The following is a 57671-nucleotide window of genomic DNA, read 5'->3' on the forward strand; positions in this document are numbered from 1 at the left end:
TTCGATGCTGATCTACTCGTTGTTGCACCTAACCGGTTACGACGTCAGTGCAGAAGATCTGGCTAACTTCCGCCAACTGCATGCTAAAACGGCGGGTCACCCCGAGTATGGTTACTGCCCAGGTGTAGAGACGACGACCGGTCCATTGGGTCAAGGTATCACTAACGCCGTTGGTATGGCTGTCGCTGAGAAGACACTAGCGGCTCAATTCAACCGCCCTGGTCATGAGATTATCGATCACCACACCTACGCATTCATGGGTGATGGCTGCCTGATGGAAGGTATCTCACACGAAGCTTGTTCACTAGCGGGTACTCTGGGTCTTGGCAAACTGATCGCATTTTGGGATGACAACGGCATCTCGATTGACGGTGAGGTTGAAGGTTGGTTCAGCGATGACACGCCTGCACGTTTTGAAGCTTACGGCTGGCAGGTGATCCGTGGCGTTGATGGTCACGATGCGGAACAGATCATTGCTGCTGTTGAAGCCGCTCAAGCGAACGAAGATCAGCCAACGTTGATCTGCTGTAAAACAATCATCGGCTTTGGTTCACCCAACAAGCAGGGCAAAGAGGATTGTCACGGTGCACCTTTAGGTGACGACGAGATCGCGTTGGCTCGCCAAGAGTTGAACTGGCCACACGCCCCATTTGAGATCCCAGAAGAGATCGCAGAGGGTTGGGATGCACGTGAAGCGGGCAGCGTTCTTGAAAACGAGTGGAACGAACGCCTTGCAGAGTACTCTGAAGCCTTCCCAGAGCTTGCTGCGGAGTTGATGCGTCGCCTATCGGGTGAATTGCCTGCCGATTTCTCTGAAAAAGCGGATGCATGGATTGCTGAAGTAGCTGAAAAGGGTGAGACCATCGCGTCTCGTAAGGCTTCGCAAAACGCTCTTAACTCACTGGGACCTATCCTGCCAGAGTTCTTAGGTGGTTCTGCCGACCTAGCAGGTTCTAACCTAACACTGTGGTCTGGCTCTAAAGCGATCACTGCAGAAGATGCGAGCGGTAACTACCTGCACTACGGTGTGCGTGAGTTCGGTATGAGCGCAATCATGAACGGTATCGCACTGCACGGTGGTTTCATCCCATACGGTGCGACCTTCCTAATCTTTATGGAGTACGCTCGTAACGCGGTTCGTATGGCGGCTCTGATGAAGCAACGCGCTATCTTTGTTTACACTCACGACTCAATCGGTCTGGGTGAAGATGGTCCTACTCACCAACCAGTTGAGCAAGTAGCTAGCCTGCGTATGACCCCTAATATGGAGACATGGCGCCCTTGTGACGCGGTTGAATCAGCTGTCGCTTGGCGTAACGCGGTTGAGCGTGCCGATGGCCCAAGTTCATTGATCTTCTCGCGTCAGAATTTGCCTCACCAATCTCGCAGTGGTGATCAGATTGCGGCGATCTCTAAAGGTGGTTACATCTTGCAAGATTGTGCCGGCACACCGGATCTAATCCTAATCGCGACAGGTTCTGAAGTTGAGTTGGCTATGGCATCAGCCGAAGCACTGACAGCAGAAGGCAAAGCGGTTCGCGTAGTCTCTATGCCATCAACTGAGCGTTTTGATGCTCAGACTGCTGAATACAAAGAGTCTGTTCTACCGGCTGCGGTTACAGCTCGTGTAGCGATTGAGGCGGGTATTGCAGACTTCTGGTACAAGTACGTTGGCTTTAGTGGTGCGATTGTCGGTATGGAATCCTTTGGTGAATCTGCACCGGCTGGTGAGCTCTTCAAGCACTTCGGCTTCACGGTAGAGAATGTTAAACAGAAGGCGCTAGCCCTCGTTTAAGTTGATCACGCCGGTTTTTAACCGGCGTTTTACTCTCTGAGAGGTGAGATGAGCTACCGCATAGCGATTAACGGTTATGGTCGAATTGGGCAGTGTCTGCTCAGGGCCCTGTTTGAGCGTGGCTTAGAGACTAAGCTTCAACCCATTGCGATTAATGAGTTGGCTGAGCCTGAGACGGTCTCCTATTTGACGCGTTATGACACGACGCATGGCCGCTTCCCGGCACCGGTTACTCTTGAAAATGATCAGCTAGTTATTCGTGACCACGCCATCCAAATTTTAAATACTCCCAAGCCCGACCAACTCCCTTGGCGTGAAATGGGCATTGATCTGCTGATGGAGTGTTCAGGCTCGTTCAGTGACCGTCAAACAGCTGAGTTGCATCTGAAGCAGGGGGCCAAACGCTTGCTCTTTTCACAGCCCGCCACGGCTGAGGTAGACGCTACCGTTGTGTTTGGCTTAAACCAAGATTCAATAAACGTGAATCATAAAGTGGTCTCAGCCGCCTCCTGTACGACCAATTGTGTGATACCTATATTAGATCAGCTCGATAGGCATTTTGGCATTGAGCAGGGTGTGACCACGACGATTCACTCGGCGATGAATGATCAGCCAGTGATCGATGCCTACCATCACACCGATTTGCGACTAACCCGCAGTGCTCTGCAGTCGATTATTCCTGTGGATACAGGGTTAGCAAAAGGGATCGATCGCTTATTGCCGTCGTTGGAAGGGAAATTTAAGTGCCTCCATTTACGTGTGCCAACCCTTAATGTCTCACTGATGGATATGTCGATCAGCTTAGAGCGCGATACCACTGAAGAGGAGATCAACCAACTCTTCAAATCGCTCTCTGAAGGGCCGTTAAAAGGGTTGTTGGGATACACAGAGGAGCCGCATGCATCGACCGACTTTAACCACGACAGTCGCTCAGTCGTTGTTGATGGCACTCAGACGCGATTGTCCGGCAAGCGTTTACTGAAGCTGGTCTGCTGGTTTGATAATGAGTGGGGCTTTGCCAACCGCATGTTGGATATTGCTGAGCATTGGCTCGCACTGAAACAGAATTAATTTAATGATTGGAGAATAACAATGAACGTAAAACTGATGAAAGATTTGGATCTTGCAGGGAAACGCGTATTGATTCGTGAAGATCTGAACGTTCCTGTTAAAGATGGCAAAGTGACTTCCGATGCTCGTATTCGTGCGTCACTACCGACTATTCAGCTAGCGCTAGAAAAGGGTGCGACAGTGATGTTGATGTCACACCTTGGTCGTCCAACCGAAGGCGAATATGAAGAGCAGTATTCACTAGCACCCGTTGCGACCCACTTAGCAGGTCTGTTGGGTCGAGATGTTCCACTGATCAAGGATTGGGTTGATGGTGGCTTTTCAGTAGAGCCAGGTCAGGTCGTTCTTCTGGAGAACGTGCGTTTTAACGCGGGCGAGAAGAAAGATAACGAAGAGCTATCTAAGAAGATGGCCGCGCTTTGTGATGTCTACGTCATGGATGCTTTTGGTACCGCGCACCGCGCACAAGCATCAACTCACGGTGTGGCACGTTTTGCACCTATCGCCTGTGCAGGCCCACTGCTAGCGAATGAGCTTGAAGCTTTGGGTAAAGCGCTTGATAACCCAGCACGTCCATTGGTGGCGATCGTGGGTGGTTCAAAAGTATCTACTAAGCTTGAAGTACTTAACTCACTCTCTGAGAAGTGTGATCAGCTCATCGTTGGTGGCGGTATCGCCAACACCTTCTTGGCTGCAGCGGGCAAACCCGTTGGTACGTCACTGCACGAAGCTGACCTTGTTGATACAGCGAAAGCGCTGATGGCTCGCTGCGAAATTCCTATTCCATCGGATGTGGTTACAGCGACCGAGTTTGCAGAGAGTGCTGAAGCGGTTACCAAATCAGCGGATGACGTAGCCGACAATGAGATGATTTTGGATATCGGTCCAGAGACTGCGAATCAGTTGGCACAAGTATTGCAAAACGCAGGTACCATCATCTGGAACGGCCCTGTAGGTGTATTTGAATTTGATCAGTTTGGTAACGGCACTGAAGCGTTATCAAGAGCCATTGCTCAAAGTAACGGCTTCTCGATTGCAGGTGGTGGTGATACTTTAGCTGCAGTAGATAAATATTCTATTGCAGATGATGTATCCTACATATCAACAGGTGGTGGTGCTTTCCTAGAGTTTGTTGAAGGTAAGGTACTGCCTGCAGTTGCAGTGCTTGAAGCACGCGCTAACGGTTAACAGCAAACGATTAATAGCAAATAGGTAAAAAATGGCTCTTATTTCAATGAGACAGCTGCTCGATCATGCAGCAGAGTATGGCTACGGCATTCCAGCGTTCAACGTGAATAACCTGGAGCAGATGCGTGCCATTATGGAAGCAGCTGATCGTGCCGATGCCCCTGTCATCGTGCAGGCCTCTGCCGGTGCACGTAAGTACGCGGGTTCTAACTTCCTTCGCCACATGATCTTGGCAGCGATTGAGGAGTTTCCACACATTCCTGTCTGTATGCACCAAGATCACGGCACAAGCCCAGCAGTGTGTCAGCGCTCCATTCAACTAGGCTTCTCATCGGTCATGATGGACGGTTCACTGGGTGAAGATGGTAAGACACCGACCGACTACGACTACAACGTTGATGTGACTCGTCGTACCGTTGAGATGGCTCACGCATGTGGTGTCTCTGTTGAGGGCGAGCTTGGCTGTCTGGGTTCACTTGAAACGGGTGAAGCCGGTGAAGAGGACGGTATCGGTGCTGTCGGTAAACTTAGCCACGACCAGATGCTGACTGACCCAGAAGAGGCTGCGCAGTTTGTTAAGGCGACTCAGGTCGATGCGCTTGCCATTGCAGTGGGTACTTCACACGGTGCTTACAAGTTCACTCGTCCACCAACAGGTGACATTCTTGCCGTTGATCGTATTCGTGCGATTCACGAACGTATTCCAGGTACTCACCTTGTTATGCACGGTTCATCTTCCGTGCCACAAGAGTGGCTAGAGGTGATCAACCAGTTTGGTGGTGAGATTCCTGAAACTTACGGTGTTCCGGTTGAACAGTTGGTTGACGGTATCAAGCACGGCGTGCGCAAGGTCAACATCGACACCGATCTTCGTCTAGCGTCGACTGGTGCTGTGCGTAAGTTCTTGGCAGAAAACACCGCTGAATTTGACCCACGCAAGTACCTAGCGAAAACAATCACAGCGATGTCTGATATCGCTTACGCGCGTTACGATGCCTTTGGTGCGGCGGGCAATGCTAGCAAGATCAAAGCGATCAACCTTGAAGATATGACAGAGCGTTACCTCTCAGGTGAACTGGACGCAAAAGTGAATTAATCCAAGTTCACTGGATATCAAGGAGGCTTAGGCCTCCTTTTTTGTCTCTAGTGTATGGATTCTGTATGCAACTTACTCCAGGGCTCGGTGATGTCGTACCAGATGACCGCACTGAAATACTCCATCTGTCCCGCTTCTAGCTGCTCATAGTTCACTTCAAAACTGTGTAGCGTTTGTAGGCCCTGTTGGTGGGTATGATGATCGACGATCTGAAGGGATTGCCACTCTCGCTGCAGTCCCATCTTGCGCAGGTGTTCACCCAGTAACTCCAGTAGATCAGAGTTGCCATTGATCGTTGAAGAGTAGACGACGAAAGGGGTCTCTGGCCAGCCTGTCCCCTCGGTTATGTTGAGCTGATAATCGGTTGTTCTGCGCATGATCTGATCCTTAATTGAATATAGTTACGTTTCATCACGCTGAATCGATTGGCGCAATGATAGAATACCGTCATAACCGAACGATGGAGCCATAAGATGGACAGCAAAACCCCCTTCTACTCAATGACGCCTGATCGTGTCATCGATGCGGTTGAGTCTCAGGGGTGGCTGAGTGATTTCCGTATTCTTGAGTTAAACAGTTACGAAAACCGCGTCTATCAAGTTGGCATCGATCAAGCTGAACCCTTGATTACCAAGTTTTACCGCCCGAACCGATGGAGTGATGCGCAAATCCAAGAGGAGCATGATTTCTGTTTTGAGTTGGCTGATGCCGATATCTCTGTCGTTGCACCCCTTAAAAACAGCGAAGGAGAGAGCCTGCTCAACTTTGATCAGTTTCGTTTCACCCTCTTTCCACGACGAGGAGGAAGGGCTCCTGAACTGGATGATCCTGAACACCTTTATCAGTTGGGTGTCGCTCTGGGCCAAATACACGCAGTTGGCGCAGCTAAGCCGTTTAAAGAGAGGCCCTCTTTAGATGTCGATAGCTACGGCTGGCAGAGTCGAGAGTTGCTACTGTCTGAACATATTCCACAGAACCTCCGTGCAGCCTACGAGTCGATCTCACAAGAGGTGCTCGAGAGGGTAGAGCAGCGTTTCTCAGACTATTCAGACCTTGAATCCATTCGTGTGCACGGGGATTGTCACAGTGGCAATGTACTTTGGCGTGATGATCGACCGCACTTCGTGGATTTCGATGACGCGCGTATGGCTCCCGCTATTCAGGATATCTGGATGCTTTTGACGGGCGAGCGCCATCAGATGGAGATGCAACTGAGTGAAGTGATTGCCGGCTATGAAGAGTTCTTTGAGTTCAATCCTCGCGAGCTCAACCTTGTAGAGCCACTTAGAACACTCAGAATGATGAACCACGCTGCTTGGATCGCAAAACGTTGGGATGACCCCGCTTTCCCCAAAGCCTTCCCATGGTTTAACACAGAGCGCTACTGGGGTGAGCATCTGCTCGATCTTAAAGTGCAGCTCTCAGCCCTCGATGAGCCTGTACTGAAACTGCTTTAGATCTTACGAGCTCGTGCTGGCTTCCCTTTAAGAGGACGCTGGCGCAGGATCTCGACAGCACGATCAGCCAGTGTTCTTGGCACGGCTACGTAGCTGTTGAAGTCTTGTACGGTAATGTTGCCGATCTGATCGCCTTTGATCTCTTTTGTTGCGGTTAGAGCACCGACAATGTCTCCGGGGCGAATCTTATTCTTGCGACCCATTGAGATCGCAATGGTGCGCAGGTTCGATTGCAGTTTAATCACATTGTTAATCTGTGGGCGGGGCATCGGTTTAGCTTCCAGTGACAAACCAACTGCTGTATTGATCTTCTCTAAACGGAATCCATCTTTAGCGCCGACCAGAGAGATGGCTTGGCCCTTACGACCAGCACGGCCAGTTCGGCCACAGCGATGTGTGTAGACAGCTGAATCTCCGGGCAGGCTGGCATTGAGTACCAGATCAACCGAGTCGATATCCAAACCACGTGCGGCAACATCCGTGGCGATCAAAAATCTTAAAGTGCCGTTACTGAAGCGAATTAGTACCTGATCACGATCACGTTGTTCCATGTCACCATGCAACACGCCCGCTTTTAGACCGTAAGAGCGTAGCTCTTGCCCTAACTGGTTACAGCTCTCTTTGGTATTACAGAAGATGATGGCGGATTCCGGCATTACGGACGTCAATACCGCCAAAGTGCCTTGCCCCATTTGAGTTCGATCGCACTGGTAGGCACGATGCTTAATCGTGCTGATATCGGGATCTTTGGCAGCGATGCGCACCTCTTTAGGGTTGCGCTGATACTCTTTACTCAGTGCTTGGATGTTCTCAGGGTAGGTAGCCGAAAACAGAAGTGTCTGGCGATCTTTCGGCATTTGGCCAAGGATACGATCTAGGTCATCTTGGAAACCCATATCGAGCATACGATCCGCTTCATCAAACACCAGTGTTGAGACTTGTGATAGATCGAGAGTACGTTTGCGCAGGTGATCAACGATTCGCCCCGGTGTACCGACGATGATGTGTGCTCCGTGCTCTAGTGAACCAATTTGCGGGCCGATAGGTTGGCCACCGCAGAGTGATAAGATCTTGATATTACCGGGGTGGCGCGCGAGTTTACGAAGCTCATCGGCGACCTGGCCGGCCAATTCGCGTGTTGGGCATAGCACTAACGCCTGAATGCAGAAACGTTTGGGCTCTAGGCGCTCCACCAGTGGCAGACCAAAGGCCAATGTTTTACCACTTCCCGTGGCCGCTTGTGCAAGCAGATCAGTACCCTCAAGGCTGTAAGGAAGACTTTCAGCTTGGATCTCGGTCATCGACTCGTAGCCGATCGAAGCCAAATTGTTTAACTGGCCTTCAGAAAGGGGGAGGGATTTGAACGATTTAGATTTGCTCACGGGTATGCCTTCAACTTGATAGTGCGCGAAGTATACCAGAGCTGATATCAACTAGCGCCAATCTATTCCAAGCAGATTAGCGACCTCTTCAAGGGTGTGATTAATCTCAGCATCGATTTTGAGGTCTAGCATCTCATCGGCACGAGTCACTCCTTGCGTCAGCGCCGCTTGTGGAATCTGATGTTGCCGTGCATGGCGGTTAAAGCGAAATCCGGAGAACACCTGTAGTGAAGTGCCAATACAGAGCAGCGCATCTGACCCCTCCAAAGCATCAATCGCACTGAAGACCGTCTCCTTGGGAACGTTATCGCCAAAATAGACCACTCGTGCCTTCATGACGCCACCACAATCAGGGCAGTTCGGCACATTGAAGTGACTAAAGTAGGCTTCAAGGTCAGCATCCCCATCGGGTCTTGGCGACGAGAGCGGGACGTTAAACTCTGGATTTTCACGACGACACCACTGGTGCATCTCGTCTCGGGTAATCTCATGATCACACTCAATGCACGCCACAATATCAGCACGGCCATGCAGATCGACCACCTTCTTGCTGCCCGCCTTTTGATGCAGACGATCGACGTTTTGGGTCACCAGCAGTTCAACGAGGTTCTGCTTCTCAAGTGCGGCCAATATTTTGTGTGCGTTACTCGGCTGAGCATCACGCATGGTATGCCAACCGGCTAAACTTCTTCCCCAGTAGCGTTGGCGTACCCCCAATTGACTGATGAATTGACCATGCTGCACCGGTGGAGGCGATTGCCAGTTACCCTCCGCATCGCGATAAGCCGGAATGCCTGAGCCAGTACTGATGCCCGCTCCCGTTAGTATGAACAGTTTTGGGTATCGCTCTATAAAGTCGGCCAGCTGTTGGCTCTGAGGGTTAAATCTTGTCATTAATTGCTCTCTAAAAGCTTGCTTATTCCTCGATTTAGGAATGAAATGCATCTCTTATCTTTTTGAGTTCATACCTATGATGCCTGCTCAGCCCCTTACCGAATTGCAATCCTATGCCGATGAAGAGGTTCTATTTGAACAGATCGCGAACAACCTTCAAAGCCAAGGCTATGCGATCTGCCCCGCGTCACTGCCGGTAGAGCTCGGACAAGATATCTGCGAACAGTTATACGGCCTGGATGAAACTGAGTTCACTGTTGCGGGTATTGGCCGTCAAAATCAACACATGCAGAATGAATTTGTGCGCACAGATCGTATCTGTTGGTTTACCGGCGAAACCCCCATAGGCGCCCGTTGGTTGGCCTGGGCGAATCGTTTACAAAGTTATTTGAATCGTCGTCTATTTTTAGGCCTATTTTCGTTTGAGAGCCATTTGGCACACTACTCTGCCGGTGACTTCTATAAGCGCCACTACGATGCGTTCCGAGATCAGCGTAACAGAGTGCTGTCGATGGTCGTCTACCTAAACCCAAACTGGGGACCAGAGGATGGTGGCGAGCTGGTGCTTTATCAAAACGATGCCGACACCGAAGGACTTAAAGTCACACCGCTGATGGGTACGGTTGTTCTGTTTTTAAGTGAAGAGTTCCCTCACGAAGTGCTCCCCGCAAACCGAGATCGTTACTCCATAGCTGGCTGGTACCGAGTAAATGGATCAACCTTAGATCGTGTCGATCCGCCAAGATAAAAAAACGGGCCATGGTGGCCCGTTTTTTTTGCAGTGCTGTCTATTAGCGAGCAGCTTTCAGCTCTAGACGACGTGCGTGTAGTGCTGGCTCTGTGTAGCCGTTTGGCTGTTTGCAGCCATCGATAACTAGGTCACACGCCGCTTTGAATGCGATGTTGTTGTCGATGTCGTCACACAGTGGTGTGTAAGTTGGATCGTTCGCATTTTGGCGATCTACAACAGCGGCCATACGCTTTAGAGTCTCCATCGCTTGTGCTTCTGTGCAGATGCCATGACGGATCCAGTTAGCGATGTGCTGTGATGAGATACGCAGCGTTGCGCGGTCTTCCATTAGACCAACATCATTGATGTCTGGTACTTTCGAACAACCGATACCTGAATCAACCCAACGAACAACGTAGCCAAGGATACCCTGTGCGTTGTTATCCAGCTCTGCCTGGATCTCTTCAGCACTCCACTGTGGGTTGCGCTCTACAGGGATGGTTAGGATATCGTCTAGAGAAGCGCGCTCACGCTTCGCCAACTCTTCCTGGCGGCCGAACACATCAACCTTGTGGTAGTGAAGGGCGTGTAGTGTAGCGCCTGTTGGTGAAGGAACCCATGCAGTGTTTGCACCAGACATCGGGTGACCGATCTTCTGATCCAGCATGTTGGCCATCTGATCTGGCATCGCCCACATGCCCTTACCGATCTGTGCTTTGCCGCTTAGACCGCATGCAAGACCGATATCCACGTTCCAATTTTCGTAAGCCGCAATCCAAGAAGCTGCTTTCATATCGCCTTTGCGAATCATTGGGCCTGCTTCCATCGAGGTGTGGATCTCGTCGCCGGTGCGATCAAGGAAACCTGTGTTGATAAACACAACACGTGAGCTCGCTGCACGGATACACTCTTTCAAGTTGATCGTTGTGCGACGCTCTTCGTCCATGATGCCGACTTTGATTGTGTTCTCTTCAAGTCCCAGAGCCTGCTCAACACGGCCCATAAGCTCGTTTGTGAAAGCAACCTCTTCAGGACCATGCATCTTCGGTTTAACGATGTAGATAGATCCAGTCACAGTGTTGTTGAACTTACCGTTGTGCTTCACGTCGTGGATAGAGATGGTTGAAGTGATCATGCCATCCATGATGCCTTCAGGCACTTCGTTGCCATCTTTATCGATGATTGCGTTGTTGGTCATTAGGTGGCCAACGTTACGAACGAACATCAAAGATCGACCTTTAAGTGCCATTGGCTGACCATCTTTGCTGGTGTATTCACGATCGCCGTTTACAGTACGAGTGAATGATTGACCACCTTTTTCGATCGTTTCGCTCAGTGTGCCTTTGATAAGACCTAACCAGTTGCGGTAAACCAGAGTTTTATCTTCGGCATCAACTGCTGCAACAGAGTCTTCACAGTCCATGATGGTCGTTAGAGCCGACTCCATCACAATGTCTTTAACGCCAGCTTTGTCCTCTGAACCGATCTGGTGAGAAGCGTCGATCTGGATTTCAAAATGCAAACCGTTGTTGATCAGTAGGATGGATTCTGGTGCTGCTGTATCACCTTTGTAGCCGACAAACTGCTCAGGGTTTGCCAGTGCAACGGCGTTGCCATCAATGGTGGCAACCAGTGCGCCATCCACAATGGTGTAAGCGGTCACATCAGCATGTGAGCCTGAAGCAAGGGGTGCCGATTCATTTAGGAAGTCTCGACCAAAAGCGATGACTTTTGCACCACGTGCTGGGTTGTAAGCTTTCGTAATCTCTGCACCGCCATCAGTCGAGATCGCATCCGTACCGTACAGTGCATCGTAAAGGCTGCCCCAACGTGCGTTAGCTGCGTTCAATGCAAAACGAGCATTCATAACAGGAACCACGAGCTGTGGGCCGGCCATGGTCGCCATTTCAGGATCGACGTTAGAGGTTGTAATCTTAAAATCAGGACCCTCTTCAACCAGGTAACCGATCTCTTTTAGGAAGGCCTTGTATTCAGCAAAGTCGTAACCGCCTTGATGTGCGCGGTACCACTCATCCATCTGCTCTTGGATCTGGTCACGCTTAGCGAGTAATTCGCGGTTACGAGGCGCTAAGTCATGAATAATTGATGCAAATGAGCTCCAAAAAGCATCAGTGCTGACGCCTGTGCCTGGAAGGACTTCTTCGTTAACGAAGGTGTAGAGTTCTGTTGCGACCTGTAGGCCATTTACTTCGGTACGTTGAATCATAATTACTCCTGAGTTTCGCGTTGGCCGGCTCTGTGTCGCCGAAGGGTCGCGGTTTCAAATTGTGCTATGCAACATTAAACGACTGCCATATATATGTAACCCACCTTTAGTCTCAAGTGTGAAATGTTCTATTTCATACTGTGGAAAATTAGTCGTTATTTCATAGTGTGGAATTGGAAATAAAAAAGCCCAGCAAGGCTGGGCTTTTTACACTGCTGACAAAGCCAACGTTCTTTATCGGGGACTTTTCACAATAAAGGGATTTTAAAGGAGGGTGCGCTTGACGCACTCCCCTGTGTTTGAGCTTTTCAGAAGCCTGCTGATCTCAGGTTCTGATCTATCTCGGTGAGTATGGCCGGATCATCGATTGTCGAGGGCATTGTATAGCTCTCATTCGCTGCAATCTTCCTCAGCACAGCACGCAGCACCTTACCTGAACGAGTTTTTGGAAGTCGCTGAACAATCAGTGCCTGACGGAAACAAGCTACTGCTCCGACCTGGTCGCGCACCATTGCAGTTAACTCCTCGACCAGCGTCTCTTCAGCAATACTCTCTCCTGCTTTCAGTACAACCAATCCTAGCGGAAGTTGTCCTCTTAAATCGTCATTAACGCCGATTACAGCGCACTCGGCCACTGCAGAGTGTCCAGAGAGAACCTCCTCCATCTCACCGGTCGAGAGACGGTGTCCAGAAACATTAATTACATCGTCAGTACGCCCTGTGATGTAGATATACCCTTCGGAGTCTTTAAATCCGCCATCGCCCGTATGATAGTAACCTGGGAATGCTTCGAGATAGGAGGTCCGGTAGCGGTCATTGTTGTTCCAGATACTCCAGGCAACACCCGGTGGCATCGGCAGGCTGACACAGATATTCCCGGTTGATTCGGCCTCGACCGGAATGCCCGCATCATCTAGTACCATAATGTTATAGCCCGGAATCGGTTTGTTGGTCGAGCCCAGTCGGACCTCAGAAGGGTTTTCCCAGCCCATCATCGGTGCAGTCATTGGCCAGCCGGTTTCGGTTTGCCACCAGTGATCAATCACCGGAACCTTAAGCAGCTCTGATAGCCATGAATAGGTGGATGAGTCCAATTTCTCACCGGCGACAAACACCCATTTCAGGCTGCTAAGATCATACTGTTTCGATAAATCTGCCTTCGGGTCTTCCTTGCGTATTGCTCGAAAAGCTGTCGGTGCACAAAACATTGAATTAACGCGATACTCATCAATTACGCGCCAAAATGTGCCCGCATCGGGTGTTTTGATCGGTTTTCCCTCAAAGAATATTGCAGAGCAGCCGCCCATAAGGGGGCCGTAAACAATAAAAGAGTGTCCGACAACCCAGCCGATATCGGATGCGCCCCACCAGACATCGCCCGCTTCCATGCCGTAGACGTTGTTTAGTGCATATCTCAGTGCAACCGCATGACCTCCGTTATCGCGCACGATCCCTTTTGGCTGTCCCGTTGTGCCAGAGGTGTAGAGAATATAGAGCGGGTCTGAACCCTTAACCGTTACACAATCTGCCGGTTCCGCCTCTTGCTGAATCTCGTACCAGTCGAGATCCCAGGCCTGATCCAGTTCAGCTTGCAACATTGGTCGTTGGCATACGATGGTGTGTGCGGGTTTGTGCGTCGCCTGATCGATCGCCTGATCAACCAATGGTTTGTAAGCGATCTGCTTATCAAACTCAATACCGCACGAAGCGGTTAAAATTACTTTGGGGCTGGCATCATCAATACGGATCGCCATCTCATTGGGTGCAAACCCACCAAAGACGACTGAATGCACTGCGCCGAGTCGTGCGCACGCCAGCATTGCTACGGCGGCTTCAGGTATCATAGGCATGTAGATCAGCACGGTATCACCTTTGCTGACACCACAGGCTTTAAGTGCACCGGCAAATCGTGAAACTCTGGTGAGAAGATCCTGATAGGTGATCGCTTCTTTGGTGTTGCTGACGGGCGAATCATAGTAGAGCGCAACCTGATTGCCACGCCCTTGTTCAATCTGACGGTCTAGTGCCAGATAACAGCTGTTTAGCTCACCATCAGCGTACCAATTGTAGGTGCCAAATTCTGTTTCATGAAGAACCGTCTCTGGCTTCTTAAACCAAGCGATTCTGTCTGCTTGCGCTGCCCAATAAGCTTCTGGATTGTCCAGCGCAGTCTGGTACTCATCTTCGTATCTCATCTTGTAATCCTTTATTGTTATTTTTTTATGATTCTGGCTGTTGAAGCCGCCTTTTAACAGTTACTCATTTTGATAGAGCTTCAAGATGCTGGAGAAGTCTAATCCGCCATTTCCGTTGCTCTTGTGTTGCGAGAACAGAGCACGCGCTGCAGATCCCATGGGAGTGGGGGAAGTGCTCTGTTGGCTGACATCCATCGCCAGTCCAAGATCTTTGAACATCAGATCAACCTGAAAACCGCCCTGGTAACTATTAGAGGAGGGAACATTTGGCATCACTCCTGGGTAGGGGTTGTAGACCTGTAACGACCAGTTGTTACCTGAACTCTGCTTCATAATTTCTGAGAGTACGGCTGGGTCTAGACCATTGCGCACGCCCATATTCAGTGCTTCTGCAGTTCCGGCCATATGGATTGCCAGCAACATGTTGTTGCAGCATTTGGCGATTTGCCCTGCACCTGAATCACCGGCGCGGAAGATGTTTTTACCCATCCCCTCTAAGATCGGTTTGGCTCGCTCAAACTGAGATTCGCTCCCCCCAACCATAAATGCCAGCGTGCCGGCCGTCGCGGCTCCAACACCGCCAGATACCGGGGCATCGATAAATTCAATACCACGCTTGGCACCCGCCGCGGAGACACGTCTAGCGGTTTCAGCATCAATGGTGGAGCTATCAATAATCAGCGCGTTGGGTTCGACCTCATCAAAAAGCGGCTGATCACCAGTGAGAAAGAGTCCTTCGACATGCTTACCGGCCGGTAGCATCGTGATTACAAACTCGGCGCCTTTTACCAGGTCCACGGCTGAGGTTGATGACTGTGCGCCTTCGCTGACAACCCGTGCAATCGATTCTTCAGAGAGGTCAAATACTTTGACCTTATGGCCAGCTTTAACCAGGTTGATCGCCATAGGGCCGCCCATGTTGCCCAGCCCAATAAATCCTATTGTTGCCATAATCTATCCTTTTTATCTTTATTTTTTGGAGTTTGATCCGTTTCTATTCTCTAGATTGCCGCCAAAGGGTGAGTTTCCCATGGTGATTCAAAGAACTTATTAACAAAACTGGCTTCAACCTCTTCAACCGATTTGTAGGTCCAGTCTGGGTTTCTGTCTTTATCGACGAGGAGCGCTCGAACACCTTCGGGGAACTCGCGATGACGGCAGCACTGTACAGATAGCACCAGTTCCGCCAGAAAGACCTCTTTTAGCGATAGGTGACGAGAGCGTTTAAGCTGCTCTGCAATCAGATGAACCGACAGTGGAGAGCCATGAGTAATCGCTTTTTGAGAGCGTTGAATCCAGGGATCATCACTCACAAGGACTTTCATTGCCTCCATCAAATCCACTAATGAATCCTGGTCGGTGATCTTTTGGATAAAGTCGAAGTGATCCTGAATAGGGGATTCATCCCGGTAATTGGCCTGAGATGCCTGCTCTAAGCGACGAAGAACACGAGTTACGCAGACGTCTGCATCAGTGTTCCAGTCAGCGGCTTGAAGGCTCGAAACTAGCTCATCATATTTTGCTGAGTCGATAAAACGGTCAGCCAGCCCTAGAAAAAGCGCATCAGCGGCATAGATAGGGTTGCCTGTTAGTCCGAGGAACAATCCCGTTCGGCCAGGCATTCGATTGAGGAAGAAAGACCCGCCCACATCCGGATAGAGCCCGATTGTGACTTCGGGCATCGCCATGTGTGAGCTCTGAGTGACCACACGGTGACTACAGCCATTCATTAGCCCCATGCCACCGCCCATCACGATACCGCTACCCCAGCAGATAATCGGTTTGGGGAAAGTGTGGATGGTGTAGTCGAGTCGATACTCTGCTGTAAAGTAGTCGAGTGGAAAATTTGCGTTCTCACCAGAGGTAATCGACTTATACAGGTTGACCACATCGCCCCCTGCGCAAAAGGCTTTCTCACCCGCACTGGTCAGAATCACCGCTTTTATCTGTTTGTCATTTGCAGCACTCTCGAGACGCGGTTCGATTAGCTCGATCATCTCCAGAGTTAAAGCATTCAGTGAACGCTTAGCATTGAGCGAAACCTCTAGAATCTTATGCCCGTCCTTGGTTGGGTGTTCGGTAAAAAGTACGCTACTCATCGATAGTCCTTAGCTGTTTTTCCATTCGGGAGCACGTTTCTCAAGGAATGCATTGACCCCCTCGCGCTGATCTTCTGTGAAGAACAGGTCAACGAAGAGTTCACGCTCTAAGCGATAGCCAGCTTCCCAGTGTTGAGTGCGGTTGTTCTGAATCAGCTGCTTACACGCGGCGATTGACATAGGACTTTGTTGTTCAGCCTGTCTTGCGAGTTCTAGTGCACGTTTGAACGACTGGCCGGTTGCCACAAGCTCCTCTACGAGTCCAATCTCATGCGCTTTGGGTGCTTTAATGCGTTCGCCGAGGATAATCAACCGCTTTGCCCATCCCTCGCCAACCAGCATGGTCAGGTTTTGAGTGCCGCCCGCACAAGGGAGTAGACCAACTTTTGCTTCGGGAAGAGCCATCTGAGCTTGCTCTTCAGCAACACGGATATCGCAGGCGAGTGCAACCTCAAGCCCACCGCCCATTGCAAAGCCGTTGACCGCTGCAATTGAGACACCGCGGAAGTTGGAAAGTGCTTCGAAAGCCTCACCAAAGCCGCGTGCCATATCCCTCGCCATTGATCGGTCGCCATCTGCAAACAGGTTTAGATCGGCGCCCGCGCAAAAGAATTTTTCACTATCAGAGCGCAAAACCAATGCGAAGATCTCTCTATCAGCGTTGAGTTGATCCACTGTTTCGCTCAAAAGCTTGAGGCTTTCCACCGTCCAGGTGTTGGCCGGCGGATTGTTCATGGTGATTATGGCTGTGTGGCCCTGTTTTTCGAGTATAAGTGCGTCAGACATCTTAATTTCCTTATAACAGCTCGCTGGTATCCTGCATCAGTGCGCGGCGCGCAATAATCAGACGCATAATTTCGTTGGTGCCTTCAAGAATACGGTGGACCCGGTTGTCACGCAGGTATCGCTCCATCGGGTACTCCTTGATATAGCCATTGCCCCCGAAGATCTGAAGCGCTTCGTCTGTAACGGTGTAACCTGCGTCGGTCGCAAACTGCTTGGCCATCGCGCAGTAAGTGGTACGGTCGGGGTGTTCAGTATCCAAACGGCTAGCCGCCATGCGGATCATTTGGCGAGCTGCGACCAACTGGGTTGTCATGTCGGCAAGCTTAAACTGAAGCGCCTGAAAGTTGCTCAGTGTTTTACCAAACTGGCTGCGTTCAAGCAGGTAGTCTCTTGCTCTCTGCAGAGCGGCCTGAGCGGTGCCGATCGAGCAGGCGCCGATATTGATACGCCCGCCATCCAGACCTTTCATCGCTATTTTAAAGCCATCGCCCTCGTTGCCGAGCATTGCAGAAGCAGGAACCCGAACATCCTCAAAAGTAATCATTCGAGTGGGTTGCGAGTTCCAGCCCATCTTCTGTTCTTTGCGCCCGTAACTGATCCCATTAGTTTTGGCATCGACGGCAAAGGCTGAGATCCCTTTTGGACCAGCTTCCCCAGTTCTCGCCATAACAATTAGGACATCCGTTGCACCGGCACCGGAGATAAAGATTTTGCTGCCGTTGATTAGGTAGTCATCGCCCTCGCGCTTGGCGCTGGTTTTAAGCGAACCCGCATCAGAACCCGCATTGGGTTCTGTCAGGCAGTAGGATCCAAAGATATCACCAGCTGTCAGTCCCGGACACCAGTGCTCGCGGGTCTCTGCATTCCCAAACTTCGCGATCATCCAGGCGACCATATTATGAATGGTCAGAAACGCGGTGGTAGAGGTGCAGCCCATCGCCAGCTCTTCAAATATGATGCTGGCATCAAGGCGGCTAAGACCCAGTCCCCCAATATCATCGGGTGCATATAGGCCACAGAGACCCAGCTCGCCCGCTTTTTTTAGCGCTTCGACCGGAAATATTTGCTCTTCGTCCCAGTGAGCGGCATTGGGCTCAAACTCTTTCTTAGCAAAGTTGCGTGCAAGATCAGCAAAGGCGATCTGATCTTCATTTAATTCAAAATCCATCAATTCGTCCTCTTTATCGTTATTATTCTGTGATTTGACCCATTACTTTAGCTGAATCGTGGTATTAACCCCAGTGTCGATATCATCTTCAAACCAGCGCGCAGTGACGGTCTTTGTCTCGGTATAGAACTTAACAGCCTGCTTACCATACGCATGCTGATCCCCGTAGAAGGACTTACGCCAACCAGTGAAAGAGAACATTGGTAGCGGCACAGGGACCGGAACGTTGATGCCGACCTGACCCACTTTGATTTCATGCTGGTATTTGCGAGCAGCTGCTCCAGAGGCGGTAAAGATAGAGGTACCATTGCCGTAAGGGTTTGCGTTGATCATCTCGATGGCATCATCAATTGAATCGACCTCAATCGCGCAGAGCACCGGTCCGAAAATCTCCTCTTGATAGATCGACATCTCTGTAGTTACGTTTCGGAAAAGGGTTGGACCTACCCAGTTTCCATCTGGGAATCCTTCGACGGTACAGTCACTCCCATCGAGGATACAGTCTGCACCGGCATCCTTACCCTGCTGGATAAAATCAAGCACTCTCTGGCGCGCACCTGGATTGATAAGCGGTCCATAACCCGCATCAGGATCATTCCAAGTGCCAGGGCGAACCTTCATCATCGCTTCGCGAAGTTCTGGGATCCACTCTTTTGCCTGTCCGACGAATACGGCCACTGAGATCGCCATGCATCGCTGACCGCCGGCTCCTACTGAAGCTCCTACCAGATTGTTAATTACCTGATTTTTAGAGGCATCGGGCATGATGACCATATGGTTTTTAGCACCCGCAAATGCCTGAACCCGCTTAAGATGCTCAGTCCCGGTACGATAGATATGCTCCCCAACCGCTACCGATCCAACAAAAGATATCGCTGGAGTATCTTTATGGGTCAGTAGCTGATCGACCACCTCCTTTGTGCCGTGAACCACTTGAAGCAACCCGGCTGGAGCACCTGCTTCCTGGAACAATTCTGCAAGTCGCATGGGGGTCAGAGGATCCTGCTCTGAGGGCTTCAATACGAAGGTGTTACCGCAGGTGATTGCCATCGGGAACATCCAGAGTGGGATCATCGCGGGAAAGTTGAACGGAGTGATACCTACGCAAACGCCCAAGGGCTGGGTGATGCTGTAGCAGTCGATTTTGCGTGCAACATTCTCGACCGTTTCGCCCATCGACAGTGAGGCAATGTTGCAGGCATGCTCAACCACTTCAATGCCTCGCCATACATCACCTTTTGCATCCTCGAAGGTTTTTCCAGTCTCGCTGGATAGTAGTGTGGCGATCTCGTCATGATGCTCTTTTAGCAGTGCTTGGTAGCGCAGCATCAATCGAGCTCGTTCACCGACCGGTGTCTCTTTCCAGGTTTCAAAAGCGGTCATCGCTGCGCTGATTGCGTCTTCGACCTCATCGTGAGTCGCGCAAGGCACTTCAGCAATTACATTCTGGGTGGCTGGATCGGTTACCGAGATAAAGTTGTCTGAACGGCTCTGGATCATTTCGCCATTGATAAAAAGCGGTACGCGTTGAGTCATGAGATAGTCCTGTTCTTTTTGTTATCGAATGTTGTAATCAATCTGTAGTTCTATTTTTACCAGCCAGATAGCTCTCTGCGGATTGACAATATTGCTCTATTAATGGACTATCTTGTGGTTTTTAGTAAGTCATTCGTATTAGAGTTGTTAGATGAGTCGGCCCTCAAACTGGCCCCTGCCGCCTGAAAGTATCCGTTACATGATCCCGCGGCGTATTGTCGAGGGGCTCGGTGAGTCCGCATTGAGTCGCGGTCTCTACCCGCTGGCTATGGGCTATTACCGCAAGGCTCAGGGCCATAGCATGCTGCGAGAAGAGCATGACGATTTTCTGCTGATTTACTGTATAGAGGGGCAGGGACGTTTTCGTGTTGGAGACTCAGACACGCCTATTAACGCAGGCGATCTGCTTTTGGTACCACAGGGAATCTCCCATGCTTATCATTCGGATGACACTCAGCCCTGGACCATATACTGGGTTCATTTCCACGGAGAGCTGGCGTTGGCGTTTTTTGAACACGCGATTGGCGAGCAAGAAGATCTCGGGTACTTCCTGGAGTCAATTGGCGTTCAATCGCAACTGGTAGTGGATTTCGAAACGCTGCTGGAGGCGCGAAGCTCAGCTCAAGATATGAATACGCATTTGTTTGCTGCGAACCAATTACGCCAGATCCTGACACATATTACTGTGTTGCGACCGCTCAAAGCTGCTAAAGAGACCCGCGATGGCTGGCGCCTTGATCAGATCCACTCGCTGATGCAGGCGCATGTGCATGAGAGGTTGGATTTGGATACCCTGGCAGCGAGTGTGAATCTGTCAAAATACCACTTTGTTAAGCGCTACCGAGAAATGACAGGTACCACACCGATTAACCGTTTTATCCAGCTGAAGATAGAGCGCGCCTGTCACCTCTTAGATACCACCACAAACGAGATCAAAGAGGTCGCCTATGCAGTGGGGTATGAGGATGCTTACTATTTCTCGCGTCTGTTCAGAAAACAGATGGGGGTGTCGCCCAGCCAGTACCGACTTTCTCGTACTCAGGGGTTTTCCTATGTGCTAAGCCAGGCGCGCATACCACCTCTTTGAAGGGTATTAATATAGGTCGGGCAATTCGTTATTGGTGTAGCCCGAGATGAATGTTTTCGTTTCGCCGGCTTCGGTATATACATGGCGACTCACCTTACCGATATCGGCACCATAGACGTGCACACTGATTGAAACTTCATCCTGTGAAGCGTTGGCGACCTGATGGACATCGCCAATGGTGGGTGATACAAGACCGACATCACCTGGTTTTAACTCATGGATTTCGCCCGGTATCACCTTGCCATCCGCTATTTCAAAACGTTGTTCTACTTCGCCGCCGCGTAACATGCCGATTAGACCCCAGACAGTATGGTCATGAACGGGCGTCTTTTGTCCCGGACCCCAGACAAAACTCACGACACTGAAGCGCTCTTCTGGGTCGCGATAAAGAAGATACTGCTGATAGTGCTCTGGGTTTGGAATCGTGCAGCTCTCGGGGAGCCAGTCATCCTCCTCCACCAGCTTACCAAGGTAGATACTGGCATGATCAAGCATCTGCTCCTCATCGGGTTTGAGTAACAACAGATCATTCATCTTTTCTACAAAGCGCCCCATTTTTCCGGCTACTATTTGGCGATTCATCACGGTTCCTTTTTATTATGTTGTGTCCAATGTAAACGCTCGCAGCGATAAAAAAAAGGGGCTCATCGAGCCCCTAAAACTGAAAAAGCCCAGCAAGGCTGGGCTTTCGTCACTCTGTTGAACCGACTTAAAAGAGTCGGCGACAGCGAATTGTGCCGTCAATCTCAGAGAGTTTTTCAATAGCAATTTTTGAGCTATCAGCGTCAACATCGATTACAACGTAGCCAACTTTCTCGTTGGTCTGAAGGTACTGACCCACAATGTTGATGTCATTTTCAGAGAAGATGTTGTTGATTTTCGACAGCACGCCAGGCACGTTTTTGTGCACGTGAAGTAGGCGGTGTGCATTGTTGTGGCCAGGAAGTGCTACTTCTGGGAAGTTAACAGAGGTAATTGATGAACCGTTGTCAGAGTATTTAACGAGCTTTTCTGCCACTTCATAGCCGATGTTCATCTGCGCTTCCATTGTCGAACCACCGACGTGTGGCGTCAGGATGACGTTGTCGAACTGGCGCAGTGGGCTGATGAACTCATCATCATTTGAACGTGGTTCAACTGGGAATACGTCAATTGCAGCACCCAGCAGTTTGCCGCTCTCAAGCGTTTCGCATAGCGCATCAATATCAACGACAGTGCCGCGAGCCGCGTTGATTAGGATCGAGCCCTGCTTCATCGCTTCAAACTGAATAGGGCCCATCATGTTCTGAGTAGCCGCCGTCTCGGGTACGTGAAGTGAAACAACATCACACATACCCAAAAGTTCATGCAGTGTGCCTACCTGTTTCGCGTTACCAAGTGGTAGCTTAGTGATGACGTCATAGAAGTAGACATCCATTCCCAAACCTTCAGCCATCACACTCAGCTGAGAACCGATGCTGCCGTAACCAATAATCCCCAGCTTCTTCCCACGCACTTCGTAGCTATTTTTAGCCGTTTTCTGCCAGCCGCCACGGTGAGCAACCGCGTTCTTCTCTGGCACACCACGCATCAGCATGATGGTTTCAGCAAGAACCAGTTCAGCGACAGAGCGCGTGTTTGAGTAAGGTGCGTTGAAGACGGCTACGCCGCGCTCAGTCGCCGCTTGCAGATCAACCTGGTTGGTACCGATACAGAAACAGCCAACAGCGACCAATTTTTCTGCTGCATCAAACACTTTCTCAGTCAGTTGAGTGCGTGAGCGAATGCCAACGAAATGAGCATCAGCGATGCGTTCTAGTAGTTCCTCTTCTGGAAGTGAGCCAGTGTGGAACTCGATGTTGGTGTAGCCTTGCGCGTTCAATGTATCAACGGCTGACTGGTGCACACCTTCCAATAGAAGAATTTTAATTTTGCCTTTTTCTAGAGACGTCTCTTTGCTCATTTTTGCCACTCGATTCTGAGGTTTAACCACTAGGGCTTAAAAATTTAGGGGCGCGATTATAGCACAAAGGGGCGATTGGTCGGCTTTTATACAATCGTAGTGAGCGAAATATTCTCAGGTTAAGCTGAATTATTTTTATTAAAGGGCGCTATTGTCTTCTGGGTGAACGCTTTAGGAATAAAAAAGCCCTCTGTAAGAAGAGGGCCTTTTAAAAATGTTGCTTAGCTGTAGTAGCAAAGGTAAGCGGTTGCTGTGGCTACTTTGACATCAAATGAGCTGTTAGCGGGAACATTGAACTGACTGCCAGCTGGGAAGCTTTGGAACTCAGTCGCTTCAGGTAGGCGAACAACCAGTTCACCATGTACCACTTTCATTACTTCATTCTGGCTAGTGCCGAACGTATATTCACCCGGTGCCATAACACCAGAGGTCACAGGACCGTCAGCTGATTCGAAGCCGATCGATTTAACATTGTCATCAAAGTAAGAGTTAACTGACAGCATGGGTGTCTCCTAAAAAATTGAACGCAAATAGTATTCAGAGTTGCAGGGTTTGTCACTACCGATCTAAAGGAGTAGGCTTCGCCCATTCATTGCAAGGATTGCAGATAAACCATGATTGAAGCGAACAGTCGCGAATATTGGCGCGCCACTCTGGCCCTCTGTTTGGGGTCATTCATGATTTTTGCCAATGTTTACATCACTCAGCCACTTCTTCCGACTCTAGCCGAAGAGTTCCAGGTCTCGGCACTAGAGGCAAGTTGGACCTTTACCATTACAACGCTGACCTTGGGTCTCTCCTTGTTGTTCTACGGTGCACTGTCGGACTCTCTAGGGCGGCGTGGCATCATGATTTTGACCTTGGCTGGCGTGATGGGCTGCGGTTTTGCGTTGAGTCAGGTCGAGGGTTACAACCAGCTGCTCGTTTTACGTGCCGCTCAAGGGCTTCTGTTGGGTGGATTGCCTGCCATTGCCATCGCCTATATGAACGATGAATTTACTCCCCGCGCACTCTCATTGGCGGTTGGCCTCTATATTGGTGGTAATACTCTTGGAGGAATTGGCGGACGTTTAATTGGTGGTTTCGTGGGTGAATCCCTAGGTTGGCAAGGCGCCTTTTTGGTGATGGCGATGATTAGCCTGGCCTGTGTGGTGACCTTTGTCTATCTGCTGCCAGCATCGAAACGATTTGAATCTAGGCCTTTGAGAGTTGGACCGATGTTACGATCAATGGGAGATCATCTCTCCAATCCGATGCTGCTGAGCGCTTATCTGATTGGTGGCCTCAACTTCTTTATCTTCATTAATCAGTACAGCTACATTACCTTCGTTTTAGCGGATGAACCCTACAACTTGCCTGCTAGTCTATTAGGCATGCTGTTCTTAACCTATCTGACGGGCACCTTTGGTTCAGCCATCTCAGGCAAAGTGTCAGACTACCTCTCTCAGCCTAGAGCGATGGCGTTAGGCATTGCCATTTTAGCGTTGGGTAGTTGTGTCACGCTGTTTGAATCGCTTCCAATGATCATTATCGGTTTCTTAATTAATAGCTTTGGCTTCTTCTTTAGCCACTCTACCGCCAGTAGTTGGGTCAGTAAGCAGGCAACACACGCCAAAGCGAGCGCCTCTTCACTCTATCTGCTCTTTTACTATCTAGGCGCGAGTTTGGGTAGCTTCTATCTCCAGCCCTTCTGGTCGATCTGGCACTGGCCGGGTGTGATTTTAGGCTCTTTGATCGTTTTAGTTCTCACCTTTAGCTACTCTCTTCGCTTAGAGAGAAAGCGTCAGGCAGTTGCGGGTTAGTGAACCTGCGGACTGTTTGCATCCAGAACGCTACTTAGCGCGTACCTTTTATTTTTGGGTGCACCATGGCAGATCTTTTAATAATTGGCAGTGGCGGTATTGGTCAGGCGTTTGCTGAACAGTCCGCTGTTCGCCACTCTGAAACCCGAGTGCTTCAAACTACCCGATCTTCAGCGGGTGACGAACCGTTAGTCTTAGATTTAACCGATGCTAGTACCTTTCAGCCCTGTATCGATCAGTTGAAAGCGCTTGAATTTAATCCCGCTAGAATCATTTTTTCTCAAGGTCTGCTTCACAATGAGACCCAACGTCCGGAGAAGTCTCTGCGCGAAATGGATCTTGATTGGATGACTCAAGTTATGCAGGTCAATGCCCTCGGCCCTATGGCTTTCTTGGCTAAACTGATGCGACTGATTCCTCGACAGTCCGAACTGCAGATCGCATTTCTTTCAGCGAGAGTTGGCAGCATTTCTGATAACCAATTGGGTGGCTGGTATGGTTATCGAGCGTCGAAAGCGGCACTGAATATGTTGATCAAAACGCTCAGTATTGAGCTTGCAAGAACGCACCCTAAGGTTCAGCTGTTGGCGCTACATCCAGGCACAACTGATACAGAGCTCTCTAGGCCCTTTCAGGCAAGAGTGCCGGAAGGTAAACTCTTCACTACCACCTTTGCTGCCAGTGCACTGTTGGATGTTATGGAGAGCGCCCGCGGGGGGCATAGTGGTCAATTTTTAGCTTGGGATGGCTCTTCAATCCCCTGGTAAGCCATTAAGGAGTTTTTATGCTTTGGATTAAGATGTTTCACATTCTGGCGATGACGAGTTGGATGGCTGGTATTTTCTATCTTCCACGCATATTTGTGCACTATGTTGAGGGTAAGGCAGCGGGTCAAGATGTTGCGCGTTTGTCGATTATGGCGTCAAAACTCTATGGTTTCATGACCATAATGGCGATATTTACACTCGGCTTAGGGCTCTGGTTATGGTTGGGGTATGGCTTTAGTGGTGGCTGGATGCACGCAAAATTGTTGTTTGTCGGCTTTTTGATCGGTTTCCACTTCTGGTGTCGCTCTTACTTGCAGAGATTAAAGCGAGACGAGCTGACTCAGAGTGGACGCTACTTTCGACTCTTCAATGAATTACCGCTGCTCATATTCGTACCGATTCTCATCTTTGTTGTTGTGAAGCCGTTTTAAGAGTCTTTCAACAAAGCCTTTAAACGGCGCTCTAGCAGCTCAGCTTTTTGTTTGAGTTGGCGAGCGTCGTCAATAAATCCCTCAAACTCGACGCGCGTTGGCAATAGGTTGATCTCCTCTTGGAGATACTCTTTAGCGGTCGTTGTCAGTGTTTGACGACTGCTATTTGCCCACTCTAGAGACTGATTAATCGGCTTCATGATCATAGCGGCCGGTAGATCACCGATCTGTTCAGCTAACCAATCTTCCCAGTCGAGGGTTGGGTTATCGAACGCGTGAGAGAGGCGTTGTAGCAGAGCGGAATCGCCTTTAACCTCAACCCCTTGACCGAACATCACACTATTGGGGTCATTCAGCAGCTTCAGCAAATCTGAGGCTGATCCGGTTAAATGAGTGGTCGGTTCGGCGTCGTATTCACGCATGACGCTGACTTGATCATCGCTGAAAATCAGTGTGATCCTCAGCTCTTGTGGCAGTAGTGTGATTCCTAAACTCTGACCTGCAAGCTTGTTTAGAGTGTTACGAGCGCTAGGACGAGTGGATAGATAAGCGTTTATCGCTGATTCAATGGAGCCTGTCAGAGTCGCATCGATCAGATTCATAAACCTAGCCTCTCAATCCGTTATGTTAGGGTTTAATTCCGGTGTGAAGGGCAACAATGCCCTGGGTCAGGTTGCGGTAACGCGTCTGCACAAAGCCAGCACTGTCCATCATCCCTTTAAGAGTCTCTTGATCAGGGTGCATGCGAATCGACTCTGCCAAGTAGCGGTAGCTTTCGGCATCGTTGGCAATCAACTGACCCATTTTTGGCAGTAGATTAAAGGAGTAGAAGTCGTAGGCTTTTGTCAGTAGTGGGTTTTCAGTTTTAGAGAACTCTAACACCATCAACTTACCGCCTGGTTTGAGCACACGGTTCATAGAGCGCAGTGCAGCATCTTTGTCGGTCACGTTGCGAAGGCCAAAGGCGATGGTGATGATATCGAAGGTGTTGTCTTCAAAGGGTAGGCATTCGGCATTGGCTTGCACGTACTCAACGTTACCCGCAACACCCTTGTCGATCAGCTTATCGCGACCCACTTTCAACATTGAGTCGTTGATATCCGCCAACACCACCTTGCCTGACTGGCCAACAATCTGTGCAAAGCGGCGTGTTAAATCACCTGTTCCGCCAGCGATATCGAGAATTTTATGGCCAGGACGTGCACCTGAACTCTCGATCGTGATGCGTTTCCAAATGCGGTGAATACCGCCGGACATCAGATCATTCATCACGTCATACTTAGCGGCTACCGAGTGAAATACGTCGGCAACGCGGTTAACTTTTTCATCAACCGGCACCTCTTGGTAGCCAAAATGCGTGGTGTTTTTCTGATTGTCTGACATGGGTTGGATCCACTTAACTGTTCAATGGGGCTATTGTAACGACTGAGTGGGAGCTTGTCGTTAACCTATCGCAATCATTCCGTTGTCTCGGCTAGCACCGGCTGCATCAAGTCGAGCTAGATATTCACTCCAGTACTGCTCTTGATTGTGCGCGAGGTCGTGGAGGTAGGCCCAGGTATAGAGTCCAGAGTCGTGCCCATCATCAAAGATCAGCTTTAGAGCGTAGTTACCGCTTGCTTCGACGCCTTTAAGGCCGACCAAGCGCTTGCCGGTCTGAAGGATCTCTTGCCCAATGCCATGCCCACGAACTTCTGCAGAAGGGCTATGAACGCGCAGAAACTCGGCGGTCAGCTCATAGTTGCCATCCTCATAAACCAACTCTAGTGTCTTAGAGCGCTTGTGAAGGTGGATCTGTCTCGGCATGGGCACAGAACTCATGGGGTAACCTCGTATTAAAGAATGTAGTGACTCAAGTCCTCATCGGCGCTCAGTTCACCAAGGTATTGGTCTACAAAGCTACGATCAATTTCGACGGTTTGACCACTCTTATCCGCAGCGCTGAAAGAGAGCTCCTCAAGTAGGCGCTCCATCATTGTATGCAGACGTCGTGCTCCAATGTTTTCGGTCTTCTCGTTCACCGACCAGGCGAGTTCGGCGATGCGCTGAATCCCCTCTTGGGTAAATTCAATCGAAACGCCTTCAGTGGCCATCAGGGCTTTATATTGCTCTGTAAGAGCGGCTTTGGGCTCGGTCAAAATACGAGAGAAGTCTTCTGGTGTCAGTGCTTCTAGTTCTACACGAATCGGTAAGCGACCTTGGAGTTCTGGGATCAGATCCGATGGGCGAGCCAGGTGGAAGGCGCCTGACGCGATGAAGAGTATGTGATCGGTTTTGATCATGCCGTGCTTCGTGCTGACCGTACACCCTTCGATAAGCGGTAGAAGATCTCTCTGTACCCCTTCACGTGACACGTCAGCGTTGCCAGACTCGGCGCGTTTACACACCTTGTCGATCTCATCTAAGAAGACAATGCCATTCTGCTCTACCGCTTCTAGCGCTTGCTGTTTGAGGTCGTCCTCTTTAATCAGCTTAGCGGCCTCCTCTTCGGTTAGAAGCTTGAAGGCCTCTGATACCTTAAGACGGCGCGACTGCTTCTTATCCTGCCCCATGTTGGCGAAGAGACTCTGCAACTGATTCGTCATCTCCTCCATGCCCGGTGGTGTCATGATCTCAACACCGACCTTGGGTTGAGCAATTTCAATATCGATCTCTTTATCGTCGATCTGACCTTCACGCAGCTTTTTGCGGAAGATTTGGCGGGTTGCTGAGTCGGTTTTGTCTAGCTCTTCACTGCCGATAGGGCGTGCTTCAGGTAGCAGTGCGTCCAGAATACGCTCTTCGGCAGCCTCTTCAGCACGGAACTTGTTCTTCTCGATCGCCTGTTCACGCAGCATTTTGATCGATTGGTCGACCAGATCGCGGATGATGGTCTCAACATCACGACCCACATAGCCCACTTCTGTGAATTTTGTCGCTTCAACCTTAATGAACGGAGCGTTCGCAAGCTTCGCCAAACGGCGTGCAATCTCGGTCTTACCTACACCGGTAGGTCCGATCATAAGAATGTTTTTAGGGGTGACTTCACCGCGCATCTCTTCATTCAGCTGCATGCGGCGCCAACGGTTACGCAACGCAATTGCAACAGAGCGTTTAGCGGAATCCTGGCCAATAATGTGACGATCGAGTTCTGATACGATCTCGCGAGGGGTCATAGCTGACATAAAAGGCTCCTTAAGCGACAGACTCGAGTTGTTCGATGGTTAGGTTGGCGTTAGTGAAGACACAGATGTCGGCTGCGATCTTAAGGCTCTTCTCAACGATGTCGCGTGCGTTTAGCTCACAGTTATCAACCAGCGCGCGAGCTGCCGCAAGGGCATAGTTACCCCCTGAACCGATCGCAATAACACCGTCTTCCGGTTCGATCACATCGCCGCTGCCGGAGATAAGAAAGGTCTTCTCAGAGTTAGCCACCAGCATCAAGGCCTCTAAACGACGCAACACTCGATCCGAGCGCCACTCGCGAGCAAGGTGGATAACCGCGTTCACAATGTTGCCTTGGTGTTTATCAAGCTGTTGCTCAAATAGATCGCGAAGAGTAATCGCATCGGCAGTACTACCAGCAAAGCCGGTGATGACTTTGTGTTTATCGATGACATTAACTTTGCGGGCGCTACCTTTCATTACAGTATTACCCAGAGAGACTTGGCCGTCGCCGCCTACAACGACTTGATCACCGCGGCGAACAGAAACAATAGTGGTCATTAGAGATTTTCCCAATCATAAGCTTATCTGCATTTATTGGGATGAATCGCCCGTTTTCAAGGCTAGTTTACTTTGCGCTTAACCGGGTGGATGTTCAGCTTTTCGAGTTTAGCTGTAGCGCTTTTCAACTCGTTATAGGTCGAGAAGTTTCCAGTCGATACTCGGTACCAAACACCATTACTCCCCTCCGTGCGGGACATGGTCACGTTTGGTAGGCCAGAAAGGGCCAGTCGTGCGCGCTGAGCTTCAGCATCGCGGGCATTGCGGAATGAGCCAGTCTGCAGCCGGTAAACAGCATCCAGCGAAGCTGTTTTGGGGGTCGAAACATAGGCTGACTCTTCAGGTGTTTGGACTTCGCTCTCTTCTAATAGCTTGTAGAAACCAAACCGTTCATCCTGTGACTCTAGGTCGATGTTATCCAAAGGGAGAGATTCGCCAGGTTGTCGAGGTTCGACTTGAGCGGGAATGACGGGCTCCTGTGTTGGAACCTGCTGAACCGCTTTGCTACTGCTCGTTGGTGCCGGTTGTTTAATCAAAAAGAAGATCAGACCAGCAAGCAGACCCAAAGCCACGACAACAGCGAGCACTAAACCGGCAGATACTCCTGAAGGTTGAGGAGCGGCCGGTGTTTTGCGAGCACTCGAAGCGGTGCGAGTGGCACCAGCTCGAGGCTTATTTGACTTGGGTTTGGATGCAAAGTCTCGGTTCGACATGATTACATCTGTTCAGGTGCCGAAACACCAAGAATGGTGAGACCATTTGCGACGACTTGGCGCACCGCCACGGAAAGCGTAATGCGTGCATTGCGCAGTGCTTCATCGTCAATCAGCATCTTATGGCCGTTATAGTAAGTGTGGTAATCCGACGCGAGGTCACGCAGGTAGTTAGCCAGTTGGTGGGGCTCGAAGTTGGCTGCAGCGTGTTTAACCGTCTCTGGGTATTTGCCCAGTGCGGTGACAAGGTCACGCTCCGCTTCGCTATCCAAACGCTCAAGTGATGCTAAGCCCATCGCTTGATCCCAAGCCATCCCTTCACTCTCTAATTTGCGCAGTACCGAGCAGATTCGAGCGTGAGCGTACTGGATGTAGTAGACCGGGTTATCCTTAGATTCTGACTTGGCAAGGTCTAGGTCAAAGTCCATGTGCTGATCGGCTTTGCGAGTGACATAGAAGAATCGACATGCGTCATTGCCTACCTCGTCGCGAAGCTCACGCAGTGTGACGAATGAACCTGAACGAGTAGACATCTGAACACGCTCGCTACCACGGTAAAGTATGGCGAACTGAACCAGTTTCACCACCAGACGCTCTGGATCGTATCCAAGTGCCTGAATGGCCGCTTTGACTCGAGTAATGTAGCCGTGGTGATCGGCACCCCAGACGTTGATAACTGTTTGGAAACCGCGCTCAAATTTGTTCATGTGGTAGGCGATGTCAGAGGCAAAGTAGGTGGTCTGGCCGTTGGCACGTTTAACCACACGATCTTTATCATCTCCGAAATCGGTCGATTTGAACCAGATATTGCCAGCCTCTTCGTAGAGATAGCCCTTATCATCAAGGCGTTTAAGTGCCTCATCAACATCACCGCTGGAAGTAAGTGAGCGCTCACTAAACCAGCACTGATAGTTCACGCCGAACTCACCTAAGTCTTCGCGAATATCGCCTAGGATTGAGTCCAGGCCGGCATCGAATAGCGTTCTGTATTGTGAGCCAAGGATATTTTGAGCGCGATCGATAAGCCCATCGATGTGAAGCTCTTTATCGCCGCCTGCCGGTTCATCAGCAGGGACATCGAGATAGAGATCATCGAGTGAACACTGCAGTGCATCACCCTGAGTGGCTTTTAAGCTAGCAGCGATGTCACGAATGTACTCACCCTGGTAGCCGTTGGCTGGGAAGGTGATGGTATCGCCAAGCAACTCGAGGTAGCGAAGAAAGACGCTGACCGCCAGAATGTTCATTTGGCGACCCGCATCGTTGACGTAGTACTCACGCTCAACGTTCATACCACCGGCTTCCAGTAGGTCGGCCAGTGTTGCACCGTAAGCGGCACCGCGGCCATGACCTACGTGCAATGGTCCTGTTGGGTTAGCAGAGACAAACTCTACCTGTACACGATCATCGCTGGTTGGTTTACTGCGGCCAAACTGGTCAGTCTGCTCCAGTACATCGGCAACTACTGAGTAGATTGCAGCATCGTTGACAAAGAAGTTGATGAAGCCAGGACCAGCGATCTCAGCTTTATCAACGACCGTTGAAGCTGGAAGAGCTTGCAAAATCATCTCTGCAATAGCGCGTGGGTTTTGGCGAGCCGGTTTGGCCAGTGTCATCGCAAGGTTGGTCGCAAGATCACCGTGCGCCTTGTCACGTGTGTTTTCAACTTGGATGTTTGGCTCAAGATCAGCAGGGAGTTTGCCCTCTGTTTTCAGTGCTTCAATGGCGCCGTTTAACAGGAGCGCTATCTGTTCTTTCATGTCTTTACTCAGTGAAATAGATCGATGGTGTAGTCTGTCACTACAAAGTTGGCTGCATTATATCGTTTTGCAGCCCTTAAAAGCTATCGACAGGGTCAATGTCTATGTTCCAGCGAACGCGACTCGACTCTTTGTCTTGCTCCAACCAATTTTGTGCCGGTTTCAGAGTGCCTTGGATCGACGTGCGAGAGTCTCCAGTGAACATCAATTGTGCTCTAAACATGCCAGCGCGCTTCTCCATGAAGGAGGGGAAGGGGCCGCTGATCATCGGAAGCTGCTCTCTTGGGTAGGTAGCCTCTAGGGATCTCCTTAAACGCATAAGGTGTGCTTCGGCCCAGCCCTGTTTTTTCGCTTCAGCACGGATAATCGCTTGGAAAGCAAAAGGGGGGAGTTGAGCCTGTTTGCGACTCATCAACTCCTGTTCTGCAAAGGTGAGATAGCCAGAGGTTACCAAGGTGTTTAGTAGAGGGTGATCAACCTGGTGGGTTTGTAACACCACTTCGCCCGGACGTTCCGCTCGCCCCGCTCGGCCGGCAACCTGCATAATAAGTTGCGCGGTACGCTCCATGCCACGAACATCGGCACTGAATAGGCCTGCGTCGGTATTGACGATGACGACCAGTGTGACGTTCGGAAAGTGATGGCCTTTGGCCAGCATTTGAGTACCGACCAAGATGCATGGATCGCCACTGTTAACTTCGTTCATCAAGGACTCAAAGGCTTGGCGAGAGTGGGTTGAATCACGATCCACACGTTTGATGCTGGTATGGGTGAATAGCTCTGACAATCTCTGTTCGATTCTCTCCGTACCGCTACCGGCCGGTCTTAGTTGATCACTGCCACAGTGCTGACAGTGGCGCGGGATAGGGGTTTGTCGATCACAGTGATGGCAGTGCAGCTTTGGTGGTTTGCGGTGCAGCGTCATGCGTGCATCACAGCGTGTACAGTCAACGGTTGATCCGCAATCCTGACAGGTCAGCGTTGGGGCAAAGCCGCGGCGGTTGATAAATACCAGGACTTGGTTGCCAAGGGTAATGTGATCGTTAATGCGACTGATAATCTCTGGAGCGAGGCCAGTATCTAACTCAACACCTTTCGTATCAAACAGCTCAAAGGTTGGCGCCGCTGCTCGACCCGCACGCTGTGTTAGTTGCAACTCTTTATAGCGGCCCTGTTGAACGTTAAGTAGCGATTCCAGTGCCGGTGTCGCACTGCCCATGATGACCGGTATATCAAGCTGTTTTGCACGCACCAGAGCAAGGTCTCGTGCGTGATAGCGGAAGCCCTCTTGCTGTTTAAACGACGGATCGTGTTCTTCATCAATGACGATCATCCCAAGATTAGCAAAAGGAATGAAGATCGCTGAGCGTGTGCCAATAACAATGCGTGTCTCCCCGGACTGGATCGACTGCCAAGCATCAAAGCGCATTCGATCCGTAAGGCCAGAGTGCAGCGAAGCAATGTTCGTGTTGAAGCGAGCAGTAAAGCGCTCAACCAGTTGTGGGGTTAAGCCAATCTCGGGCACCAAAATCAGCACTTGCTTGCCGTCGGCCAACGCCTGCTCGATCGATTGTAGATAGACTTCGGTTTTTCCCGAGCCGGTCACGCCGACTAATAGAATTGGGCTGAATCCCTCGCTCTGTTTGATCTGATCAACTGCTCGTTGTTGCTCAGCATTCAGTGCCAAGCCTGCAACGCTAGGTAGGACAGTGTTGACCAGCTGTGCACCGATTAAAGGCGCTTCACAGGGTTCGATCTGCTCCGATTCAATCAGTGCCTTTTGCACTTGTGACGTGAATTCAGCCTCTCTAATTGCGGATGTGCTGATTGGCTGTCGGTTTTTAATGAGCGTAAACAGGGCGCGCTGTCTGACGGCCCGTTTGGGCAGCGATTCAATATCGGCGTGCTCGGTTAAACGCCAGTAATCGGGGGCTGAGAAGGGGTGCTGCTCTTTGCGTGCTAAGTTGGGTAGAAGGTGAATTAAGGCATCGCCCAGTGGGTACTTATAATAGCTTGCCGCCCACTCACCGAGTTGTATCTGCTCATCATCGACAAGGGGCTCCTGATCGAGTAACGCTTCGAAAGGTTTCAGCTTATTTAGTGGCACCTCGGTCTGCTCGCTAAGACTATGAATCATCCCTATCAAGCTGCGCTGCCCGAATTTGACCAGCACACGAGCTCCGATAGCGGGCACAGCCACTCCTTGCGGAATGGCGTAGTCAAACAGACGGTTTAGGGGTACCGGTAGTGCAACACGTACGATCATGGCCAAAATTTCTAATAAGCGAAGGGCAAGTCTAGCACCCATCGGGCAGTTGGAAATAGCGGCTTCAAGGTATTGGGTGATCAGTGGTTGTTATTCGTACAGTGCCTGCGTATAATTGCGCGCCTTGACATTTCCCGGCGAATTTTTCGTCAGTCGTGCGGTGCTTAAGTAGCATAATATATGCATCAAGCGTTAAGTGGCGGCACATAAAACATAGAGGTTTAATACTATGAAAGCTGGTATCCACCCAGAGTACAACGAAGTTACCTTCAACTGTTCTTGCGGTAACGTAATGACAACTCGCTCTACTATGAAAGAGAGCACAATGGCTGTCGACGTTTGCAGTCAGTGTCACCCTTTCTACACTGGTAAGCAGAAAGAAGCTCAGACCGGTGGTCGAGTGGATCGCTTCAACAAGCGCTTCGGCGCTCGCAGCCTCAAGAAGTAACTTGGGTCTCTGCATGCAGAACATTAAAAAGGCACTCATCGCGAGTGCCTTTTTTATTGCCTGTCAGTCAGCTCAGGCGAGTAGTTGTACCCCACAAGGTGCATCTGAATCGGTACGGGTAGCCAAAGTAGTGGATGGTGATACTGTTCATCTAACCGATGGGCGAAAGGTACGCTTGATTGGCGTTAATACCCCCGAGCTCTACTCAAAGCCAAGGGCTGAAGAGGGGGCCCTGCAGGCTAAACGCCAATTGCAATCTTGGGTAAACGAGTCAGAATCTTTGCAGCTCTATTTCGGACGTGAGCCTAAAGATCGTTACGGTCGTGTGTTGGGCTACCTGTTCGATGGATCGAAAACGCTCTCGCAACGTTTGATCCGCGAGGGTTTGGGCTGGGCGATCAGTGTTCCCCCTAATGATCGACTAGCGGATTGTCTCTTCTCATCTGAAAACAGACCAAGAACTCTAGGAAAAGGAGTCTGGTCAAAACCTATTGCTGCCGCTAAAGAGATTGATCAAGGTGGTTTCAATCTGGTCTCCGGACGGATTACCAAGATTGATCAGGCTAAAAAGTACCTCTACGTCGAACTGGATGATCGATTGGCGGTTCGCATACCGAAAGAGTGGAGCAGGAGTCTCACCTTTACATTGGGCGACTCACTGGAGGTGCGAGGCTGGATTTTGGATCGCCGTGACTCTTTAAAGCCAGGCTCGCGATTTAAACCCTTTTTGCTGCCGGTTTTAGATAAACGGCATATCAAAATGTGAAACGGTTATAAGCCCAATTGCTTAGACAGTTTCCAAGAATAGACCTTTCTACCGAGAGGTTATTTTTATATCATCCCACAACGACCTTTAACTAGAGCATAACTTAGCCCATCTGCATTATGCCTATGGGCCTATAACCATTCAGGATTCTACAATGTCTCAAGACTTTAAACAGGCAGCACTGGATTACCATGAGTTTCCAATGCCAGGTAAAATCAGCGTAGAACTATCTACACCTGCTGAAACTTCACGCGACCTATCTCTTGCATACTCTCCAGGTGTTGCTGAGCCAGTGCGTGAGATCGCTAAAGATCCTGAAAATGCTTACCGTTACACAGCCAAAGGCAACCTGGTTGCCGTTATCTCAAACGGCTCTGCTATTTTGGGTCTTGGCGACCTAGGTCCATTGGCTTCTAAGCCAGTCATGGAAGGTAAAGCGCTTCTATTCAAACGTTTTGCAAACATCGACTCTATCGACATCGAAGTGGATGCTGAGAGCCCACAGGCGTTTATCGATACTGTCGCTCGCATCGCTGATACCTTCGGTGGTATCAACCTAGAAGACATCAAAGCACCAGAGTGTTTTGAAATCGAACGCACGTTGATCGAGCGTTGTAACATCCCAGTCTTCCACGATGACCAGCACGGTACTGCGATTGTTACCGCTGCCGGTATGATCAACGCACTTGAGCTTGCTGGTAAGAAGCTAGAAGAGGCATCGATTGTATGTCTTGGTGCTGGCGCTGCAGCAAGTGCTTGTATGAAGCTGTTGATCAACATGGGTGCTCGCAACGAGAATATCTACATGATCGACCGTAAGGGTGTTATCCACTCGGGTCGTGATGATCTAACTCCCGAGAAAGCGATCTTCGCAACTGAAACGGATAAACGTTCACTTGAAGATGCTATCGATGGCGCTGACGTATTCCTTGGTCTATCAGGTCCTGATCTGCTTTCAGCAGAGAACCTAGCTAAGATGGCAACTAATCCTGTTGTCTTCGCTTGTGCAAACCCTGATCCAGAGATCAAGCCAGAACTTGCTCGCGCGACTCGTGAAGATGTCATCATGGCAACAGGTCGTTCAGACTACCCTAACCAGGTAAACAACGTGCTAGGTTTCCCATTCATCTTCCGTGGCGCTCTAGATGTTCGTGCAACAGCGATCAACGAAGAGATGAAAGCCGCAGCCGTTATCGCACTAGCAGAACTTGCTAAGCAACCTGTTACACAAGAAGTACTGGATGCTTACGGCCTAGAGAGCCTAGAGTTCGGTCGTGAATACATTCTGCCGAAAGCGACAGATTCACGTCTTTTGGGCGCGGTATCTTACGCAGTGGCTAAAGCAGCGATCGATTCAGGTGTTGCCGTTAAAGGCATGCCAGAGAACTACCCACTGAGCTAATCACTCTGAGGTAAATAAGAAGGGAAGCCACTGGCTTCCCTTTTTTTGTGTTAAACACATTACAGAACTTAACGGATTATCGGAACAGCTCTTCAGAAGTAGGAGGAGCTACTTCACTGCCCGGTTTAGGAGCGACCTCAGTCGGTACCTGCTCCTCTTTGAAAATCTCGTTGTAAGCGTTTTTCTGTCCTTCGTAAGCTAGTAGTCCTGTCGCAGGATCAATCAGAGCCGTCGCAATACCTGCCGGTTCAGGCAGGTAACTTTCAGGGATGTTACGAAGAGCATCTCCCATGAAGTCGATCCACATAGGCAGTGCAGCCGTGCTACCCCATTCGCGCTTACCTAGATGAGACGGTTGGTCAAAGCCGACCCAAGCCGTTGCGCTCAATTTAGGGGTAAAACCGCTGAACCAAGAGTCTTTTTGATCATTGGTTGTTCCCGTTTTGCCAGCTAGGTCACCACGTTTCAGAGCCAGTGCTCGACGACCAGTACCCTTTTTAATGACGTCGCGCATCATGTCGTGAATGATGTAAGCGGTGCGTTCATCTAGCAGACGTTCAGCGAGAGGTTGTCCCGTTAACGTCACTAGTTGCGGGTCACTCTCGGTGCTGGCTTGCGCCTCAGAAGCTGTATCATTGGAAGTCATGTCGGCGAGCTCTTGAGCGATTAACTCTGCTTGCTGGCGTTCAGGACAACTACCGCAGGCAATACTCGGATTGGCAGCAAACAGAGGTAGTCCTTCACGGTCTAGCACCGACTCAATGATGTAAGGATTGATTTTGAATCCACCATTGGCAATCGAGGCATATCCTGTTGCAACCTGAAGCGGTGTGGCATCAGCACTGCCTAGCGAGAGTGATAAGTTTTTAGGAAGCTTATCCTCTTCAAAACCAAAACCGAGTATGAAGTTTCGCGTCTCTTCGATACCTAAAGCTCGCATCAGACGAATGGATATTAGGTTACGTGACCGGTATAGCGCCTCACGAAGTCGAGTCGGACCGCCAAACTTGCCATTATCGTTCTCAGGCCGCCAGTTACCCTCTAGGCTGACGTCATGGAAAACAACGGGAGCGTCATTGATTACTGACCCCGGAGTGTAGCCATTGCTCAGAGCGGCACTGTATAGAAAAGGTTTAATATTAGAACCCGGCTGACGGTACGCTTGAGTGGCTCGGTTGAACTTGTTTAGATAGAAACTAAATCCGCCGGTTAGGGATTGAATTGCGCCATTCTCAGGATTGATGGCAATGAACGCACCTTGCACTTCGGGCAGTTGCGAGAGACGCCAGCCTTCAGCGGTTTGGCGAATTCGAATCATATCGCCAACAGCCAGCACTTCGGATGCTTTTTTCGGTTCAGAGCCGGTTGAGTTAACCCCTTTATATGCTCGAGCCCAGCTGATACCTGACCAGCGCAGCGTCGTTTCGCTGCCATCACCAAGTAGTAGCGTCGCTTCAGAATCATCCACCGCTTTCACCAGAGCCGCCTCAAGTCCGCCATAGGCTGGTGTCGCTTTAAGTTTTTTCTGCAGTGCAGAGGGTTCAATCTCTGTTAGATCAAAATGCTGCTCTGGACCACGGTAGCCGTGGCGTTCCGTGTAAGCCAGCAGCGCCGTTCTGAGCGCTTGATTGGCGCTGCGCTGCATGGTGCTGTCAATGGTCGTGTAGGCTTTCATACCCTCGGTGTAGATCCTTTCACCGTAGGTTTCATAGAGCTCCGCACGAACCATCTCTGCAACGTAAGGCGCAGGGATTTCAATATCAGCACCGTGGTAGCTAGCCGTAACCGGTTGATTGACCGCGTCGGAGTAGTCAGTCGTTGTAATGAAGCCTAGCTCCTGCATTCGACCAAGAATCCAGTTACGACGTTCGAGGGCTCGTTGCGGGTTAGTAATGGGGTTATAGGCTGATGGCGCTTTAGGTAAACCTGCGATCATTGCCAGTTGAGCGATGTTGAGCTGATCAATGGTTTTGCCATAGTAGACCTGTGCGGCGGCTTGTATGCCATACGATCGGTGGCCTAGATAGATTTTGTTGATGTAGAGCTCAAGGATCTCTTGTTTAGAGAGTGATTGTTCAATGCTGAGTGCTAACAGAATCTCAACAAATTTACGCTCAAAGGTACGCTCGCGCGTTAGGAAGAAGTTCTTAGCCACCTGCATGGTGATGGTCGAGCCGCCACTCTGAATTTTGCCAGAAGTTGCTAGCTGAAAGGCTGCACGAAAAAGCCCGCGAAGATCGATCCCTTGGTGTTCAAAAAATCGTGCATCCTCTGCGGCTTGAAGAGCATGGATAAAGTGTTGCGGGATATCGGCATAGCTGATTGGCGTTCGGCGCATTTCTCCAAACTCAGCAATCAACTTTTCATCTGCACTGTATACGCGCAGAGGGGTTTGAAACTCAACCTCACGCAGGGTCTCAGCGTCAGGCAATTGTGGGCTAAAGTAGTAGTAGATTCCGCCGGCTGCCAAAACGGCTCCCAGCAATCCAATTGCAGCCAGTGCCATCAACCATTTAATAATTTTTTTAATTATGCGCATTAATCTGCAAATTTCTTAAATTGAGCTAGGATTATAACGAGAACTTGATTTAGGTCCATAATGTCACTTGTAACTTTTGTGACCTAGTCTAGAGTGAAGTTAGATAATATCCACTAATTATTAGGTATTTTTGTGTTCAAACTCTTTGGTGGTAACAAACAAAGTGTTTTGGGAGTTGATATCGGGAACTCCTCTCTTAAGCTTGTTGCTTTAAGCTTTCGTGGAAAGACGCCTGTGCTGGACGGCTTTGGCGTCATCTCTCTGCCAGAAAAATCCTTTGTAGATGGCAGTATTGAGAAACCTGAAGAGGTTGCCGATGCCATTGTCAAAGCACAACGTCTGGCGGGTGTGAAAGCCACGCGAGCCATCACATCCGTAGCCGCCTCTGACGTGATCACAAAAGAGATTCAAATTTCTGAACTGTTCTACGGCTTTGACCTTGAAGAGCAAGTTAAAATTGAAGCCGATCAATTTATCCCCTATCCAATAGAGGATGTTGCACTGGATTTCGAGGTGCTAGGGCCTGTGCAAGGTAATCCGGCATTTAATCGAATTGGGATTGTCGCTTGTCGTCGCGACGGCGTCTCTGCTCGAGAGGATTGCCTAGATTTGGCTGGGCTCCAATGCGATGTGGTTGATGTAGATACCTATGTCTATGAACGCGCACTCCCACCAGAAGAGCTGGTGCCTGGAAGAGCCTGTGCGATTGCCGATTTTGGCGCTCATAATCTTACCTTTTACGCTTTTAAGGATGGCTTGATTAGCTACCATCGTGAGCATACCTTTGGGGGCGAGGAACTACTGCAGCAACTGCAACTCTACACAGAGCTGCCGCATGATGAATTGGCTGCACAGCTGCGACACGGTGAACTAGATCCCTCGCTTATCAGTCTCATGGAGAGCTTTGCTGATTCAGCGGTTCAGCAGGTCTCTAGAGCTTTGCAGTTCTATTCAGCTTCGGGGTCCCAAGAGCAGTTATCGACACTGTATATTACGGGCGGTCTAGCCTCTCTACCTGGTATTAAAGATAAATTGAGTAGTGAGTTAGGTATCAGGGTTCATGGTTTAGATCCGTTTGAGAGGGTAGAGATTGCATCCCAGATTAATATGGATCGATTAAATGCCGAGAAGAACGCTTTGACTAAAGCACTCTCTTTAGCCTTGCGTGGTGTCGGGGGGCAATATGAGAACCATTAACCTGAGACCTTGGCGTGAAGAGCGAAATGCTTTCCTGCAAAAACGTTTCTACACACAACTTATCGTCACTGCTCTGTTGGCCGCTTCGATTGTCGGAGCGAGTTACTACTACCTAACAGTTATGTTGAATAGGCAGCAGGATCGAAATGCCTATTTAACCAGCGAAATTTCGCGCCTAGATGTCAAACTGAAAGAGATACAAGAGCTTAAAAATAAGCGTGAACGCCTGCTAGAACGACTGACTGCAATTCAAGAGCTGCAGGGTACACGTCCTATTATTGTTCGCACCTTTGATGAGTTGGTAGAGGTTATGCCTGATGGCATTCACTACCAGTCACTGAACCGCTCTGGCCAAGAGATGTCGATCAATGGCCTTGCGGTTGCTAATGAAGATGTCTCGTCGTTGATGCGCACATTAAATGACTCCATCTGGTTTGGTGAGCCCTCGTTGTCGAAAGTCGCGACACAGAATGGTTTGAAGAGTTTTAATTTGCGAGTGCCGCTTGAGCGCCCCAATGTTGAGGAGGCTGCACAATGAGCTCAGTTTCCCTAAAACAGAAGTTTGAACGCGCGTTTCGCGGTTTTGACATCAATAACTTAGATCTGTCCGAAGCTTGGAGCTGGCCTTATGGCGTAAAAGCGATCGCGTTTGCTCTTTTGTTCATCGTTATTAATGGTGTCGGCTTTAACTTCTTAGTGATGGATCAAAAAGAGTCGCTCGACAGAGAGATTGGTAAAGAGCAGACACTCAAAACTCAGTTTGAAGCGAAGTCCTACCAAGTGGCCTCACTGGATGCACTGAGACGTCAAATGGCGGACGTTGAGTTGCGCTTTGCTGAGATGCTGGCGCAACTGCCAACAGAGAAAGAGGTACCGGGTCTGCTCGAGGATATCAGTGCGACAGGTCGAAACGCGGGACTTGAAATAGACTCCATCGCGCTGCAGCCAGAACGCAAAGCCTCATTCTATGTCGAGCTACCGATCGCCATTCAGGTTAAAGGTACCTACCATCAGATGGGTCAGTTCGTGTCGGGTGTTGCCAGCGTTAAGCGCATCGTAACCCTACATGATTTCAACCTTAGCCCAGCCAATGGTGATCTTTTGACCATGAGCATCAGCGCTAAAACTTACCGCTATGATGATGAGGAGTGATGTGATGAATAGAACAATCAAACATCTCTCTCTCATCGCGCTATTGGCATCTCTTTTGCAGGGTTGTATCTGGGTAGATGATTCGTCGGACCTTAAACTCTTTGTTCGTGAGAAGCTGGCGGCGCCTGGAGGTGGCATTGAACCGCTGCCTGAGCTGATCGCCTACGAAGCCTTTGTTTATGAAGGACCTTGGCAGCGTGATCCCTTTGTACCGCTATTGCCACAACAGTTTCTCGATGACGATGAGGTCGTGGTTGCACCAACAATCATGCCTGATTTCAATCGTATTAAAGAGTACTTGGAAGAGTTTCCGGTTGAGCAGTTGCAGATGGTAGGAACAATTACCTCGCCAATGGATGGTCAATTGATCGCCCTAGTCAGAGACAGTAACTCTGAAGTGCATCAGATTAAAATGGGTGCTCGCATGGGCATCGATTATGGTGTTGTAGTGAATATTGATGAACGCGGTATTGAGTTGAAAGAGATTGTATCGAACGGCCGCGGCGGCTGGATGAGCAGACCCAGAGTCGTCAAACTGCCGGGATTGGAGTAAGCCATGAATATGAAGAGATGGAAATTAAATATGTCGGTTCAGCGTTTAGTTACTCTGGTCACTTTGATGCTTATGTCGACGATGGCGTCGGCGCAAACGTTAAATGCTGTGGTTGCGACTGCGCTGCCGGGCAATCAGACAGAGTTGAGGTTTGACTTCACGGATCAACCGGCCGAACCAAAAATTTACGCAGTGGATACACCTGCGAGGTTGGTGGTTGATTTGTGGGGTGTTGATAAATCTGAGCAGTTGGATCGTTCAATCAGTGTTGGCTCTGGTCCCGTATCAAAACTGCTTTTTGCAGAAACCAACGATCGCCTTCGTGTCGTTGTCGAGCTGACGGAATCGGTTGGCTACCAAACCTCAGTGCAGGGTAATCAATTGATCCTCTCAATGGGTAACTCAACTCAAGCTTCAGCCGCTACTGCAGCAACGGCATCTAAAGCAGCTCCTGCTCAAAAAACCACTGTAGATGACACAACACGAGTAGTGGGTGTCGATTTTGAGCGTCTAGAAGGCAATCAAGGTCGGGTGACGATCTCTCTGAGTGACGATCGTGCTGGATTGGATATTATCGAAGAGGGTAACGGCGTCATTGTTAATCTGGTCGGGGCAACCTTGGCACCCGGGCTGTCTCAAAAGCTTGATGTCAAAGCCTTTGCGACACCGATTAACTTTATCGACTCGATGAATGCTGATGGCAGTGCGGCAATTTTGATTCTGCCCTCTAGCGACCCTTACGATTACCTCGCGTACCAATCCAACAACCAACTAGTGCTAGATTTCAAACCGATCTCGTTGAGTGCTCAAGCGGATCTTCAGAAAGATCTGTTCCCGTTTACCGGTGAAGAGATCGATCTAAACTTCCAAAATGTAGAGGTGCGCTCTGTACTCCAAATCATTGCAGAAGTGGCAGAGAAGAACCTAGTGGTAGGCGATGAAGTGAGCGGTAATACCACGCTTCGTCTGAAGAATGTCCCTTGGGATCAGGCGCTGGATATTATTTTGAAGACCAACGGGCTGGATAAGCGTGTCGTGGGTAACGTCATGCTAGTGGGCGATGCAACACAAATCGCCGATCGTGAACGTCAAGAGCTTGAAAACCAGCAACAGGTTAAAGAGCTGGCGCCGCTGGTAACCGAATACATCCAGATCGACTACCGCCGTGCCTCTGAGATGAAAGAGTATCTTTCGGCGGCCAATCTGATCAGTGAGCGTGGTTTTGTATTGGCTGATGACCAAACCAACGTCCTAATGGTGCGTGAGACTAACGCAGCCATCGAAGATATCCGCCGTACTCTGAAGCGCTTTGATGTTGAAGTCGCTCAGATCATGGTGGAGGCGCGCGTAGTCACGGCTTCGGCGAACTTCTCAGAAAGTCTTGGTGTTAAATGGGGTTTTGCTAATGGCCCAACCACCGTATTGGGTGATGGTCAGCTCTCTTTTGGTTCAGGCATTACGGCTCCAGGTGTGGCGGGCGTCACTCAGTCTGGTTTGAATGTGGACTTCGGTGTGGCAGGACCCTCTCTAGCGGTCGGCTTTATCAAAAACTCGCTACTGCTCTCGGCTGAACTTTCTGCGCTTGAGAGCTCAGGTAATGGTGAGGTGATTTCACAACCTAAGGTGATTACAACCAATGGTAAGGCGGCGAATATCACCTCTGGGCAACAGATTCCGTACCAAACTGTTGAAGACGGTACAACGACAACCGCATTCAAAGATGTCGCGCTCTCGCTTAACGTTACACCCCAGCTAAACCCAGGTGACCGAATCGCTATGGATCTGGCAATTAATCAGGACAGTGTGGGCTCAACCCTGGCTAATGGTGAAATTTCTATCAATACAAACCAATTAACTACTTCGGTTGTGGTTAACGATGGTGATACCATAGTGCTTGGTGGGGTATTCCGTACTGAAGCATCCGATGGTGTTCAGAAGGTTCCAGGTCTAGGTGACCTGCCTGTTATTGGTGCTGCGTTTAGAAATCGACAGACAACAGAACAGAAGAACGAGTTGTTGATCTTCATTACCCCGAAACTGATTCGTGAGTCACTGAACGTGCGGTAGTGTAAGGCTGTTTTTTGAAAATATTTTTAATTGGCCCTATGGGATCTGGAAAGAGCACCATAGGGCGTTTGCTTTCTAACGAGCTGAAATTGGAGTTTATTGACTCCGATAAAGTGATTGTTGACCGTGCTGGCGCCGATATTCCTTGGATCTTCGATGTTGAGGGTGAAGAGGGCTTTCGCGATCGCGAGCAGACGGTTATCGATCTAATCACTCAGCAAGATGACATCGTCTTAGCGACGGGCGGTGGTGCTGTGATGCGCCCAGCCAACCGAGAATTCCTCCGCAGCCGTGGTTTCGTTATCTACCTAGAAACCAGTATTGATCAGCAGATTGAGCGCACCGCGCGTGATCGCAACCGTCCTCTGCTGCAAACCCAAGATCCTCGCAAGACACTAGAGACCCTTTTAGAAAAACGAGATCCACTCTACCGCGACACCGCCGATATGATACTGCGCACTGATCGCAGACATCCGCGTATGGTCATTAGTGAGATCGTCAAAGCCCTTAAAAAACATCGCGTTCTGAAAAGCGCGTAGTCAGGATTCATCGCATGCAAGAGTTAAAAGTCGACTTAGGTGACCGTAGCTACCCTATCTACGTAGGCGACCATCTTTTTCAGAAAGTAGATATTGCGGGTGCGGTTCGGGGTAAGCAGGTAATGATCGTCACCAATGAGACGATTGCTCCACTCTACTTGAGCGCGCTGCGTGACCAGCTTCCTGGCCTTCAAGTGGACGAAGTGATTCTGCCAGACGGTGAGTCATTCAAAACTTTAGATACTCTTAACCTTATTTTCGATGCCTTGTTGCAGATGCGCCACAACCGCACGACCACACTGATCGCTCTAGGTGGTGGAGTTATCGGAGATATGACTGGTTTCGCAGCGGCCTCCTATCAGCGTGGTGTCGATTTCATTCAGATACCGACAACCTTGCTCTCTCAGGTAGACTCATCGGTGGGGGGGAAAACGGGCGTTAACCATCCGCTGGGTAAGAATATGATCGGTGCCTTTTATCAGCCCAAAGCGGTATTGGCCGATACCGATGTCTTGAAGACACTCCCAGAGCGTGAGTTGGCCGCGGGTCTTGCTGAAGTGATCAAGTACGGTTTGATCTACGATGTTGAATTTCTTGCTTGGCTGGAGAAGAACATCGATGGACTTAACGACTGTGATCCTGAGTTGATGGCATATGCCATTAAACGTTCTTGTGAAATCAAAGCAGAGGTCGTTGCACAAGATGAGCGTGAAGGCGGTATTCGTGCCATTTTGAATCTTGGTCACACCTTTGGCCATGCCATTGAGACTGATCAGGGCTACGGAAATTGGCTGCATGGTGAAGCGGTGGGAGCAGGTATGTGGATGGCTGCAGATCTTTCGATGCGTCTCGGTTGGTTAGAGCCTGCTGATTTAGCACGTGTTGAAACACTCTTGCGTCGAGCGAAGTTGCCGATAGCACCTCCAGCAGATATGACGCCGGATCGGTTTATTGAGTTGATGTCGGTTGATAAGAAGGTTTTAGACGGTCAGATTCGACTCGTCTTGCTGCAACAGCTAGGTCAGGCAGTCGTTACCAGCGAGGTCGACCCCGAAGCCCTAAAATCGACACTAAAGCAGCACTACAGCGGCGAATAAAAAAATTCCGACTTACAAAACGCGCCAACTTGGCGCGTTTTTTGTTTTTTCTTGGTCGATTTGTAGCCAGAGCCGTAGAAGTGTAGAATTACGGTCCCATTTTGCCTCTGTGTCATTTCTCTAGAGGTGTATTCAGGTTTTAAGTGCCTGATTTTATTTAAGTTTTTAGGTAGGAATAGCGTATGAGCAACGGTCTGTATCGCGCGGATGAATTTAAAGATAACTGCGGTTTTGGTCTAATGGCCCACATGCAGGGCGAAGCAAGTCATAAGGTACTTGATAACGCCATTGAAGCATTGGCCTGCATGACTCACCGTGGTGGTATTGCAGCGGATGGTAAGACGGGTGATGGCTGTGGTCTGTTGATGCAGATGCCACGCGATTTCATGCGTGCAGCCGCTAAGAATGAGTTGAATGTCGACCTAACTGACACCTTTGCTGTTGGCATGGTATTCCTATCTAAGGATGCCGCGGCGGCTGACAATGCTCGTACTGTCATGAATCGCGAACTTGAAGCGCAGGGCCTTACCGTTGCTGGCTGGCGTGTAGTTCCGACGGATGACAGCTGCCTTGGTCCTATCGCGAAAGAGACGCTTCCACAGATCGAACAAGTTCTGATCAATGTGTCAGACATGGATGCAAAAGCGCTTGAAGTTGCGCTGTTTGTGGCTCGCCGTAAAGTTGAGATCGCTCTGTCTGATGATGCAGATTTCTACATCTGTACCCTATCTGAGCGCGTGATCAGCTACAAAGGCTTGATGATGCCTGTCGATCTTCCTGTGTTCTATAAAGACCTTGCAGATCCTGAGTTGAAGACAGCGGTGTGTACCTACCACCAGCGCTTCTCAACGAACACAGCACCGCGCTGGCCTCTTGCACAGCCATTCCGTTTCCTTGCTCACAATGGCGAGATCAACACGGTAGAAGGTAACCGCAACTGGGCTCGTGCACGTGCCTCTAAATTTGCTACTCCATTGATTCCAAATCTTGATGAGTTACAGCCAATCGTTAACACCACCGGCTCTGACTCGTCATCAATGGATAACATGATCGAATTCCTACTGGTCGGTGGTATCGATATCTACCGCGCGGTTCGTATGATCATTCCACCTGCGTGGCAGAACGTTGACACCATGGACACTGAGCTACGTGCATTCTACGAGTACAACTCAATGCACATGGAAGCTTGGGATGGTCCTGCTGGCATGGTTATGACTGATGGTCGTTACGCGGTCTGTCTTCTAGACCGTAACGGTCTTCGCCCATCTCGATGGGTAATGACCAAAGACGGCATGATCTGTACCGCTTCTGAGATCGGTGTATTCAGCTACGAACCAAGCGATATCGTGGCTCAAGGCCGTGTTGGACCGGGTCAGATTCTGGCAATCGATACAGAGACAGGTGATGTACTGCACACTGATGATGTCGATAATCGTCTTAAAAAGGCACAGCCATACAAGCAGTGGTTGAAAGAGAACACACTGCGTCTAGAGAACACGATGAATCTATCCGTTGAAGCGGAAGCTCTCAGTGATATGTCTCCAGAAGAGACCAAGACTTACATGAAAATGTTCAATGTAAGCTTTGAAGAGCGTGACCAGGTACTTCGTCCGTTGGGCGAAAGTGGCATGGAAGCGGTCGGCTCAATGGGTGATGACAAGCCAATGGCCGTGTTGTCAGAGAAGATTCGTTCGCCATACGACTACTTCCGTCAGCAGTTTGCACAGGTGACCAACCCACCAATCGACCCACTACGTGAAGCGATCGTGATGTCACTAGAGACCTGCCTAGGTCGTGAGCAAAATGTATTTGAAGAGACTGCGGATCACGCTCGTCGTGTTGTATTGACGATGCCAGTACTCTCTGCAAGCAAGTTCTACCGTATTCGTGACAACGACGAAAAAGGGTTTGAGGTTGCTGTTATCGATCTTAATTACAACCCAGAAGAGTTATCGCTTGATAAAGCGATCGTTGCTGTCTGTGATAAGGCTGAAGCTGAGGTTCGTGCTGGAAAATCGATCATCATCCTATCGGATGCCAACATTGAGAAAGGTAAGTTACCTATCCATGCAGCGATGGCGACGGGTGCCGTTCACCACCGTCTAATCGATACAGGTATCCGTACTGATGCCAACATCATTGTAGAGACTGGTACGGCTCGTGACCCACACCATTTCGCAGTTCTATTCGGTTTTGGTGCTACCGCGGTCTACCCATACTTGGCTTACCGTGTGCTGACTGATCTTTGTCGTACTGGCGAGATGCTACAAGATGCTCTACAAAGCCACGAGAACTACCGTAAAGGTATTGATAAAGGCCTGTTCAAGATCCTATCTAAGATGGGTATCTCAACCATCGCGTCGTACCGTGGTGCTCAGTTGTTTGAAGCGATCGGCCTTAGCGATGAAGTGGTTGATCTCTGTTTCAAAGGGGTTACTAGCCGTATTCAGGGCTCTAAATTTGCTCACTTTGAAGAGGACCAAGCGGCGTTGGCTAAAACTGCCTTCATCGCGCGTAAGCCAATCACTGATGGCGGTCTACTGAAGTACAAGTTTGGTGGTGAGTACCATGCTTACAACCCAGACGTGGTACAAGCAATCCACGAAGCGGTTAAGTCGGGTGATCAGAAGCACTACGACCGTTACGCTAAACTGGTTAACGAACGTGGCATCGCGACGATTCGTGACATGCTTAAGCTTAAAGATGTCACTCCGATTAGTATTGATGAAGTAGAACCCGCTGAAGCGATTTACCCACGTTTTGATACAGCGGCAATGTCGCTCGGTGCACTCTCTCCAGAGGCGCATGAAGCTCTAGCTGTTGCTATGAACGAACTGGGCGGTCGCTCTAACTCAGGTGAGGGTGGTGAAGACCCTGTCCGTCACGGCACCATTAAGCGCTCTAAGATCAAGCAGATCGCATCGGGCCGTTTTGGTGTGACACCGGAATACCTGGTGAATGCTGATGTTATGCAGATTAAAGTGGCTCAGGGCGCGAAACCAGGTGAAGGTGGTCAGCTACCAGGTGGTAAGGTTAACAGCCTAATCGCGCGCCTACGTTACTCGGTGCCAGGTGTGACATTGATCTCGCCTCCACCGCATCACGATATCTACTCGATCGAGGATTTGGCGCAGCTTATTTTCGACCTTAAACAGGTGAATCCTGAAGGTCTGGTCTCTGTGAAGCTCGTCTCTCGTCCAGGTGTCGGTACCATTGCCTGTGGTGTTGCTAAAGCCTATGCAGATTTGATCACAATTTCTGGTTACGACGGTGGTACTGCGGCATCACCTCTAACATCGATTCACTACGCAGGTTCACCTTGGGAACTTGGTCTAGCCGATACTCACCAGTCACTGCGCGGTAACCATCTGCGTGGTGCGATTCGTCTGCAGACAGACGGTGGTTTGAAAACGGGTCTAGACGTTGTTAAAGGCGCGCTACTGGGTGCAGAGAGCTTCGGTTTCGGTACCATGCCAATGGTTGCATTGGGTTGTAAGTACCTACGTATCTGTCACTTGAACAACTGTGCGACCGGTGTTGCGACGCAGAATGATCGTCTACGTAGCGATCACTTCCGCGGTACTGTAGAGATGGTTAAGAACTACTTCCGCTTTGTGGCAGAAGAGGTTCGTCAGATCATTGCTCAGCTGGGTCTGCGCACTGTCGAAGAGATGGTTGGCCGTGTTGATCTACTAGAGATCATCGAAGGCAAAACAGATCGTCAGAAATCACTGGATCTTTCGCCACTGATCAGCGATGCCGGTGTGCCAGCAGATCGTCCACAGACGGTTCAGCAAGAGCGCAACGTTCCGTTTGATGAAGGCCGTCTAAACACTGACATGCTAGCGATGGCGCAAGCAGCAATCGATTCAGCAGCCGGCGGTGAGTTTGAGCTGACAATCACTAACTGTGACCGTTCAGTCGGTGCACGCACCTCGGGCGCTATCGCTAAGAAACACGGCAACTTGGGAATGGAAAACAACCCAATTACCTTTAAGTTCCGTGGCCATGCAGGTCAATCATTCGGTGTCTGGAACGCCGGTGGTCAGAACCTTCTTCTAGAGGGTGATGCGAACGACTACGTTGGTAAAGGCATGGCGGGCGGTAAGATCGTCATCAAACCATTCTCAGAAGTGACTTACGCCTCACAAGAGACTGCGATTATCGGTAACACCTGTCTATACGGTGCAACAGGCGGTAAGTTGTTCGCAGCGGGCTGTGCAGGTGAACGTTTCGGTGTTCGTAACTCAGGTGTACACGCCGTGGTTGAAGGCGCCGGTGATCACTGTTGTGAGTACATGACAGGCGGTTTGGTAACGGTTCTGGGTGATACAGGTTACAACTTTGGTGCAGGTATGACGGGCGGTTTCGCTTATGTACTGGATAAAGATCGTAGCTTCGTGGATAAGTACAACCACGAATTGGTTGATATTCACCGTATCCACACCGAGCACATGGAGCAGTACAAAAACCACCTACGCTCAGTGATCATCGAATTCGTTCGTGAAACGGGCAGTGCGTGGGGTCAGGAAATTCTTGATAACTACGAAGATTTCCTCGGCAGTTTCTGGCTGGTTAAGCCAAAAGCGGCGAGCCTAGATGTTCTGCTAAACAGCATGACACACGCTCCAGAGTAAGATTTAGGTTTATTAGATTATCGCCCAGATGCGTCTGGGCTTAGACAAGAGGTGGGACTATGACTACCCGTCTTCACAACAATTTTCAGTTTGTTGAAGTAGGCCGTAAGGGCCCAGAAAAGATCGAAGCAGAAGTACGCCGTGGCGAGTTTGCTGAGATCTATCAGCCGTTTGAACAAGAGGACGTTAATGCACAGGCACACCGTTGTCTTGAGTGTGGTAACCCATACTGTTCATGGAAGTGTCCGGTACACAACCACATCCCTAACTGGTTGAAACTGGTATCAGAGGGTAACTTGTTTGAAGCGGCTACTCTGTCGCACCAGACAAACTCACTGCCAGAAGTGTGTGGCCGTGTCTGCCCACAAGATCGCCTCTGTGAAGGTGCTTGTACACTCAACGAAGAGTTTGGTGCAGTGACCATCGGTTCGGTAGAAAAGTACATCACGGATACCGCTTTTGCTATGGGCTGGCGTCCAGACATGTCCAATGTAACCTGGACTGATAAGAAGGTTGCTGTCATCGGTGCAGGCCCTGCAGGTCTTGGTTGTGCCGACATCCTTGCGCGTAACGGCGTTAAGCCAGTGGTATTCGATCGTAACCCAGAGATCGGCGGTCTACTGACCTTCGGTATTCCTGAGTTTAAGCTTGAGAAAGATGTCATGGTTCAGCGTCGTGAGATCTTCGAAGCGATGGGTGTTGAGTTCAAACTGAACACTGAAGTGGGTAAAGACATCACGATGCAGGAACTGGTTGATCAGTTCGATGCAGTTTTCCTTGGCATGGGTACTTACACCTACATGAAGGGTGGTTTCCCAGGTGAAGACCTTGACGGTGTTTACGATGCACTGCCTTTCTTGATCTCTAACGTAAACCACTGCCGTGGCTACGAGAAAGATGCTTCTGAATACATCAGCATGGAAGGTAAGAGAGTTGTTGTGCTTGGTGGTGGTGACACTGCGATGGACTGTAACCGTACCTCGATCCGTCAAAAAGCGGCGAGCGTAACCTGTGCTTACCGCCGTGACGAAGAGAATATGCCAGGCTCTAAGCGCGAAGTCGAAAACGCGCGTGAAGAGGGCGTCAACTTCATGTTTAACCGTCAGCCCGTTGAAGTGGTTGGTGAGAACGGCAAAGTAACCGGTATCAAAGTGGTTACCACTCAGATGGGTGAGCCCGATGAGAACGGTCGTCGTCGCGCAGAAGTGGTCGAAGGTTCAGAAGAGATCCTACCTGCTGATGCGGTATTGGTTGCATTCGGTTTCCGTCCTAGCCCAGCGCCTTGGATGGCTGATTTCGGTATCAACCTTCACCAAGACGGTCGTGTCGATGCTGCACTAGAGGGTGATCGCCTGCCGTTCCAGACGTCAAACCCTAAAGTGTTTGCCGGTGGTGATATGGTGCGTGGCTCTGACCTGGTCGTAACCGCGATTTACGAAGGCCGTAACGCAGCTGAAGGTATTCTTGATTACCTAGAGGTTTAATCCTCGCTGATCTACATCAAAAGCCGCTGACCCCAGCGGCTTTTTATTAACTGCTTAACAGGCTCAAAGCAGGTACAATCTGCGCAGTTATTTTTAGGAATTTGCGAACATGTCTGAATTGAAAAATGATCGTTTTCTTCGTGCTCTATTGAAAGAGCCAGTCGATTACACGCCAGTATGGATGATGCGCCAGGCGGGTCGTTACCTTCCTGAGTACAAAGCAACACGCGCCCAGGCGGGTGACTTCATGTCACTCTGCATGAACAAAGATCTAGCCTGTGAGGTGACCATTCAACCTCTAGAGCGTTTCGATCTGGATGCGGCAATTCTATTCTCTGACATTCTGACTATTCCAGATGCGATGGGTCTAGGTCTCTACTTTGAAGCGGGTGAAGGCCCACGCTTTAAGAAAGAGGTACGCACAGAGGCAGACGTTGACGCGATTCCGGTTCCAGACCCAGTCAAAGATCTTGGCTACGTGATGGATGCGGTGAAGACCATTCGTTCCGAGTTGAACGGCCGTGTTCCTCTAATCGGCTTCTCTGGTAGCCCATGGACACTGGCGACTTACATGATCGAAGGGGGCTCTTCTAAAGACTTCCGTCACATCAAAGCGATGATGTATTCACAACCAGAAGTACTCCACAAATTGATGGATAAGCTTGCTGAGTCGGTCACGCTCTACCTAAATGAGCAGATTCGCAGCGGTGCTCAAGCGGTTCAGATCTTTGATACTTGGGGTGGTGCTCTGAGCGGTCCTATGTACCAAGCCTTCTCACTCGACTACATGAAGAAGATCGCCGATGGTCTGATTCGTGAATACGATGGTCGCAAAGTACCGGTGATCATGTTCACTAAGAACGGCGGTCAGTGGCTTGAGTCGATGGCTGATGCGGGTGCGGATGCACTGGGTCTTGATTGGACAACAGACATTGCAGATGCGCGTCGTCGTGTCGGTGATAAAGTGGCCCTGCAGGGCAACATGGATCCATCGGTACTTTATGCGCCGGCTGATACTATTCGCGCTGAAGTGAGCCGTATTCTTGAAGGTTACGGTTCGGGTACCGGTCACGTATTCAACCTTGGCCACGGTATTCACCAGTTTGTGAACCCAGATCATGCCAAAATCTTTGTCGATGCAGTGCATGAGCTGAGTGCCCCTTACCATAAATAAGAAGCGCCACAAATAAGAAGCACCAGGATTAAACTGAGACTGCGGTAGACGAGAGACGATGAAAAAACTGAGTGGGCTGTTTGAAAAAAACCGAGGCTGGTCGGAAAAGATCCACCGGGCTAATCCAGAGTTTTTCGCAACCTTGGCAGCACAGCAAGCACCGGAGTATCTCTGGATAGGCTGTGCTGACAGTCGCGTCCCTGCCAATGAGATCGTAGATCTCATGCCGGGCGAGCTGTTTGTTCACCGCAACGTCTCGAATCTTGTCGTTCACTCAGACATGAACTGTCTGTCGGTGATTCAATACGCAGTCGATGTATTGAAAGTCAAAGACATTATGGTCGTGGGTCACTACGGATGCGGTGGTGTCGTTGCCTCTATGGAAGATGAGCGTCACGGCCTAATCGATAACTGGCTAAGCCACATTCGTGATGTCTACTACAACCATCGCAAGTTCCTCGGTCAGTGGGAAGCGAAACCTTACCAGGTTGATCGTCTTTGTGAGCTGAACGTCGTCGAGCAGGCGCTCAATGTTTGTAACACCACCACGGTTACCGATGCTTGGGCGCGGGGGCAAGAGCTTAATGTGCACGGTTGGATCTACGGTCTCGGTGATGGCCTATTGCGTGATCTTGGCTTCACAGTCAGCAGTAAAGAGACAATCCGACCTACCTTTATCGATGCGGTCAATCTGATTGAGGCGAAAGGCAAGCAGGTTGAAGGTCACACCTGCAGTACCTTCTGCGATCACGATTAGATCGAGTAAACAGTAAAAAGCCCGCATCAGCGGGCTTTTTGTTGGCTCTTCTTCGTATTAGACGCTTGCTAATGCCTGATCAAGATCGGCAATCAGGTCGTCAACGTGCTCAATACCGATCGATAGGCGCACCATATCCTCAGTAACACCGGCAGAGGCTAATTCTTCGGCATTCAACTGACGGTGAGTCGTTTCGGCGGGGATAGAGGCGAGTGACTTACAGTCACCGATGTTCACTAGGCGCAGGAAGATCTGCAGAGCATCGTAGAATTTACGCGTTGCTTCACGGCCACCTTTGACACCAAAGCTCATGACACCCGATGCATTACCGTCCATGTACTTCTTAGCCAGTGCGTTATCTTGGTGCGAGGCAAGGCCTGCGTATTTCACCCAAGTTACCTGATCGTGATTCTCAAGGAACTCAGCGATTTTCTGTGCGTTTGAGCAGATGCGCTCCATACGCAGTGGCAAGGTCTCAATGCCCTGTAGCAACAAGAAGACGTTCATTGGAGAGATCGCTGCGCCGGTATTACGCAGAGGCACTACGCGACAACGGCCGATGAATGCCGCCGGACCAAAGGCTTCTGTATAGACTACGCCGTGGTAAGAGATGTCAGGCGTATTGAGAAGCGGGAAGCGGTCTGCATGCTCAGCCCAGGGGAAGTTGCCGGAATCGACAATCACACCACCAATGGAGTTGCCGTGGCCGCCGATGTATTTAGTGGCAGCAGTCACGATGATATCGGCACCCTGTTCAATGGGACGCCAAAGCGCAGGGCTTGGAACGGTGTTGTCACAGATCAGCGGGATGCCGTGGCGGTGTGCGACCTCTGCCAGTGCTTCGATGTCTGCAACACGGCCCGATGGGTTGCCAACCGATTCACAGTAGAGCGCTTTGGTACGCGCATCAATTTTAGATTCGATGGCGGCTATGTCATTGCTGGCTACAAAGCGTACCTCAATGCCTTGGCGTGGCAGTGTGTGTGCAAATAGGTTGTAGGTACCGCCGTAAAGATCGCTGGCCGAGATGATGTTGTCACCGACTTCGGCAATGGTCTGAATGGCGTAAGTGATCGCTGCCATACCTGAAGCGACGGCAAGACCGGCAATGCCACCTTCTAGCGCTGCGACACGCTGCTCTAAAACGTCAGTCGTTGGGTTCATGATGCGCGTATAGATGTTGCCGACTACTTTAAGGTCGAATAGGTCAGCGCCATGCTGTGCGTCGTCAAAAGCGTAAGAGGTTGTCTGGTAGATAGGTACCGCAACCGACTTGGTGGTTGGATCGATTTGGTAGCCCGCGTGTACCGCTTGTGTTTCCAATTTCATTTATCTTTCCTTCTCTTCTTATTGATCTACGCTTAATGCAAAATAGATAGACATTTTGTACGCGTAATCCAAACCTTACGCAACTTCTATGGAGTAATAACCTTATATGGCAAAGGCAAAGTTAGCCTACGTCTGCGACGAGTGCGGAGCTGATTACAGTAAATGGCAAGGGCAATGTACTGCCTGTAAAGCTTGGAACTCATTGAAAGAGGTGCGTCTTGGCTCTGCACCGGCAGGTGGTGCTCAGGCTGCCGTGCGTCGTCAGGGTTATGCCGGTGAAGCGGGTCAGTCGAAAGTGGTGAGCCTCTCAGAGGTGGAGCTGAAAGCGACCGATCGTATCAGCAGTAAGATCGGTGAATTGGACCGAGTCCTAGGGGGCGGCTTAGTACCTGGATCTGCCGTGTTGATCGGTGGGCATCCCGGTGCCGGTAAATCGACCCTGTTGTTACAAACCATGGCCGCACTGGTGGCCGATATGCCAGCACTCTATGTGACCGGTGAGGAGTCACTGCAACAGGTCGCCATGCGTGCTAAACGCTTAGGCCTAGCAGTTGGGGATCTGAAGATGCTCTCTGAGACCTCTGTCGAGACTATCTGTGATGTGGCGGATCAACTCAAGCCTAAGGTGTTAGTCATCGACTCTATTCAGGTGATGCACGTTTCCGATGTCCAGTCTGCACCAGGTTCTGTATCTCAGGTTCGTGAAAGTGCGGCCTATTTAACGCGTTACGCCAAACAGACGGGCACGGTGATCTTTCTGGTAGGCCACGTGACCAAAGATGGCTCATTGGCCGGCCCCAAAGTACTTGAGCATATGATCGACTGTTCACTGCAACTAGAGGGCGAGAGCGACAGCCGATTCCGCACACTGCGCAGCCATAAAAACCGTTTTGGCGCCGTTAATGAGTTGGGTGTGTTTGCCATGCTCGAGACGGGGTTAAAAGAGGTTAAGAACCCCAGCTCTATCTTTCTAAGTCGTGATGATAATGCAAGGCCGGGCAGTGTCGTGATGGTCGTCTGGGAGGGCACCCGTCCGATGCTGGTCGAGCTTCAAGCACTAGTCGACACGTCGCACCACTCCAACCCTAAACGTGTGGCCGTGGGGATGGACCAAAATCGACTGGCGATGCTGTTAGCGGTATTGAACCGTCATGGTGGATTAATGACCGGTGATCAAGATGTGTTTATCAACGTGGTTGGCGGCATACGAGTCATGGAGACCAGCGCGGATTTGGCGCTATTAGCGGCGATTGTCTCCAGTTTTCGTGATAAGTCACTGCCAACCGACTTGATCGTCTTTGGTGAAGTTGGCTTGTCCGGTGAGATTCGTCCAGTGCCAAACGGGCAGGAGCGAATTAAAGAGGCGGCTAAACACGGCTTTACTCGTGCGATTGTGCCCAAAGGGAACAGGCCAAAAGAGAACGTTCCGGGTATGAAGATCATCGCCGTTGAGCGCCTCTCAGAAGCGCTGGACTCTATCTAATCTGAGTATGCATTGATGATTTCACAACAGGTACAACATCTACTCTCATGGTTAACCAATTATCATGAGCTTGGCACAAGGGTTGTCATCGCTGTGGTTGGCCCGCCCGGTGCCGGCAAGTCGACGCTCTCTGAGGAGCTGGTCGACACTTACAATAACACCAAAGGGGATGGACACGCCGCTGTTATCCCAATGGATGGGTTTCATCTAACCAATGAGGTCCTGATCGAACGAGGTCGTTTAGATCGAAAGGGTGCTCCAGACACCTTCGATGTAGAGGGATTGATCAGCCTGGTACGACGTATTAAACAAGCGGATGCTGATGTACGTTACCCAATTTTTGATCGCTCAATTGAGGCGAGTCATATCGATGCGGGTCTTCTGCCTAAAGGGTGTGAAGTGGTCGTAGTAGAGGGTAACTACCTTCTACTAGACGAGGCGCCTTGGTCAGAGTTAGCCCCCTATTTTGATCTGACAGTGTTCACATCACCCACATTTGAAGAGCTGGAACGTCGTCTGATCCAGCGTTGGTTAGATCATGGCTACACACAACAGCAGGCTGAGCAAAAAGCTTGGAACAACGACCTTCCTAACGCCAAAACGGTGGTAGAACGAAGCCGAAAGGCAGATCTGGTTTTTGATCAGGATTGAGAGATAAAAAAAGCCGCTGAGAAGCGGCTTTTTTGATGGTGGCAGGAGCTTAGCTCATGCGGCGATACTTGATACGCTCTGGCTGGTGATCCTTGCCGAAGCGTTTCTTGTAGTCTTCCGCGTACTCAGTGTAGTTGCCTTCGAAGAAGGTTACCTGTGAATCACCTTCGTAGGCAATCATGTGAGTACAGATACGGTCAAGGAACCAACGGTCGTGGGAAATGACTACCGCAGAACCTGGGAAGGCTAGAATCGCCTCCTCAAGCGCACGTAGCGTTTCGATATCCAGGTCGTTAGTC

The 57671-nt window shown here is 50.1% G+C and carries 50 protein-coding genes (2 of these 50 running past the window's edge); 26 read left to right on the forward strand and 24 right to left on the reverse strand.

Annotated elements, in window-relative coordinates; genetic code table 11:
- The 4 genes in view from tkt to fba are tightly spaced (at most 48 nt apart) and all read left to right on the forward strand, a layout consistent with a single transcriptional unit that may run on beyond the window.
- On the forward strand, nt 1-1795 hold the 3' portion of the coding sequence (tkt, locus tag XMM383_RS07750) for a transketolase (protein WP_173484418.1). Its footprint begins 200 nt before the window's first position; the window shows 1795 of its 1995 coding nt (coding positions 201-1995); its start codon lies off the left edge, out of view; the stop codon is at nt 1793-1795.
- 48 nt (nt 1796-1843) lie between these two features.
- On the forward strand, nt 1844-2866 hold the full coding sequence (locus XMM383_RS07755) for a type I glyceraldehyde-3-phosphate dehydrogenase (protein ID WP_173484419.1): 1023 nt from the start codon (nt 1844-1846) through the stop codon (nt 2864-2866).
- A 21-nt stretch (nt 2867-2887) separates the two neighbouring features.
- Nucleotides 2888-4054 carry a phosphoglycerate kinase gene (locus XMM383_RS07760; protein WP_173494950.1) on the forward strand — a complete coding sequence of 389 codons (1167 nt, stop codon included), beginning with the start codon at nt 2888-2890 and terminating at the stop codon, nt 4052-4054.
- A 31-nt stretch (nt 4055-4085) separates the two neighbouring features.
- The gene (fba, locus tag XMM383_RS07765; RefSeq protein WP_173488990.1) at nt 4086-5150 is read left to right on the forward strand and encodes a class II fructose-bisphosphate aldolase; all 1065 of its coding nucleotides are present in this window, start codon (nt 4086-4088) and stop codon (nt 5148-5150) included.
- Between the two features lie 47 nt (nt 5151-5197).
- On the opposite strand, the gene XMM383_RS07770 is transcribed toward fba, so the two are convergent.
- Entirely contained in the window at nt 5198-5527 is a 330-nt protein-coding gene (locus XMM383_RS07770) for a hypothetical protein (protein ID WP_173480085.1), read from the reverse strand.
- A gap of 96 nt (nt 5528-5623) precedes the next feature.
- Between XMM383_RS07770 and XMM383_RS07775 the strand changes: the two genes are divergently transcribed.
- Nucleotides 5624-6607, forward strand: a complete 984-nt coding sequence (locus XMM383_RS07775) for a serine/threonine protein kinase (RefSeq protein ID WP_173480086.1) — start codon at nt 5624-5626, stop codon at nt 6605-6607.
- On the opposite strand, the gene dbpA is transcribed toward XMM383_RS07775, so the two are convergent.
- Both dbpA and XMM383_RS07785 read right to left on the reverse strand, forming a co-directional pair.
- Nucleotides 6604-7989 carry an ATP-dependent RNA helicase DbpA gene (dbpA, locus tag XMM383_RS07780; protein WP_173480087.1) on the reverse strand — a complete coding sequence of 462 codons (1386 nt, stop codon included), beginning with the start codon at nt 7987-7989 and terminating at the stop codon, nt 6604-6606. The two genes, XMM383_RS07775 and dbpA, sit on opposite strands and share 4 nt — an antisense overlap.
- 51 nt (nt 7990-8040) lie before the next feature.
- Nucleotides 8041-8883, reverse strand: a complete 843-nt coding sequence (locus XMM383_RS07785; protein WP_173494951.1) for an NAD-dependent protein deacetylase — start codon at nt 8881-8883, stop codon at nt 8041-8043.
- 76 nt (nt 8884-8959) lie between these two features.
- Here XMM383_RS07785 and XMM383_RS07790 point away from each other — a divergent pair, with 76 nt between their 5' ends.
- On the forward strand, nt 8960-9631 hold the full coding sequence (locus tag XMM383_RS07790; protein WP_217361966.1) for a 2OG-Fe(II) oxygenase: 672 nt from the start codon (nt 8960-8962) through the stop codon (nt 9629-9631).
- A gap of 43 nt (nt 9632-9674) precedes the next feature.
- On the opposite strand, the gene XMM383_RS07795 is transcribed toward XMM383_RS07790, so the two are convergent.
- From XMM383_RS07795 to XMM383_RS07825, 7 genes are all read right to left on the reverse strand, one after another.
- The gene (locus tag XMM383_RS07795; protein ID WP_173482785.1) at nt 9675-11840 is read right to left on the reverse strand and encodes a malate synthase G; all 2166 of its coding nucleotides are present in this window, start codon (nt 11838-11840) and stop codon (nt 9675-9677) included.
- A 308-nt stretch (nt 11841-12148) separates the two neighbouring features.
- Nucleotides 12149-14035 carry a propionyl-CoA synthetase gene (locus XMM383_RS07800; protein ID WP_173482784.1) on the reverse strand — a complete coding sequence of 629 codons (1887 nt, stop codon included), beginning with the start codon at nt 14033-14035 and terminating at the stop codon, nt 12149-12151.
- A 60-nt stretch (nt 14036-14095) separates the two neighbouring features.
- Nucleotides 14096-14986 (reverse strand): 3-hydroxyisobutyrate dehydrogenase, encoded by an 891-nt coding sequence (gene mmsB, locus XMM383_RS07805; protein WP_173482783.1) that lies wholly within the window; start codon nt 14984-14986, stop codon nt 14096-14098.
- 50 nt (nt 14987-15036) lie between these two features.
- Nucleotides 15037-16134 carry an enoyl-CoA hydratase/isomerase family protein gene (locus XMM383_RS07810; protein WP_173482782.1) on the reverse strand — a complete coding sequence of 366 codons (1098 nt, stop codon included), beginning with the start codon at nt 16132-16134 and terminating at the stop codon, nt 15037-15039.
- A gap of 9 nt (nt 16135-16143) precedes the next feature.
- Nucleotides 16144-16920: an enoyl-CoA hydratase gene (locus XMM383_RS07815; protein WP_173482781.1), complete on the reverse strand. Its 777-nt coding sequence runs from the start codon at nt 16918-16920 to the stop codon at nt 16144-16146.
- Between the two features lie 10 nt (nt 16921-16930).
- Nucleotides 16931-18088, reverse strand: a complete 1158-nt coding sequence (locus XMM383_RS07820) for an acyl-CoA dehydrogenase family protein (RefSeq protein WP_173482780.1) — start codon at nt 18086-18088, stop codon at nt 16931-16933.
- Nucleotides 18089-18130: 42 nt separating this feature from the next.
- A complete protein-coding gene (locus XMM383_RS07825; protein ID WP_173482779.1) occupies nt 18131-19624 on the reverse strand; it encodes a CoA-acylating methylmalonate-semialdehyde dehydrogenase in 1494 nt (497 codons plus the stop codon).
- Between the two features lie 199 nt (nt 19625-19823).
- On the opposite strand from XMM383_RS07825, the gene XMM383_RS07830 reads away from it, so the two are divergent.
- A complete protein-coding gene (locus XMM383_RS07830; RefSeq protein ID WP_254443109.1) occupies nt 19824-20711 on the forward strand; it encodes an AraC family transcriptional regulator in 888 nt (295 codons plus the stop codon).
- A gap of 6 nt (nt 20712-20717) precedes the next feature.
- On the opposite strand, the gene XMM383_RS07835 is transcribed toward XMM383_RS07830, so the two are convergent.
- The 3 genes from XMM383_RS07835 to XMM383_RS07845 all read right to left on the reverse strand — a co-directional run bounded on the left by XMM383_RS07835 (nt 20718) and on the right by XMM383_RS07845 (nt 23156).
- Nucleotides 20718-21293, reverse strand: coding sequence for a cysteine dioxygenase (locus tag XMM383_RS07835; protein ID WP_173482777.1), 576 nt, complete (start codon nt 21291-21293; stop codon nt 20718-20720).
- Nucleotides 21294-21420: 127 nt separating this feature from the next.
- Nucleotides 21421-22653: a phosphoglycerate dehydrogenase gene (gene serA, locus XMM383_RS07840; protein ID WP_173494952.1), complete on the reverse strand. Its 1233-nt coding sequence runs from the start codon at nt 22651-22653 to the stop codon at nt 21421-21423.
- A gap of 221 nt (nt 22654-22874) precedes the next feature.
- Entirely contained in the window at nt 22875-23156 is a 282-nt protein-coding gene (locus XMM383_RS07845; RefSeq protein ID WP_173480092.1) for a pyrimidine/purine nucleoside phosphorylase, read from the reverse strand.
- Between the two features lie 111 nt (nt 23157-23267).
- Between XMM383_RS07845 and XMM383_RS07850 the strand changes: the two genes are divergently transcribed.
- The 3 genes from XMM383_RS07850 (at nt 23268) to XMM383_RS07860 (ending at nt 25653) form a co-directional block, all read left to right on the forward strand.
- Nucleotides 23268-24455, forward strand: a complete 1188-nt coding sequence (locus XMM383_RS07850) for an MFS transporter (protein WP_173482775.1) — start codon at nt 23268-23270, stop codon at nt 24453-24455.
- A 65-nt stretch (nt 24456-24520) separates the two neighbouring features.
- Nucleotides 24521-25222, forward strand: a complete 702-nt coding sequence (locus XMM383_RS07855; protein ID WP_173494953.1) for an SDR family NAD(P)-dependent oxidoreductase — start codon at nt 24521-24523, stop codon at nt 25220-25222.
- A gap of 17 nt (nt 25223-25239) precedes the next feature.
- Nucleotides 25240-25653 carry a CopD family protein gene (locus XMM383_RS07860; protein ID WP_173480095.1) on the forward strand — a complete coding sequence of 138 codons (414 nt, stop codon included), beginning with the start codon at nt 25240-25242 and terminating at the stop codon, nt 25651-25653.
- On the opposite strand, the gene XMM383_RS07865 is transcribed toward XMM383_RS07860, so the two are convergent.
- From XMM383_RS07865 to XMM383_RS07900, 8 genes are all read right to left on the reverse strand, one after another.
- On the reverse strand, nt 25650-26255 hold the full coding sequence (locus XMM383_RS07865) for an SCP2 domain-containing protein (protein ID WP_173482773.1): 606 nt from the start codon (nt 26253-26255) through the stop codon (nt 25650-25652). The two genes, XMM383_RS07860 and XMM383_RS07865, sit on opposite strands and share 4 nt — an antisense overlap.
- A gap of 25 nt (nt 26256-26280) precedes the next feature.
- A complete protein-coding gene (gene ubiE, locus XMM383_RS07870) occupies nt 26281-27036 on the reverse strand; it encodes a bifunctional demethylmenaquinone methyltransferase/2-methoxy-6-polyprenyl-1,4-benzoquinol methylase UbiE (protein ID WP_173480097.1) in 756 nt (251 codons plus the stop codon).
- A 60-nt stretch (nt 27037-27096) separates the two neighbouring features.
- On the reverse strand, nt 27097-27474 hold the full coding sequence (locus XMM383_RS07875) for a gamma-butyrobetaine hydroxylase-like domain-containing protein (protein WP_173482772.1): 378 nt from the start codon (nt 27472-27474) through the stop codon (nt 27097-27099).
- A gap of 14 nt (nt 27475-27488) precedes the next feature.
- A complete protein-coding gene (hslU, locus tag XMM383_RS07880) occupies nt 27489-28817 on the reverse strand; it encodes an ATP-dependent protease ATPase subunit HslU (protein ID WP_173482771.1) in 1329 nt (442 codons plus the stop codon).
- A 10-nt stretch (nt 28818-28827) separates the two neighbouring features.
- The gene (gene hslV / locus XMM383_RS07885) at nt 28828-29358 is read right to left on the reverse strand and encodes an ATP-dependent protease subunit HslV (protein ID WP_173482770.1); all 531 of its coding nucleotides are present in this window, start codon (nt 29356-29358) and stop codon (nt 28828-28830) included.
- Between the two features lie 62 nt (nt 29359-29420).
- The gene (locus tag XMM383_RS07890; protein ID WP_173494954.1) at nt 29421-30071 is read right to left on the reverse strand and encodes an SPOR domain-containing protein; all 651 of its coding nucleotides are present in this window, start codon (nt 30069-30071) and stop codon (nt 29421-29423) included.
- 2 nt (nt 30072-30073) lie between these two features.
- The gene (gene argS, locus XMM383_RS07895; RefSeq protein WP_173494955.1) at nt 30074-31831 is read right to left on the reverse strand and encodes an arginine--tRNA ligase; all 1758 of its coding nucleotides are present in this window, start codon (nt 31829-31831) and stop codon (nt 30074-30076) included.
- A 76-nt stretch (nt 31832-31907) separates the two neighbouring features.
- Entirely contained in the window at nt 31908-34097 is a 2190-nt protein-coding gene (locus XMM383_RS07900) for a primosomal protein N' (RefSeq protein WP_217363628.1), read from the reverse strand.
- Between the two features lie 229 nt (nt 34098-34326).
- On the opposite strand from XMM383_RS07900, the gene rpmE reads away from it, so the two are divergent.
- The 3 genes from rpmE (at nt 34327) to XMM383_RS07915 (ending at nt 36713) form a co-directional block, all read left to right on the forward strand.
- Nucleotides 34327-34545, forward strand: a complete 219-nt coding sequence (rpmE, locus tag XMM383_RS07905; protein ID WP_173480103.1) for a 50S ribosomal protein L31 — start codon at nt 34327-34329, stop codon at nt 34543-34545.
- A 13-nt stretch (nt 34546-34558) separates the two neighbouring features.
- Nucleotides 34559-35311, forward strand: coding sequence for a thermonuclease family protein (locus XMM383_RS07910; RefSeq protein ID WP_173494957.1), 753 nt, complete (start codon nt 34559-34561; stop codon nt 35309-35311).
- Between the two features lie 154 nt (nt 35312-35465).
- The gene (locus tag XMM383_RS07915) at nt 35466-36713 is read left to right on the forward strand and encodes a malic enzyme-like NAD(P)-binding protein (RefSeq protein ID WP_173480105.1); all 1248 of its coding nucleotides are present in this window, start codon (nt 35466-35468) and stop codon (nt 36711-36713) included.
- Between the two features lie 76 nt (nt 36714-36789).
- Here the strand turns inward: XMM383_RS07915 and XMM383_RS07920 are convergent, their stop codons facing one another.
- On the reverse strand, nt 36790-39252 hold the full coding sequence (locus XMM383_RS07920; RefSeq protein WP_173494958.1) for a penicillin-binding protein 1A: 2463 nt from the start codon (nt 39250-39252) through the stop codon (nt 36790-36792).
- A gap of 132 nt (nt 39253-39384) precedes the next feature.
- Here XMM383_RS07920 and pilM point away from each other — a divergent pair, with 132 nt between their 5' ends.
- The 11 genes from pilM to can all read left to right on the forward strand — a co-directional run bounded on the left by pilM (nt 39385) and on the right by can (nt 53909).
- Nucleotides 39385-40449 carry a type IV pilus assembly protein PilM gene (gene pilM / locus XMM383_RS07925; protein WP_173494959.1) on the forward strand — a complete coding sequence of 355 codons (1065 nt, stop codon included), beginning with the start codon at nt 39385-39387 and terminating at the stop codon, nt 40447-40449.
- Nucleotides 40436-40987 carry a PilN domain-containing protein gene (locus XMM383_RS07930; protein WP_173480108.1) on the forward strand — a complete coding sequence of 184 codons (552 nt, stop codon included), beginning with the start codon at nt 40436-40438 and terminating at the stop codon, nt 40985-40987. Before pilM ends, XMM383_RS07930 begins: the two co-directional genes overlap by 14 nt.
- Nucleotides 40984-41601, forward strand: a complete 618-nt coding sequence (locus XMM383_RS07935) for a type 4a pilus biogenesis protein PilO (RefSeq protein ID WP_173480109.1) — start codon at nt 40984-40986, stop codon at nt 41599-41601. The genes XMM383_RS07930 and XMM383_RS07935 overlap by 4 nt, the downstream gene beginning before the upstream one ends.
- A 4-nt stretch (nt 41602-41605) precedes the next feature.
- Nucleotides 41606-42154 (forward strand): pilus assembly protein PilP, encoded by a 549-nt coding sequence (locus XMM383_RS07940; RefSeq protein ID WP_173480110.1) that lies wholly within the window; start codon nt 41606-41608, stop codon nt 42152-42154.
- Nucleotides 42155-42157: 3 nt separating this feature from the next.
- Nucleotides 42158-44221 carry a type IV pilus secretin PilQ gene (pilQ, locus tag XMM383_RS07945; protein ID WP_254442890.1) on the forward strand — a complete coding sequence of 688 codons (2064 nt, stop codon included), beginning with the start codon at nt 42158-42160 and terminating at the stop codon, nt 44219-44221.
- Between the two features lie 14 nt (nt 44222-44235).
- A complete protein-coding gene (aroK, locus tag XMM383_RS07950) occupies nt 44236-44760 on the forward strand; it encodes a shikimate kinase AroK (RefSeq protein WP_305792067.1) in 525 nt (174 codons plus the stop codon).
- A 14-nt stretch (nt 44761-44774) separates the two neighbouring features.
- Complete coding sequence (gene aroB / locus XMM383_RS07955) at nt 44775-45857, forward strand: 3-dehydroquinate synthase (RefSeq protein ID WP_173480111.1); 1083 nt, start codon at nt 44775-44777, stop codon at nt 45855-45857.
- A 182-nt stretch (nt 45858-46039) separates the two neighbouring features.
- Complete coding sequence (gene gltB / locus XMM383_RS07960) at nt 46040-50494, forward strand: glutamate synthase large subunit (protein ID WP_173494960.1); 4455 nt, start codon at nt 46040-46042, stop codon at nt 50492-50494.
- Nucleotides 50495-50553: 59 nt separating this feature from the next.
- Nucleotides 50554-51978, forward strand: coding sequence for an FAD-dependent oxidoreductase (locus tag XMM383_RS07965; RefSeq protein WP_173480113.1), 1425 nt, complete (start codon nt 50554-50556; stop codon nt 51976-51978).
- Between the two features lie 109 nt (nt 51979-52087).
- Nucleotides 52088-53152: a uroporphyrinogen decarboxylase gene (gene hemE, locus XMM383_RS07970; protein ID WP_173480114.1), complete on the forward strand. Its 1065-nt coding sequence runs from the start codon at nt 52088-52090 to the stop codon at nt 53150-53152.
- A gap of 58 nt (nt 53153-53210) precedes the next feature.
- Complete coding sequence (gene can, locus XMM383_RS07975) at nt 53211-53909, forward strand: carbonate dehydratase (RefSeq protein ID WP_173484443.1); 699 nt, start codon at nt 53211-53213, stop codon at nt 53907-53909.
- A 57-nt stretch (nt 53910-53966) separates the two neighbouring features.
- Here can and XMM383_RS07980 read toward each other — a convergent pair whose 3' ends face one another.
- Nucleotides 53967-55238 carry an O-acetylhomoserine aminocarboxypropyltransferase/cysteine synthase family protein gene (locus XMM383_RS07980; protein WP_173482761.1) on the reverse strand — a complete coding sequence of 424 codons (1272 nt, stop codon included), beginning with the start codon at nt 55236-55238 and terminating at the stop codon, nt 53967-53969.
- A 106-nt stretch (nt 55239-55344) separates the two neighbouring features.
- On the opposite strand from XMM383_RS07980, the gene radA reads away from it, so the two are divergent.
- Both radA and XMM383_RS07990 read left to right on the forward strand, forming a co-directional pair.
- Entirely contained in the window at nt 55345-56721 is a 1377-nt protein-coding gene (radA, locus tag XMM383_RS07985) for a DNA repair protein RadA (protein ID WP_173494961.1), read from the forward strand.
- Nucleotides 56722-56736: 15 nt separating this feature from the next.
- Complete coding sequence (locus tag XMM383_RS07990; RefSeq protein ID WP_173484445.1) at nt 56737-57372, forward strand: nucleoside triphosphate hydrolase; 636 nt, start codon at nt 56737-56739, stop codon at nt 57370-57372.
- 49 nt (nt 57373-57421) lie between these two features.
- Here XMM383_RS07990 and ettA read toward each other — a convergent pair whose 3' ends face one another.
- On the reverse strand, nt 57422-57671 hold the 3' end of the coding sequence (gene ettA, locus XMM383_RS07995) for an energy-dependent translational throttle protein EttA (protein ID WP_173494962.1). It continues 1409 nt past the right edge of the window; 250 of the gene's 1659 nt are visible here — the last part of the coding sequence; the start codon falls outside the window, past its right edge; it ends in the stop codon at nt 57422-57424.

It is taken from the genome of Marinobacterium sp. xm-m-383 (assembly GCF_013283255.1).
Lineage (GTDB): Bacteria > Pseudomonadota > Gammaproteobacteria > Pseudomonadales > Balneatricaceae > Marinobacterium_E.

What these genes read in the sequence shown, in the direction of transcription:
- argS (WP_173494955.1), bottom strand. Translation starts at nt 31,831, where the DNA reads ATGAAAGAACAGATAGCGCTCCTGTTAAACGGCGCCATTGAAGCACTG.
- XMM383_RS07935 (WP_173480109.1), top strand. Translation starts at nt 40,984, where the DNA reads ATGAGCTCAGTTTCCCTAAAACAGAAGTTTGAACGCGCGTTTCGCGGT.
- XMM383_RS07990 (WP_173484445.1), top strand. Translation starts at nt 56,737, where the DNA reads ATGATTTCACAACAGGTACAACATCTACTCTCATGGTTAACCAATTAT.
- XMM383_RS07825 (WP_173482779.1), bottom strand. Translation starts at nt 19,624, where the DNA reads ATGACTCAACGCGTACCGCTTTTTATCAATGGCGAAATGATCCAGAGC.
- XMM383_RS07810 (WP_173482782.1), bottom strand. Translation starts at nt 16,134, where the DNA reads ATGAGTAGCGTACTTTTTACCGAACACCCAACCAAGGACGGGCATAAG.
- XMM383_RS07845 (WP_173480092.1), bottom strand. Translation starts at nt 23,156, where the DNA reads ATGCTGTCAGTTAACTCTTACTTTGATGACAATGTTAAATCGATCGGC.
- gltB (WP_173494960.1), top strand. Translation starts at nt 46,040, where the DNA reads ATGAGCAACGGTCTGTATCGCGCGGATGAATTTAAAGATAACTGCGGT.
- XMM383_RS07900 (WP_217363628.1), bottom strand. Translation starts at nt 34,097, where the DNA reads ATGATCGTACGTGTTGCACTACCGGTACCCCTAAACCGTCTGTTTGAC.
- hemE (WP_173480114.1), top strand. Translation starts at nt 52,088, where the DNA reads ATGTCTGAATTGAAAAATGATCGTTTTCTTCGTGCTCTATTGAAAGAG.
- ubiE (WP_173480097.1), bottom strand. Translation starts at nt 27,036, where the DNA reads ATGTCAGACAATCAGAAAAACACCACGCATTTTGGCTACCAAGAGGTG.
- rpmE (WP_173480103.1), top strand. Translation starts at nt 34,327, where the DNA reads ATGAAAGCTGGTATCCACCCAGAGTACAACGAAGTTACCTTCAACTGT.
- XMM383_RS07930 (WP_173480108.1), top strand. Translation starts at nt 40,436, where the DNA reads ATGAGAACCATTAACCTGAGACCTTGGCGTGAAGAGCGAAATGCTTTC.
- hslV (WP_173482770.1), bottom strand. Translation starts at nt 29,358, where the DNA reads ATGACCACTATTGTTTCTGTTCGCCGCGGTGATCAAGTCGTTGTAGGC.
- XMM383_RS07890 (WP_173494954.1), bottom strand. Translation starts at nt 30,071, where the DNA reads ATGTCGAACCGAGACTTTGCATCCAAACCCAAGTCAAATAAGCCTCGA.
- XMM383_RS07820 (WP_173482780.1), bottom strand. Translation starts at nt 18,088, where the DNA reads ATGGATTTTGAATTAAATGAAGATCAGATCGCCTTTGCTGATCTTGCA.
- mmsB (WP_173482783.1), bottom strand. Translation starts at nt 14,986, where the DNA reads ATGGCAACAATAGGATTTATTGGGCTGGGCAACATGGGCGGCCCTATG.
- XMM383_RS07850 (WP_173482775.1), top strand. Translation starts at nt 23,268, where the DNA reads ATGATTGAAGCGAACAGTCGCGAATATTGGCGCGCCACTCTGGCCCTC.
- aroB (WP_173480111.1), top strand. Translation starts at nt 44,775, where the DNA reads ATGCAAGAGTTAAAAGTCGACTTAGGTGACCGTAGCTACCCTATCTAC.
- XMM383_RS07980 (WP_173482761.1), bottom strand. Translation starts at nt 55,238, where the DNA reads ATGAAATTGGAAACACAAGCGGTACACGCGGGCTACCAAATCGATCCA.
- XMM383_RS07855 (WP_173494953.1), top strand. Translation starts at nt 24,521, where the DNA reads ATGGCAGATCTTTTAATAATTGGCAGTGGCGGTATTGGTCAGGCGTTT.
- XMM383_RS07865 (WP_173482773.1), bottom strand. Translation starts at nt 26,255, where the DNA reads ATGAATCTGATCGATGCGACTCTGACAGGCTCCATTGAATCAGCGATA.
- XMM383_RS07800 (WP_173482784.1), bottom strand. Translation starts at nt 14,035, where the DNA reads ATGAGATACGAAGATGAGTACCAGACTGCGCTGGACAATCCAGAAGCT.
- XMM383_RS07835 (WP_173482777.1), bottom strand. Translation starts at nt 21,293, where the DNA reads ATGAATCGCCAAATAGTAGCCGGAAAAATGGGGCGCTTTGTAGAAAAG.
- XMM383_RS07795 (WP_173482785.1), bottom strand. Translation starts at nt 11,840, where the DNA reads ATGATTCAACGTACCGAAGTAAATGGCCTACAGGTCGCAACAGAACTC.
- hslU (WP_173482771.1), bottom strand. Translation starts at nt 28,817, where the DNA reads ATGTCAGCTATGACCCCTCGCGAGATCGTATCAGAACTCGATCGTCAC.
- pilQ (WP_254442890.1), top strand. Translation starts at nt 42,158, where the DNA reads ATGAATATGAAGAGATGGAAATTAAATATGTCGGTTCAGCGTTTAGTT.
- XMM383_RS07910 (WP_173494957.1), top strand. Translation starts at nt 34,559, where the DNA reads ATGCAGAACATTAAAAAGGCACTCATCGCGAGTGCCTTTTTTATTGCC.
- XMM383_RS07875 (WP_173482772.1), bottom strand. Translation starts at nt 27,474, where the DNA reads ATGAGTTCTGTGCCCATGCCGAGACAGATCCACCTTCACAAGCGCTCT.
- XMM383_RS07965 (WP_173480113.1), top strand. Translation starts at nt 50,554, where the DNA reads ATGACTACCCGTCTTCACAACAATTTTCAGTTTGTTGAAGTAGGCCGT.
- XMM383_RS07755 (WP_173484419.1), top strand. Translation starts at nt 1,844, where the DNA reads ATGAGCTACCGCATAGCGATTAACGGTTATGGTCGAATTGGGCAGTGT.
- XMM383_RS07760 (WP_173494950.1), top strand. Translation starts at nt 2,888, where the DNA reads ATGAACGTAAAACTGATGAAAGATTTGGATCTTGCAGGGAAACGCGTA.
- XMM383_RS07920 (WP_173494958.1), bottom strand. Translation starts at nt 39,252, where the DNA reads ATGCGCATAATTAAAAAAATTATTAAATGGTTGATGGCACTGGCTGCA.
- XMM383_RS07815 (WP_173482781.1), bottom strand. Translation starts at nt 16,920, where the DNA reads ATGTCTGACGCACTTATACTCGAAAAACAGGGCCACACAGCCATAATC.
- XMM383_RS07860 (WP_173480095.1), top strand. Translation starts at nt 25,240, where the DNA reads ATGCTTTGGATTAAGATGTTTCACATTCTGGCGATGACGAGTTGGATG.
- radA (WP_173494961.1), top strand. Translation starts at nt 55,345, where the DNA reads ATGGCAAAGGCAAAGTTAGCCTACGTCTGCGACGAGTGCGGAGCTGAT.
- fba (WP_173488990.1), top strand. Translation starts at nt 4,086, where the DNA reads ATGGCTCTTATTTCAATGAGACAGCTGCTCGATCATGCAGCAGAGTAT.
- serA (WP_173494952.1), bottom strand. Translation starts at nt 22,653, where the DNA reads ATGAGCAAAGAGACGTCTCTAGAAAAAGGCAAAATTAAAATTCTTCTA.
- XMM383_RS07915 (WP_173480105.1), top strand. Translation starts at nt 35,466, where the DNA reads ATGTCTCAAGACTTTAAACAGGCAGCACTGGATTACCATGAGTTTCCA.
- XMM383_RS07790 (WP_217361966.1), top strand. Translation starts at nt 8,960, where the DNA reads ATGATGCCTGCTCAGCCCCTTACCGAATTGCAATCCTATGCCGATGAA.
- XMM383_RS07785 (WP_173494951.1), bottom strand. Translation starts at nt 8,883, where the DNA reads ATGACAAGATTTAACCCTCAGAGCCAACAGCTGGCCGACTTTATAGAG.
- XMM383_RS07770 (WP_173480085.1), bottom strand. Translation starts at nt 5,527, where the DNA reads ATGCGCAGAACAACCGATTATCAGCTCAACATAACCGAGGGGACAGGC.
- XMM383_RS07830 (WP_254443109.1), top strand. Translation starts at nt 19,824, where the DNA reads ATGATCCCGCGGCGTATTGTCGAGGGGCTCGGTGAGTCCGCATTGAGT.
- can (WP_173484443.1), top strand. Translation starts at nt 53,211, where the DNA reads ATGAAAAAACTGAGTGGGCTGTTTGAAAAAAACCGAGGCTGGTCGGAA.
- XMM383_RS07775 (WP_173480086.1), top strand. Translation starts at nt 5,624, where the DNA reads ATGGACAGCAAAACCCCCTTCTACTCAATGACGCCTGATCGTGTCATC.
- XMM383_RS07940 (WP_173480110.1), top strand. Translation starts at nt 41,606, where the DNA reads ATGAATAGAACAATCAAACATCTCTCTCTCATCGCGCTATTGGCATCT.